Source organism: Acinetobacter soli (assembly GCF_000760595.1).
GTDB classification, from domain to species: Bacteria; Pseudomonadota; Gammaproteobacteria; order Pseudomonadales; family Moraxellaceae; genus Acinetobacter; species Acinetobacter soli.
Map to the genome: position 1 here is coordinate 1 of NZ_BBNM01000017.1, position 52295 is coordinate 52295.

General features: G+C 44.6%; 45 protein-coding genes. 21 read left to right on the top strand and 24 right to left on the bottom strand.

Annotation, left to right across the window (positions count from 1 at the left end):
• Positions 1-227 precede the first annotated feature (227 nt).
• The 4 genes from Aso01_RS15025 to Aso01_RS15040 form a co-directional block, all read right to left on the bottom strand.
• Positions 228-788, bottom strand: coding sequence for a peptidylprolyl isomerase A (locus Aso01_RS15025; protein ID WP_004933392.1), 561 nt, complete (start codon positions 786-788; stop codon positions 228-230).
• 115 nt (positions 789-903) lie between these two features.
• Positions 904-1974, bottom strand: coding sequence for an alpha/beta hydrolase (locus tag Aso01_RS15030; protein ID WP_004933395.1), 1071 nt, complete (start codon positions 1972-1974; stop codon positions 904-906).
• Between the two features lie 513 nt (positions 1975-2487).
• A complete protein-coding gene (locus Aso01_RS15035; RefSeq protein WP_004933398.1) occupies positions 2488-2724 on the bottom strand; it encodes a hypothetical protein in 237 nt (78 codons plus the stop codon).
• Positions 2725-3116: 392 nt separating this feature from the next.
• Complete coding sequence (locus Aso01_RS15040; RefSeq protein ID WP_004933400.1) at positions 3117-3980, bottom strand: MBL fold metallo-hydrolase; 864 nt, start codon at positions 3978-3980, stop codon at positions 3117-3119.
• Positions 3981-4087: 107 nt separating this feature from the next.
• On the opposite strand from Aso01_RS15040, the gene Aso01_RS15045 reads away from it, so the two are divergent.
• From Aso01_RS15045 to Aso01_RS15065, 5 genes are all read left to right on the top strand, one after another.
• Complete coding sequence (locus Aso01_RS15045; RefSeq protein WP_039909762.1) at positions 4088-4981, top strand: LysR family transcriptional regulator; 894 nt, start codon at positions 4088-4090, stop codon at positions 4979-4981.
• A 164-nt stretch (positions 4982-5145) separates the two neighbouring features.
• Entirely contained in the window at positions 5146-5700 is a 555-nt protein-coding gene (grpE, locus tag Aso01_RS15050) for a nucleotide exchange factor GrpE (RefSeq protein WP_004933414.1), read from the top strand.
• Between the two features lie 119 nt (positions 5701-5819).
• Positions 5820-7766, top strand: coding sequence for a molecular chaperone DnaK (dnaK, locus tag Aso01_RS15055; protein ID WP_004933419.1), 1947 nt, complete (start codon positions 5820-5822; stop codon positions 7764-7766).
• 95 nt (positions 7767-7861) lie between these two features.
• The gene (locus Aso01_RS15060) at positions 7862-9082 is read left to right on the top strand and encodes a lactonase family protein (protein ID WP_004933425.1); all 1221 of its coding nucleotides are present in this window, start codon (positions 7862-7864) and stop codon (positions 9080-9082) included.
• Positions 9083-9266: 184 nt separating this feature from the next.
• Positions 9267-9671, top strand: coding sequence for a hypothetical protein (locus Aso01_RS15065; protein WP_076033279.1), 405 nt, complete (start codon positions 9267-9269; stop codon positions 9669-9671).
• Positions 9672-9728: 57 nt separating this feature from the next.
• Here Aso01_RS15065 and Aso01_RS15070 read toward each other — a convergent pair whose 3' ends face one another.
• From Aso01_RS15070 to Aso01_RS15090, 5 genes are all read right to left on the bottom strand, one after another.
• Positions 9729-11027, bottom strand: a complete 1299-nt coding sequence (locus Aso01_RS15070; RefSeq protein ID WP_370736360.1) for a lytic murein transglycosylase — start codon at positions 11025-11027, stop codon at positions 9729-9731.
• Between the two features lie 531 nt (positions 11028-11558).
• Positions 11559-12683, bottom strand: a complete 1125-nt coding sequence (locus Aso01_RS15075; RefSeq protein ID WP_004933433.1) for a 5-(carboxyamino)imidazole ribonucleotide synthase — start codon at positions 12681-12683, stop codon at positions 11559-11561.
• A gap of 10 nt (positions 12684-12693) precedes the next feature.
• Positions 12694-13209 (bottom strand): 5-(carboxyamino)imidazole ribonucleotide mutase, encoded by a 516-nt coding sequence (gene purE / locus Aso01_RS15080; protein ID WP_004933436.1) that lies wholly within the window; start codon positions 13207-13209, stop codon positions 12694-12696.
• A gap of 350 nt (positions 13210-13559) precedes the next feature.
• Complete coding sequence (locus tag Aso01_RS15085) at positions 13560-13904, bottom strand: DMT family protein (protein WP_004933440.1); 345 nt, start codon at positions 13902-13904, stop codon at positions 13560-13562.
• A 59-nt stretch (positions 13905-13963) separates the two neighbouring features.
• Entirely contained in the window at positions 13964-14545 is a 582-nt protein-coding gene (locus tag Aso01_RS15090; RefSeq protein ID WP_228127963.1) for a hypothetical protein, read from the bottom strand.
• A 198-nt stretch (positions 14546-14743) separates the two neighbouring features.
• On the opposite strand from Aso01_RS15090, the gene mpl reads away from it, so the two are divergent.
• The 3 genes from mpl (at position 14744) to Aso01_RS15105 (ending at position 18115) form a co-directional block, all read left to right on the top strand.
• Complete coding sequence (mpl, locus tag Aso01_RS15095; protein ID WP_004933445.1) at positions 14744-16105, top strand: UDP-N-acetylmuramate:L-alanyl-gamma-D-glutamyl-meso-diaminopimelate ligase; 1362 nt, start codon at positions 14744-14746, stop codon at positions 16103-16105.
• Between the two features lie 171 nt (positions 16106-16276).
• Positions 16277-16873: an undecaprenyl-diphosphatase gene (locus Aso01_RS15100; RefSeq protein WP_004933447.1), complete on the top strand. Its 597-nt coding sequence runs from the start codon at positions 16277-16279 to the stop codon at positions 16871-16873.
• Positions 16874-17149: 276 nt separating this feature from the next.
• Positions 17150-18115 (top strand): TerC family protein, encoded by a 966-nt coding sequence (locus Aso01_RS15105; RefSeq protein WP_004933450.1) that lies wholly within the window; start codon positions 17150-17152, stop codon positions 18113-18115.
• Positions 18116-18180: 65 nt separating this feature from the next.
• Here Aso01_RS15105 and Aso01_RS15110 read toward each other — a convergent pair whose 3' ends face one another.
• Positions 18181-18564 (bottom strand): DoxX-like family protein, encoded by a 384-nt coding sequence (locus Aso01_RS15110; RefSeq protein ID WP_004933452.1) that lies wholly within the window; start codon positions 18562-18564, stop codon positions 18181-18183.
• A 295-nt stretch (positions 18565-18859) separates the two neighbouring features.
• Between Aso01_RS15110 and guaD the strand changes: the two genes are divergently transcribed.
• The 3 genes from guaD to Aso01_RS15125 all read left to right on the top strand — a co-directional run bounded on the left by guaD (position 18860) and on the right by Aso01_RS15125 (position 21337).
• Positions 18860-20185: a guanine deaminase gene (guaD, locus tag Aso01_RS15115; protein ID WP_004933455.1), complete on the top strand. Its 1326-nt coding sequence runs from the start codon at positions 18860-18862 to the stop codon at positions 20183-20185.
• 209 nt (positions 20186-20394) lie between these two features.
• Positions 20395-20922, top strand: a complete 528-nt coding sequence (gene hpt, locus Aso01_RS15120) for a hypoxanthine phosphoribosyltransferase (RefSeq protein WP_004933458.1) — start codon at positions 20395-20397, stop codon at positions 20920-20922.
• Positions 20923-21079: 157 nt separating this feature from the next.
• Positions 21080-21337, top strand: a complete 258-nt coding sequence (locus Aso01_RS15125) for a GlsB/YeaQ/YmgE family stress response membrane protein (protein ID WP_004933462.1) — start codon at positions 21080-21082, stop codon at positions 21335-21337.
• A gap of 33 nt (positions 21338-21370) precedes the next feature.
• Here the strand turns inward: Aso01_RS15125 and Aso01_RS15130 are convergent, their stop codons facing one another.
• From Aso01_RS15130 to rpmH, 12 genes are all read right to left on the bottom strand, one after another.
• A complete protein-coding gene (locus Aso01_RS15130; protein WP_004933464.1) occupies positions 21371-22066 on the bottom strand; it encodes a DsbC family protein in 696 nt (231 codons plus the stop codon).
• A gap of 173 nt (positions 22067-22239) precedes the next feature.
• Positions 22240-23403, bottom strand: coding sequence for a hypothetical protein (locus tag Aso01_RS15135; protein WP_004933467.1), 1164 nt, complete (start codon positions 23401-23403; stop codon positions 22240-22242).
• 13 nt (positions 23404-23416) lie between these two features.
• Positions 23417-24718 carry a TolC family protein gene (locus Aso01_RS15140; protein ID WP_004933470.1) on the bottom strand — a complete coding sequence of 434 codons (1302 nt, stop codon included), beginning with the start codon at positions 24716-24718 and terminating at the stop codon, positions 23417-23419.
• A 21-nt stretch (positions 24719-24739) separates the two neighbouring features.
• A complete protein-coding gene (locus Aso01_RS15145) occupies positions 24740-26344 on the bottom strand; it encodes a GH3 family acyl-acid amido synthetase (RefSeq protein ID WP_004933472.1) in 1605 nt (534 codons plus the stop codon).
• Entirely contained in the window at positions 26341-27099 is a 759-nt protein-coding gene (locus Aso01_RS15150) for a hypothetical protein (RefSeq protein ID WP_227265873.1), read from the bottom strand. The genes Aso01_RS15145 and Aso01_RS15150 overlap by 4 nt, the downstream gene beginning before the upstream one ends.
• 213 nt (positions 27100-27312) lie before the next feature.
• Positions 27313-28863, bottom strand: coding sequence for a DHA2 family efflux MFS transporter permease subunit (locus Aso01_RS15155; protein WP_004933481.1), 1551 nt, complete (start codon positions 28861-28863; stop codon positions 27313-27315).
• A 36-nt stretch (positions 28864-28899) separates the two neighbouring features.
• Positions 28900-29967 carry an HlyD family secretion protein gene (locus Aso01_RS15160; RefSeq protein ID WP_004933485.1) on the bottom strand — a complete coding sequence of 356 codons (1068 nt, stop codon included), beginning with the start codon at positions 29965-29967 and terminating at the stop codon, positions 28900-28902.
• Positions 29968-30445: 478 nt separating this feature from the next.
• Positions 30446-31801: a tRNA uridine-5-carboxymethylaminomethyl(34) synthesis GTPase MnmE gene (gene mnmE, locus Aso01_RS15165; protein ID WP_004933487.1), complete on the bottom strand. Its 1356-nt coding sequence runs from the start codon at positions 31799-31801 to the stop codon at positions 30446-30448.
• A 96-nt stretch (positions 31802-31897) separates the two neighbouring features.
• Entirely contained in the window at positions 31898-33646 is a 1749-nt protein-coding gene (gene yidC / locus Aso01_RS15170) for a membrane protein insertase YidC (RefSeq protein ID WP_004933491.1), read from the bottom strand.
• Between the two features lie 5 nt (positions 33647-33651).
• The gene (yidD, locus tag Aso01_RS15175; protein WP_004933497.1) at positions 33652-33972 is read right to left on the bottom strand and encodes a membrane protein insertion efficiency factor YidD; all 321 of its coding nucleotides are present in this window, start codon (positions 33970-33972) and stop codon (positions 33652-33654) included.
• A 10-nt stretch (positions 33973-33982) separates the two neighbouring features.
• Complete coding sequence (rnpA, locus tag Aso01_RS15180; protein WP_171063717.1) at positions 33983-34378, bottom strand: ribonuclease P protein component; 396 nt, start codon at positions 34376-34378, stop codon at positions 33983-33985.
• Between the two features lie 23 nt (positions 34379-34401).
• Complete coding sequence (gene rpmH / locus Aso01_RS15185; RefSeq protein WP_000831329.1) at positions 34402-34536, bottom strand: 50S ribosomal protein L34; 135 nt, start codon at positions 34534-34536, stop codon at positions 34402-34404.
• Between the two features lie 662 nt (positions 34537-35198).
• Here rpmH and dnaA point away from each other — a divergent pair.
• From dnaA to gyrB, 4 genes are all read left to right on the top strand, one after another.
• Positions 35199-36593 carry a chromosomal replication initiator protein DnaA gene (gene dnaA, locus Aso01_RS15190; protein WP_004933504.1) on the top strand — a complete coding sequence of 465 codons (1395 nt, stop codon included), beginning with the start codon at positions 35199-35201 and terminating at the stop codon, positions 36591-36593.
• A 162-nt stretch (positions 36594-36755) separates the two neighbouring features.
• Positions 36756-37904 (top strand): DNA polymerase III subunit beta, encoded by a 1149-nt coding sequence (dnaN, locus tag Aso01_RS15195; protein ID WP_004933506.1) that lies wholly within the window; start codon positions 36756-36758, stop codon positions 37902-37904.
• A gap of 15 nt (positions 37905-37919) precedes the next feature.
• A complete protein-coding gene (gene recF, locus Aso01_RS15200) occupies positions 37920-39002 on the top strand; it encodes a DNA replication/repair protein RecF (RefSeq protein WP_004933509.1) in 1083 nt (360 codons plus the stop codon).
• Between the two features lie 47 nt (positions 39003-39049).
• Positions 39050-41518, top strand: coding sequence for a DNA topoisomerase (ATP-hydrolyzing) subunit B (gyrB, locus tag Aso01_RS15205; RefSeq protein WP_004933512.1), 2469 nt, complete (start codon positions 39050-39052; stop codon positions 41516-41518).
• 55 nt (positions 41519-41573) lie between these two features.
• Here gyrB and Aso01_RS15210 read toward each other — a convergent pair whose 3' ends face one another.
• Positions 41574-43508: an ATP-binding cassette domain-containing protein gene (locus Aso01_RS15210; RefSeq protein ID WP_004933517.1), complete on the bottom strand. Its 1935-nt coding sequence runs from the start codon at positions 43506-43508 to the stop codon at positions 41574-41576.
• Between the two features lie 378 nt (positions 43509-43886).
• Between Aso01_RS15210 and Aso01_RS15215 the strand changes: the two genes are divergently transcribed.
• The 3 genes from Aso01_RS15215 (at position 43887) to erpA (ending at position 46616) form a co-directional block, all read left to right on the top strand.
• Positions 43887-44897: a putative solute-binding protein gene (locus Aso01_RS15215; RefSeq protein ID WP_004933520.1), complete on the top strand. Its 1011-nt coding sequence runs from the start codon at positions 43887-43889 to the stop codon at positions 44895-44897.
• 245 nt (positions 44898-45142) lie between these two features.
• On the top strand, positions 45143-46150 hold the full coding sequence (locus Aso01_RS15220) for a putative solute-binding protein (protein ID WP_004933523.1): 1008 nt from the start codon (positions 45143-45145) through the stop codon (positions 46148-46150).
• A 130-nt stretch (positions 46151-46280) separates the two neighbouring features.
• Entirely contained in the window at positions 46281-46616 is a 336-nt protein-coding gene (gene erpA, locus Aso01_RS15225; protein ID WP_004933526.1) for an iron-sulfur cluster insertion protein ErpA, read from the top strand.
• Positions 46617-46676: 60 nt separating this feature from the next.
• On the opposite strand, the gene Aso01_RS15230 is transcribed toward erpA, so the two are convergent.
• On the bottom strand, positions 46677-47807 hold the full coding sequence (locus Aso01_RS15230; protein WP_004933530.1) for an anhydro-N-acetylmuramic acid kinase: 1131 nt from the start codon (positions 47805-47807) through the stop codon (positions 46677-46679).
• A gap of 61 nt (positions 47808-47868) precedes the next feature.
• Here Aso01_RS15230 and tyrS point away from each other — a divergent pair, with 61 nt between their 5' ends.
• The 3 genes from tyrS to Aso01_RS15245 all read left to right on the top strand — a co-directional run bounded on the left by tyrS (position 47869) and on the right by Aso01_RS15245 (position 52034).
• Positions 47869-49101 (top strand): tyrosine--tRNA ligase, encoded by a 1233-nt coding sequence (gene tyrS, locus Aso01_RS15235; RefSeq protein ID WP_025095821.1) that lies wholly within the window; start codon positions 47869-47871, stop codon positions 49099-49101.
• A 513-nt stretch (positions 49102-49614) separates the two neighbouring features.
• Positions 49615-49869 carry a hypothetical protein gene (locus tag Aso01_RS15240; RefSeq protein ID WP_004933535.1) on the top strand — a complete coding sequence of 85 codons (255 nt, stop codon included), beginning with the start codon at positions 49615-49617 and terminating at the stop codon, positions 49867-49869.
• 230 nt (positions 49870-50099) lie between these two features.
• Positions 50100-52034, top strand: coding sequence for a bifunctional metallophosphatase/5'-nucleotidase (locus Aso01_RS15245; protein WP_004933538.1), 1935 nt, complete (start codon positions 50100-50102; stop codon positions 52032-52034).
• Positions 52035-52295 lie beyond the last annotated feature (261 nt).

Sequence of the window (52295 nt, forward strand, 5' to 3'; positions counted from 1 at the left end):
CTTTCTTTCAACTTAACCCTGTAAGCTAAGTTGCTTTCGTGTATCGCGTCGGGATGAGTGCATTATAGGAGATTTTTTTTGGCACGCAAGTGTTTTTAAGCCTTTGTTTTGTCGAGTGTTCTATTTTTACGCACCAACTTGATGCAAAAATTGCAAAATAACAACCTAAACCTCTAATTATAAAAGAGAAATATGAAAAAAATATTTCTCTTTTATTTTATTTGCTTTTATTTGTGTGTGGTTTTTATTTGAACGCTCAAGATTTTTACCGCTTGTTTAGGTACGTTTTGGTGCATTCCCACATTGGCAGTAGGTACATTTGCGATTTTATCGACCACATCCATACCCTTGGTCACTTTACCAAACACTGCATAACCAGCATCACGCGATGATGCATTTAAGAAGGTATTGTCTGCCACATTAATAAAAAACTGACTGGTGGCCGAATTTGGGTTACTGGTTCGCGCCATTGCCAGTGTACCGCGTGTATTACTCAAACCATTTGATGCTTCATTTTTAATGGGAGCAGCCGTTGGTTTTTCTTTCATGTTGGACTCTAGCCCACCGCCTTGAATCATGAAGCCTGGAATCACACGATGAAAAATCGTGCCGTTATAAAAGTTACTCTTAATATAGTTTTCAAAATTTTTTGCTGAAACAGGTGCCTTTTGATCATATAGCTCAATTTCAATATTGCCCAGTGTGGTTTTCATTTCCACCTGAGTATTAGCAAGCGCATGCGCACTCATGAGCAAAGCAGCAGATAAACATAACGATTGTTTGAGCATTTTAATTCCTGATACATCATTCAAAAAATAAGCCTTAGGCATCCATCTAATCAACTCATCTGATGATCAGTGAAGACCAGACTTGTTGACCTAAGGCATAAAGCGGATTCAGCATTTAAGCATATTTGTTCCAAAACTTACGAAAACCGCGACTCATCTGAATCAGGTTAGCTTTGGCTTGATGCGATACTGGCGTTAGATTAATAAAGCCATGTGTTTGATCGAGATACTCTTCAAAATGTACTTTAACGCCATTTTGACGTAGCTTGTGGCTGTAAATCTCACCTTCATCATGCAAGACATCATGCCCGGCCGTAACAATATAGGCAGGCGCCATTTTTTTAAAATTGCCATAAGTTGGCGATATGATTGGATCATCCAGACGAACGTCATGCTGGGTCGCATAATAGTCCGTCACGTAGTCGATATCTGTACCGGTTAGCACCAATCCGTCTTTATAGGCATAAAAGGATGGATGGCGACTTTTAAAATCTACAGCCGGATAGATGAGGAACTGCGCATCAGGCGCATAAACTTTACCCACTGCACGCTGCGCGATCACCGTACTGATGTTTCCGCCCGCGCTATCTCCAGCCACCGCAATTCGATTTTTTAAGATTTTGAAATGTCGTTTGTTTTGATATACCCATGCCAGTGCATCTTCACAGGACTGAATTAAACGTTGTGGCGATACTTCGGGAGCAAGCGGATATTCAATACTGAGTACCTGAGCTTGACTGTATTTTGCAATCAAGCGACACGCTTCATCATGGGTATCTACACTGCCAACGACAAATCCGCCTCCATGATAAAACACAATCATCGGCAATTTTTTGCTGGGTGCAGGATGATAATGCCGCGCAAATATCGTTCCGCTTTGCAAAGGTAGACGGATATCCTCGACAGATGCAACAGCGGTGGGTTTACGCCGAATGGTTTGCATTTGCAGCTCAAACGCTTGACGAGATTGCTCTACATCGGAACCAATAAAGCCGACCAAACCTTGTTTAAGCTGAACAGCCATAAGGCATTTGGTAAAACTGTCTAACTGCGGATATTGATAGGGATAGCCCAATACGCGGACAAGCGATTCCTGCACAAATGAAGGAAGCTTATCGAGAACACGAGCCGCAGGCCCCTGACCTTTTTCAAGTAGTTCCTGAATATTTTGAGTAATGGCAACCACCGCTGTCTCCCTTCGATGTTTATATTTTTGGCATATGTGGGTCATGTATGACTATATTCTTGTTTAAAAGTGGCAATCAAGCCTGTTCTGTGTTGCTTTTATTAAACGTAGACGGTTTTTGTTAAATGTCATTGACCGCAGAAACACGGATTTTTCATGATTTGCCCATAAACATCAAATCAAATTAAGGTGGTCGTTCAATCGACAAAAAATAAACCCCTAAATCATCGGGTGACTTAGGGGTTTATTGATGGGTTTGTTACTGCACAATCCGTTGTGACATATTGATAAACAAACCAGAGTGAACATCCTGTTCGCTTTCAAACATCTTAGTCGAATACCTCATGCTTACCCAGAGGAGATTCCTGCGCAAGCTGTAGGTTATTTCTTCGGCGACTGTCATCTTATGTAGACACTTGATCTCAGTAGCAGCTTTGATCAGGTTAAGTTTTTCACCTAGGTGGCATCCTGAAGGCAAACAAACGATCTAATTAAGTGACCCGTACTCTGATATTACTGAATTGTTGAAGCGTCAGTAGACGGCTGTGCCATTTCAGGCGCTGCTTGTACAGGCTGTTGAGTTTGAGTTGAAGCACCCGCTTCAGCTGCAACACCACCTTGTACTCCGGCTTGCGGACTAGATGTTGTTTGAGCAGAACCAGATGCATTCAAACCGGCTTCAGAGGCACAGCCTACAGCAGTTAACGCAACACCGGCACACACCAACGACATAAGCGCTAATTTTTTCATGGGATCTTTCCTTTCACTATGACAAATTAAAAATATGCAAAGTCCAACTTTGCGCTGCCTATCATTCCCAATTTTTTCTAGTGGTGCTCGCACAATTCGTTGGAGTTTTTAGGCTTGCCAGTAGCGATTGTGAAATTTTTTATTAATCGGCTTTTTTGCATAAAAATCTTCATATTTTGCTTTAAAAGCTCGTAATTTTTTAATCTTTTTGATGTTTTTTGAAATTTTATACTTTTTAGCACATAAACCGGTTGTCTCATATATTTATAAAAACCATACAAAGAAGATTACGCCGCGAAACAATGATTTTCGCGGCTCAGATACCCTTCGCTATGTGAGTTGTATTTCATGCAGGCTTTTTTTAAAAAAAGTTCTGCATCTGCAGATCTTGATTAGGGCCATTTCATCTCACCTTTAACCACTTTTGCACCCAGTTCCAGATTGCTGTTTTCAGTTAAAGTGGGATACTGCTGTTGCATGATTTGAACCACGTCGGCCGATGTTTTACTGGCCTGAACGGCTTTTTCATAATCTTTGATGTAATTAATCGAAAAATTAACCGCAGCCAAATCTTGTGGTGCATGCGCTGCCATATGTGCTGGAATCACGACTTTCGGATGTAACGCCTGAATACTGCTTAAGGTCTCTAGTACGGCTTGACGGTCTTGAGTGCGCGGTGTATCCGCCATCCACAAATGAATGCCTGACGATACAGCAATTCCCCCCACCACAGCTTGGGCATCTGGAATATATAAATACGTCAGTTCATTTTTGCCTTTGATTTCGATCTTTTGATCTCCAAGTTTCAAAGTTTTAGCTCGATAAATTTCGGGCACGATGATCTTTGAAGGGGCATTTGCGCCCATGAGAGGTGACCAGTAGTTCACTTTGAGGGCCTGAGTTTGCTGAATATGCTGCACTGTTTCTGGTGTAGCTAAAATTTTGGCTGCCGGAAAGTATTGCTTTAAGACATCCAAACCAAAGTAATAATCTGGATCGCCATAGCTGATAAAAATGGTATTGAGTGTTTTACCACTGTCGAGTATTTCGGCCGCAAGACGCAGTGCCTCAGATTTAGAAAACTGAGCATTGACTAGCATCACTTCTTTATCATTTTCAATGAGCGTCGAGGTCACACCAAAATGCTCTGGCTGTGCCACAAAGCTTTTAATCGTCACGGTTTGAGCAAAAGCCGTGCTGACTGCAAGGCTGGTCATTATGGCGGCAGCAAGTGTGGTATTTTTAATAAAATTCATGTGTGTCTCCTAAAGATGGAATACACTTTAAGCTGCAACTTGTGTTTAATAAATCGGCATTTTCAAGATAAACTGTTGCATATCTTGCAACAATAATGTGGTTAATGATGGATACTTTAAAAGCCATGCGGGTTTTTGTCGCAATTGCTCATCATGGCAGTTTAGCCAGAGCTGCCGATCAGCTGGATTATTCGCGCGCCATGGTGTCACGTTATCTCCATCATTTAGAGCACACCTTCTCGATTCGCTTGTTTCAACGTAATACCCGTAAAATCTCACTAACGCCATCGGGTGAAAAAGCACTGCGTTACTGTGAAAATATTTTACAGCAGCAGTTGTTACTGCATGATTTAGCCGCGCATGAACAACAAAGCGGCAGCATTCGTCTTACCTGCGGTTTGTTTTTGTACCAGTTGGGACTGAATCGTTGTTTACGTGCCTTTCAGGCAGCTTATCCTCAAATTCAGTTTGATTTAACGCTCACAGAAAATGCATTGGATTTAATCGACGGCAATATCGATTTGGCGCTGCGCATTACGCAGAAAATTGCCGATGGCTTGATTGCACGCCCCATTTACACCATTGCTTCGACCTTTTGTGCCCATCCAGACTATTTGGCTCAAGCACCTGAGTTGAACCATCCGAGCCAGTTATTGCAACACGCCTGTATCAGTCATCAACATTATAGTCAGTACTGGACGCTCATTGATGCCGAGCAGCATCCGCAAAATTATCCAATCCAGAGCAGCTTTAAAAGTAATGATGTGAATGCTTTATATGATATGTGTATAAATGGTCAAGGCATTGCCATGTTGCCCAGTTTATTGGTACAGCAAGATTTGGCAATCGGTCGACTGGTTCGCGTCTTACCAGAGTATACCGCAACCGATTTATCGCTCTCGCTGGTGTATGCCTCTCGACAGCATTTGCCGCACATGACCCAGATTTTGATTGCATTTTTAATGGAACATCTGGGCAATTACCTGAATTGTGAAGAATAATTTTTTTATCTGTTTTCTATGACTTGAATTTTTAAGCAATGCCCATACCTCTATGATTATTCACAAATGAACAAAATTCGTGGCAGTTCAGGAATTTGCAGTTACAAACACTGATGCCCAAAGGACTGTACATGTTTAAGAACCCTTTTAAACGGAGATCATCAATGGCTAATGAGCAAAACGAGCAGGCTCAAGACTTATCTTCAGAGCAAGCAGCACTTAACACTGAGCACACTCAAACTGAAGAAACCGAGCAGGTCGCTGAGATTAGCGTTGAAGATTTGCAAGCTCAGATCAGCAAGCTTGAAGAAAGCCTCAAGCTTGAAAAAGCACGCGCAGCCAATGCCATTTACGAAGCTGAAAAAGTAAAAGAACGCGCTGAACGTGAAGCAGAAAGTGCCAAAAAATTTGCGCTTGAAAAATTTGCAAAAGGCTTGCTCGATTCAGTCGACAACCTTGAGCGCGCCATTCAGGCTGCGGGCGACGAAAAAACACCTTTAGTTGAAGGTATTGAGCTGACCTTGAAATCATTGACCACTACGCTTGAAAAATTTGAAGTGGCTGCGGTAGATACCTCGAATGGGTTCAACGCCGACCTGCATCAGGCCGTCGGGATTGATCCAACAGCGAAGGCCGGTGAGATTGGCAATGTCTTACAAAAAGGCTACACCCTTTCAGGTCGTTTGTTGCGCCCAGCCATGGTGACTGTCGGTCAATAATTGAATAAATCGGAACGTGTTTTGATTTTTTTTGATGAAAATGCTTGAAAAAAATCAATTCACTCTCATATCGGATAACAAGCAAAAACATTGCAAAAAAATTTTGAGGAATTGAACTCATGGCAAAAATTATCGGTATTGACTTAGGTACAACCAACTCATGTGTCGCTGTACTTGAGGGCGATAAAGTTAAAGTAATTGAAAACGCAGAAGGCGCGCGTACTACACCATCGATCATTGCGTATAAAGATGGCGAAATCTTGGTAGGTCAGTCTGCAAAGCGTCAGGCGGTTACGAACCCTAAAAACACATTGTTCGCCATTAAGCGTTTAATCGGTCGTCGTTACGAAGATCAAGCCGTACAAAAAGACATCGGCTTAGTCCCTTACAAAATCATCAAAGCAGACAATGGTGATGCGTGGGTTGAAGTAAACGACAAAAAATTAGCGCCACAACAGGTTTCTGCTGAAATCTTGAAAAAGATGAAGAAAACGGCTGAAGACTATCTTGGCGAAACAGTAACAGAAGCGGTGATTACTGTTCCTGCATACTTTAACGATGCACAGCGTCAAGCCACTAAAGATGCTGGTCGTATTGCAGGTCTTGATGTGAAACGTATCATCAACGAACCAACTGCTGCGGCACTTGCGTTTGGTATGGACAAGAAAGAAGGCGACCGTAAAGTTGCTGTTTACGACTTGGGTGGTGGTACATTTGACGTATCGATCATCGAAATTGCTGACCTTGATGGCGACCAGCAAATCGAAGTGTTATCGACCAACGGTGATACTTTCCTAGGTGGTGAAGACTTTGACAACGCATTGATTGAATACTTGGTTGAAGAATTCAAGAAAGAACAAAGTGTGAATCTGAAAAATGATCCGCTTGCGTTACAACGTTTGAAAGAAGCTGCTGAAAAAGCAAAAATTGAGCTTTCTTCATCGAATGCGACTGAAATCAACTTGCCGTACATCACGGCTGACGCAACTGGTCCGAAACACTTGGTGATCAACGTTACTCGTGCAAAACTTGAAGGTTTGGTTGCAGACTTGGTTGCGCGCACCATTGAACCTTGCCGTATTGCGCTTAAAGATGCAGGTCTTTCGACTTCTGATATCTCTGACGTGATCTTGGTCGGTGGTCAGTCTCGTATGCCACTTGTACAACAAAAAGTACAAGAGTTCTTCGGTAAAGAGCCACGTAAAGACGTGAACCCGGACGAAGCTGTGGCAATCGGTGCTGCAATTCAAGGTGCAGTCTTGTCTGGCGACAAAAATGACGTATTGCTTCTTGACGTTACCCCATTGACTTTGGGTATCGAAACTATGGGCGGCGTACTCACAGCAATTATCGAGAAAAATACCACGATTCCTGCGAAGAAATCACAAGTGTTCTCGACTGCTGCTGACAACCAACCTGCTGTAGATATCTCGGTTTACCAAGGTGAACGTAAGATGGCTCAACAAAACAAATTGTTGGGTAACTTCCAATTAGGTGACATTCCACCTGCGCCACGTGGTGTGCCACAAATTGAAGTGTCTTTTGACATCAACGCCGACGGTATCTTGAAAGTATCTGCAAAAGACAAGAGCACAGGTAAAGAGCAATCGATCCAGATTAAAGCAAACTCAGGTTTGTCTGATGCTGAAATCGAAGCAATGATCAAAGATGCAGAAGCAAACGCCGAAGAAGACCGTAAGTTTGAAGAACTTGCAAAAGCGCGTAACGAAGCTGATGCATTAATTTCAAGCTCAAACAAAGCAGTGAAAGATCTTGGCGACAAAGTGACTGAAGATGAAAAAACTGCTGTTGCAACTGCGGTGACTGAACTTGAAGCAGCCACTAAAGAAAATGATGTAGACGCGATCAAAGCGAAAACTGAAGCGCTACAAAACATTTTGATGCCAATCACGCAACGTGCTTATGAGCAAGCTCAAGGCGCTGAAGGTGGTGCACAAGGTTTTGATCCAAATGCATTCCAAGGCGGCGAAGCTGGTCAGCAACAAAAAGCAGATGATGGCGTTGTCGATGCTGAATTCACTGAAGTGAAAGACGACAAAAAATAATTGATCGTTTTTTGAAAAAGCGTCCGATTTATCGGGCGCTTTTTTTATGTATATTGATATTATCCAAGAAACAACACTTTGCTGAAGGAACAGTAATGAAAAACAGCCTCTTTATTCAAACTCGCCATTCAAACACACAGCGCATTCAATGGATTAAACCGTCTGCGACAATCTTGTCACTCTTGGTTGTGCCCTTTGCATGGTGTGCGAGCGCCAATGTAGCAGCTCAGCAAATTGCGCTGGTGGGTACATGGACATCTATTCCGGATGCGCCGCTGGTGCAAAAGCCAGCTCAGGCCAGCGATGGGTTGTATCAACTTCAAATGAATGAGGATGGTACCTTAACGCCAACACATGTTTTTAAAATGAAAAGTCCTTCTTGGATTGTAAAATCTAAAGATGGACGTTTTGCTTACACCACCAACGAAGAAAATAAAGGTGAAGTGACTGCCATTTCAGTTCAGTCCAATCAAGTTAAAGTGCTCAATACAGTAGACAGCCATGGTGGACACCCGACGCATGCGTCCATCAGTCTCGATAATAAATTTCTGGTAGTTTCAAACTATTCAGCAATCGATAAAAATCGCGGTGGCGTGACTGTTTTTCCAATTTTGCCAAACGGCCATTTGGGTGAAAAAATTCAAAATATTGTTTTTTCGGAAGGATCAAACGTAGTAAAAGGTCGTCAGGACAGTGGCCATGCCCACTCCACGACGTTTAGTCCAGATGGTCAGTATTTGTATGCGGCCGATCTGGGCAATGACAAAGTATACGCCTTTCAATATCACCCCAATCAAACCCAGCCGCTCAAGGCAGATCCTCGCCGAGATGTGACCTTTGCTCCGGGTTCTGGCCCACGTCATATGGTCTTTTCCGCAAATGGTCAACATGCATACGTGACCGCAGAAATGTCGAGTGAAATTGTGACCTTCAAGGTGCAAGATGGTTATCTGAAAAAAGTCGCACAAAATAAACTGGTTGCAGCGCATGCAACACCTAAATTTAAGAGTGCCAGCGGCATTATTCTCAGTCCAGATGGCAAATACATCATCACTGCCAACCGCGGCTCACATAACGCTCTTTTGGTGTTTAAAGTTCAACCGAATGGTTTACTTGCTCAACCCGTGTCTTATAAAGCCAATGGCATTGAACCGCGTGCTTTTTCATTCGATACCACAGGTCGATATCTGTATGTAGCCAACGTATTTAGCAATAACATTAGCTTATTTCACTTTGACCCGAAGCACGGCACATTAAAGCCTGCTGGTGATGCCGCCAAGATATCTACACCGACAGATATTAAGTTCTTTGAATAATATAAACTAACAATCAGCACTGGGTTTACTCAAGTTAATGGATTAACTGATTGCCATTAAGCCTGTTGATCTGGTTTAAAAACTTTCAGTTTATTCCTTACTGGCCTGAGAAAATTCAAAATCCCACAAAAGGCGGTGATTGTATCTAAAATTTTGCCGTGCTACGGTATAAACAATATTGAAGATGAATGTTAGTCGGGAGATATCAGTGAGTTATTATCATATTTTGATTGAAGTGAACGATCACATCAGCACAATTGAGCAAACACGTGATATCGAGATTTTTGATATTATTGAGATCAAACCCTTTTTACATTCGATTTTACTGCCGTATTTCAACGAACAAATTATTGAATTAGAAGATGAAAATCTTGATTATCAGGATATTTTACATCTTGAAGTTAAACAAACGCTGCTACCAATTAAAGACTTGATTGAAGAAGAACAAAAACTGCTACCAAGCGACACCGATGTCACCATCACGGCTTACGAAATTTTTAATGATCGTGAACTCAGCCAAGATGTCACTACCGTCATTATGGATATTTTAGAAGCGGTAAAATTGGATCAGCCTCCAATCGAACTTTAACTATTAAACAGTCAGCATAAAAAAAGGGCGATACCGGTCTGATCGCCCTTTTTTATTTTATTGCATCATGCGTCTTGCTTGCTCTTGTCGGAAGGCACGTAAAATTTGTTGCCCCGCCCGACCCGTCGGATTTAGGCCCAATCGGGTTTGCTCTTGCTGAATCGCCTGACGACTTTTATCTCCAATCAAACCATCTACCGCTCCGATATCATAGCCACGCTGAAGTAAAAACTGCTGGATTTCACGGCGCTCGGCACGTGAGGTTCCCGGATCATCTGTGGGCCATGCGGTTAGAAAAGGTCCGGCACCTTGGAGACGATCTGACAAATGTGCAATTGCCAGACCATAACTTTCTGCGGCGTTATAGCTATAAATGGCATCGAAGTTTTTAAAGACTAAAAATGCTGGTCCGGTCGCACCTGCAGGTAGCATTAAGCCCGCTGGCGTATTCGACGAGAGATTTCCCTGAATTAAAGCCGTTCCATCTGCGCGTGTTAGGCCTTGTGCCAACCAGTAGCTCAGTGGACGTTTATTACGACGCCCTTCGCCCGAGACAGACATTCCGGGAGGTAATTGCACTTCAAAACCCCATGGCATCCCCGTTTGCCAGCCTGCCTGTTTTAAGAAATTGGCTGTCGATGCTAAGGCATCTGGCACACTTGAGACCAAATCGCGACGCCCGTCTCCATCAAAATCGACTGCCAATCGATCATAAGTCGATGGCATAAACTGCGTATGGCCAAACGCCCCTGCCCACGAGCCTTTTAACTGATCTAAACGCAGATCGCCGCGCTGTAAAATACGTAATGTGGTAAAAAATTCACCACGGAAATAACTTTGTCGACGCCCTTCACAGCTGAGTGTCCCCAGTGCTTGTAACAACGGATATTTACCGGAAATATCACCATAATTACTTTCGACACCCCACACCGCCACAATGGTTTCAACAGGTACACCATACACCTGCGAGGCGCGGTTCAACACATCTCGATACTGTGCCAGTTTTTGCTTTCCAGCATCTACACGTTCGTTATCGACCAAACCAGACAGATAATCCCAGATCGGCGTTGAAAATTCGGGCTGGTAATTAAGTTTATCTATGACTGAGTAATCTGGAGTCAAATTTTGTGTGTATTGGTCGTAGGTCGATTCAGAAACACCCGATGCAATCGCCTGTGAGCGTAGATTTGCAAGACAACGCTGAAAATTATCATTTTGTGGTGTAACGGCTGTGGTCATGACAGGTTTATTTGTGGTTGAGCCATTCACCACTTTTTCATTCAAAATTAATTCGGCATGCGCGGGCGCCATCAGCAATGAACACGTACCAAGAAAAAAAGACAAACGTCGCATTATTATCATCACCTGTTTTAAATTTAAAAAAGCAAATCCTGTGCTTACCTTAGCACTATGGCAACGAAATCAAAGCGTGAATTCGTAAATTTGAATTCATATTCTGCACTTTAAATTCAAAGTATAGAAAAAGTTATCCACACCACTCATTTTAAATTCAAAAACAGTTCAAAAAGTTTAAATTCAAATCCAGACATTTTAAATTCAAAAATTTTTCACGCTTTTATTGCATTCAAGCTGTGGATAAGTCACTTTAACTTGGTTTTGAATTCAAATCGCATCTAAAGAAAAACTTTGAATTCAAAGTTTTCATATTGTTTTAAATTTAAAGTTTTATTGTGCGCAGAATTTGAATTTAAAACAGATCATTTGCAGGAATTCATCACGGCTAATTGTGTTTTTGAACACGATTTTAAATTCATTGCAGTGGCTGAATATCTACTGTTCCAAAATCAGGGCGGCTATCTTACCCAAAAAAAAATTAAAAAAAAGCGACCAGCTTGCTGATCGCTTGATTTATACACCTGAAATGAACTAAATGGTTATGTCTTGAGTTAATGCCAACGGTTCTGGCAAAATTTCCGCCAATTGACGACATAAATGCGTCAATTCACTTTGATTCAACGGCATTAAAGTGATGTGTCCCAATTTACGGCCTTCACGTTCGCTCTTGTTATACAAGTGCAAATGCGCGCCGTTCAGCGCCAAAACATCTTCAGATTTTGGATGCTGACCAATAATATTCACCATCACTGTCGGGCGAACCACCTCGGTCGAACCCAAAGGCAAGCCAGCAACGGCACGAACATGATTTTCAAATTGTGAGCACACCGCACCTTCAATCGACCAGTGGCCCGAATTATGAACACGTGGTGCCATTTCGTTGGCAAATAAGCCCTGTTCGGTGACAAACAGCTCAAGCGTTAGAACACCCACATAATTCAGATGGTTCAGCAGACGCGTAATGTAATCCTGAGCAACAGGCTGTAAGGCTTCACTGCGAGGTGCAGGCACAATCGAATGCGACAAAATGCCGTGATGATGGTGATTTTCTGCCAACGGCCAAGTTTTCACTTCACCATCTTGACCACGCACTGCAATAATCGAAACTTCACGAGAAAACTGAACAAAACTTTCTGCAATCAATGATTTGGCAGGGCCAAGCTCTTGCCAAGCTTGATCAATTTGCTCCGCTTCACGCAGTACAAACTGACCTTTGCCATCGTAACCGCCAGTGGCTGTTTTCAGCACAATCGGTAAACCTAGCTGCGCTACAGCAGTTTGAAGCGATTCAAGGCTATCGACGGCTCGAAACGGCGCGACTGGAATCTCCAGACGCTGAAACAGCTCTTTTTCAAGCAAACGATTCTGCGCAGTTGCCAAGGCCTGACGTGGCGGATAAATGGCTTTGTCTTGACTCAGACGGTCTACATCGGCCAATGGCGTATTTTCAAACTCAAGACTAAATACATCTGCACTTTCAATAAATGCCTGCAATGCATTCGGATCTTGCTCGGTAGAGTAAACCTGACCCAAGATTGCTGCTGGACAATCTGCATTCGACTCGAAGAACGTACATTCAAGATTAAGGGGCAGGGCCGCTTGTGCCATCATACGGCCAAGCTGTCCACCACCAAAAATTCCGATGGTTTTATTCATGATCGCCTCGTTATGCCTGACCTGGAATGTTATTGCTGGCTACCTTATCGGTTTGTGCAGCACGAAAATCCGCCACGTTTTGCGCAATCTCTGGACGCGTCAGCCCTAAAATCTGTGCCGCCATAATCGCTGCATTGGTTGCGCCTGCCGGGCCAATCGCCAAAGTACCCACTGCAATACCCGCAGGCATTTGTACAATCGAAAGCAAAGAATCGACACCGTTTAAGATCGATGATTTGACTGGAACACCCAATACAGGCAAATCGGTTTTTGCTGCACACATACCTGGGAGGTGCGCCGCGCCGCCTGCACCAGCAATAATCACTTGAATCCCGCGATCACGCGCTGTCTCGGCATATTCAAACAAACGATCTGGTGTCCGATGTGCTGATACCACCTCAGCCTCAAATGGTACGCCAAGCTGTTTGAGCATATTGGCAGTATGTTCCAGTGTTGCCCAATCCGATTGAGACCCCATAATAATTCCGACTAAGGGTTGAGCATCTTTCGCTGCGACCGCGTTCATTGGCACTTCCAGAGAGTAATAAGAAAAACGGGATATCCTGACTTGCATCAAGACAAAAAAGATTATGCGCGCCATTATAGCGTCTTTTTTCGACGTCTCCAAAAATCTTCATCGATTCTGCGATGCTTTTGTACGCTTTTGCTGACAGCATTTCAGGAAATTTTCGACTGTTTTGATGCTGTCAGATCGCCTATTCTAAATTCATCAGGAACAGGACGTTCCAGAACATAAAACAACAATGATACGTTCATGCATCAGGATGTGAGGTACGACAGGCGTTATACCTAGGAACCAAGATACGAGAAAGCCCGACAGGATGTCGGGCTTTTTTGATGATCTCGATTTTTTCTTTACTGACTACGAAATACGAAATACACACAGCCCATCAAACACAGCATGGCCCACAAATAGTCAATCTTAAACGGCTGTTTAAACATAAATAGCATAAACGGCGTAAAGACCAGCAAAGTCACCACTTCTTGGGTAATTTTCATTTGTCCCAGACTCCAGCCATGCTGATCTAGATAACGCGTGGCCGGAATCATAAAACTGTATTCGAGTAGGGCAATGGCCCAGCCAAATAAAATCGCTTGCCAGAGTGGAGCGTGGTGCAAAAACTTTAAGTGTCCGTACCATGCCAAGGTCATGAAACAGTTGGAAATAATCAGCAGCAATAAAGGAAAGGAGAGGGCCATAATGTGCTCAAAAGTGATTGATGCCTGCTTAGCGTACACGGCAATGCTTAAAAGTAAAATCAGTCAATATCACGACTGGCATCACTATACCAATACACGCCATCGGCGTAATGCTTATAGCGCTGCCGTACAGGCAAAAAATTAAGTTCGCGCTGCGTAGTTTGCAGAAATTGCTTGAGGATTATCTGGGAGGATTCATCGACTGAACGCCGATAATCCGAATCGTTCAGCATAATCTTCTGTCCGTTTCGTAAATAAAAATGGATGCAAATTTTAGAACTTTTTAAGGCAGGTGCTTGAGTGGCATAGTCATAACTATAAAAACCTACAATATCGGCTTTGGCATAGCACTGTGGCAGCGCCTGACCCAACTGCACATACATGCAACTGGCATCAAACCAGATCTGAACCTGCTTTGAAAACATGCGCACCAACCCTGCAACCGTCCCGAAATACAGTAGAAATAAGAGACTGACAGGCCCTAAATAAAAGTCTGCACCCACTACATAGACATAGATCAGTACAAAAACCAGCAAAACAGGCACACACATCCATAGCACCTGAAATGCTGAATAAGGATACACCCGCTCAAAGCTAAAAATCCGGGTGGGTTGCGTCTGTATAATGGATGCTTTACTCACTGCTCAGCTTGCTACAAATTTACGCGCTAAGCATTACTATGCCGTATTTTTAGCCAGAATGCGACGACCTCAGCCGATAACAAGAAAAACTATCTTTTCAGAAACAGCCTTGATATCGTTGCACTCAAATTTTAACGATTTAGACAACAGCACCGAGCAAATGAAGTGATGTGTCAATGACAGTGGAGTAGGCAAGTAATGCATCTGCATATTTTGGGTATTTGTGGCACATTTATGGGTTCTTTGGCGCTTTTGGCCCGCGATCTGGGTCATAAAGTGACAGGTTCCGATGCCAACGTCTATCCACCCATGTCGACTCAACTCGAACGTGCAGGCATCGAATTGATGCAAGGTTACGACCGAAGCCACTTACAACCACACCCTGATCTGGTCATTGTGGGCAATGCCATGAAACGTGGTATCGATGCGATCGAGTACATGCTGAATCAGGGCCTACCTTATATCTCCGGCCCACAATTTCTGGCCGATCATGTATTGCAAGGCAAACATGTGTTGGGCGTTGCAGGGACACATGGCAAAACCACCACTACAACTATGCTGGCCTGGGTGCTCGACCAGGCGGGTTTAAATCCCGGCTTTTTGATTGGCGGTGTTCCGCTGGGTTTTAGCGAAAGTGCGCGTTTGGGCGGCGGAAAATATTTCTGTGTTGAAGCGGATGAGTACGATTCTGCTTTTTTTGATAAACGCTCCAAGTTTGTTCATTATCACCCTAAAACAGCGATTTTAAATAACCTCGAATTTGACCATGCCGACATCTTTGATGATCTGGCTGCCATTCAAAAACAGTTTCATCATCTGGTACGTACCATTCCAAGTGAAGGCTGTATTATTAGTCCAACCACCGAAACCAATATTGATGAAGTCTTGGCTATGGGCTGCTGGACGCCTGTGGTTCGTACCAGCTTAAATGCCAACGATGCACAAATCAGTGCTGAGCAACTCAGCGCCGACGGTAGTCATTTTAAAGTCCTTGAACACGGCGTGGTTCAAGGTGAAGTTCGCTGGAATATGACCGGTCAGCATAGCGTTGCCAATGCACTTGCAACTATTGCGGCGGCTCAGCATGTCGGAGTGAGTATTGCACAGGCCTGTGAGGCGTTATCTGCTTTTGGCGGTGTGAAGCGTCGTATGGAACTGTTGGGAACCATTCGGGGGATTGAAGTGTATGACGACTTTGCCCATCACCCCACTGCAATTGAAACTACGCTCGATGGTGCACGTCAACGTTTGGGTAACCGCCGTTTATGGGCAGTGATTGAACCGCGCTCGAATACCATGCGCATGGGCAGTCATAAAGAGGGATTGGCAGATGCTGCACGTCTGGCCGATGAAGTCATATGGTATCAACCAGAAGGTCTAGACTGGGATTTGCAGCCCGTGATTGAGGCTGCGGTTAATTCTGCACAAGTCAGTCACTCGCTGGATGAGATTATTCAGCGAATTCGTTCAGAAGCCGCTGAAGGTGATGCGGTCGTCATCATGTCGAATGGTGGTTTCGGTGGGCTGCATCAAAAATTAATTTCTGCTTTACAAGATTAATTCATCAGCAGCGCTGCTTGAGTGAAGGGGCTTCATTTGTGCCTTCACTCGAGTCATGTCTTCAATTGCTGCTTAAACAGTCAATTCTTACAAAACTGTGCGGATTTACAATTTCAGATTGTGCTGATTTCTTTATGATGCGTGCTTTCTTCATTTGAGAGTGGAGGGCACATGCCTATTGAAACGCTCAATCTCGAGCTGTTTAGCCTGATCAATGCATCGGCCGAAGCGAAGCCGTGGATCATTCATCTGGCTATTTTTATTGCCAATGATTTACTGTATCTGGTGTTAGGTCTGCTGGTTTTTTTGTGGTGCTTTGGCGATCTTGCCAACAAGGAACGTGCCTTAAGAGCAGTCTTATTGACCTCGATTGCACTCGGTTTTGGTTATTTGATTTCACTGTATTATCCACATTCGCGTCCCTTTGTACTGGGTGTTGGTCATACCCTGATTGAGCACAGCGCTACCGCTTCCTTTCCAAGTAATCACATGCTGATTTTTAGTACCATCGCATTGTCATACTTAAGTGTTGGGCGACGAGTGGCTGGCGGCATTTTATTGCTCATGGCGTTTGCAGTGGCTTGGTCACGTATTTATATTGGGGTACATTTCCCGCTGGATATGCTCGGTGCCTTTGGTGTGGCGTTGGTGATTAATGGCCTTGGCGTATATATATGGCCGCTGTGTCAAACGCACATTATGCACATGGCAGTTGCCGCATATTCATGGTTATTTCATCCGCTACTGCGTCGTGGCTGGTTGAAATAAAGCTGTGACTCGGTGCTTGATCTTTGATCGCGACTGTGGCATGCTTTTCATCCAAAGCAAAATTTAGTTTGACAAGGGGAGTAGCCTCCTCCAAGCGTTTCGAGCATGACTCAAACGCGTCAGATATCGTCAATACACTTTGAAAAAAGTCGGTATCTGAGCACAGCGTTCTTATTCTGTGTAGGCAAGACCTTGATCATGTTGTTTCAGATTATTATGTTATCTGGCAGCTGGTCGAGGTTTTTTTATGACTGCTTGCCGGATAGGGAGAAAAAAATGGACTCTATCGGCAATCCATGGCTGTATCTGGTCTTCTTTGGCATCGTGTTTGTGATGCTATTGATTGACTTTTTAGGCTTCAAACAAAAAAAAGCAGACGAAGTACCGCTCAAGCAAGCACTGACTTGGAGTATTGCATGGGTCACGGTTGCACTCTTGTTTGCAGGCGGACTCTGGCTCTATCTACAACAAACGGCAACACTGGCGATCGCTAATCAGAAGACCATGGAATATCTGGCAGGTTATCTGCTTGAAAAATCCTTAGCAATTGATAATGTCTTTGTCTGGCTAATGATTTTTGCGGCCTTTGCTGTGCCAGCAGGACTGCAGCGTAAAATTCTGCTTTACGGTGTACTAGGCGCCATTATTTTACGCAGTATCTTTATTTTTATTGGTGCTTGGTTCGTTCAAGAGTTTTCTTGGGTGCTGTACATCTTTGGTGCTTTCTTGGTGTATACCGGCTTTAAATTCCTTAAAGGTCAGGGCGAAGAAGAACAAAACATCGAAGATATGAAGGTGCTGAAATGGTTACGTAAGCATATGCGAATTACCCAGAACTTCCATGGCGATCGTTTCTTTATCCGTGAGCAAGGTGTGCTCTGGGCAACACCGTTATTTATTGTGCTGATTCTGGTTGAATTTTCGGATGTTATTTTTGCAGTCGATTCAATTCCTGCAATCTTTGCCGTAACCACCGATCCGTTTATTGTTTTAACCGCAAACTTGATGGCGATTTTAGGCTTGCGTGCCATGTTCTTCTTGCTGGCAGGTGCGGCATCTAAAATGCACTATTTACCGTATGGTCTGGGCATCATCTTGCTGTTCATCGGTTTCAAAATGCTCATGCTGGATGTGTTCCACATGCCAATCTGGATCTCGCTCAGTTTTATTGTGATTGTATTGGGAATCACGGCGTGGCTTTCGATGCGTCACAACAAGAAACAAGAGTTGTCTGACTCTTAAGCTAAAGCACCACATAAAAAATGCCTTTGACTTGTTCAAAGGCATTTTTTATAGCATTAACACTTTTATGAGCGGCTTAAAGATACCACATAGCGCACATACACCCATGAAAGCCCCATCATGGCCAGATTCATTATCACTGGATTAAAGGCCTGAACCAAAGTGGAGGGCAGTAACAACATTACGAGCAGCAACAGAAACAGCAAACCCAGTAAATTAAAGTAATGCAGGACCTTGCTGGCATAGAACAAAAACAACAAGCCAAAGATTACCTCAGCCACACCTGAAGCATAGACAGCACGTAGTGCCCATACCTCAGAAACACCTAAAACCTGCCAGATTTTGAGCTCGTCGGGGTGCTGCCATATCAATTTCGGTACCATCCCCTGATAGCACCAAAAAAAGGCAAGTAGGCGATTAATGGTTTTACAAATGGGATCATTGTGCACGTGGATTCATCTCTGAGCGTCCTTAAAGGAATAAATACGCTCACATATTCTACATCCACAGTCCGCAAACCTGTAAAGGATCAATCATTTATCTGTGCACATTACCAGGTGCCTTTCTTGGCAAGAAATTTGCAGCTATAAAAAATAAAAACCTTGCATTTTTTAGGGCTTGCTCAGGCCCTTTCTTTTTATCTGTATTTTTGAATAATCATGTTGCGCATCAACATATAGTGCCGCCAAGGTAGATGAAATACGTTACAATCAACCGAAAAAATTACACGTTGTAGGGTTCAGTATGTCATTTTCTGCTCCGCAAGCCATCATTCGTGGTCGCTTTTTGGATATCCAGTCTCTCGTTAATCAAGCCGATCAAATTGCAGAGCACGTACGCTATCTTGAAGATGGCGTGATGCTGATCGAGCAGGGTAAGATTGTGGCCTTTGATCACTGGGAAAATTTAAAAGACCACTTGCCTGCCCATGTAGAGATTACCCATTACCACGAGCAATTAATTATTCCGGGCATGATTGATACTCACATTCATTACCCGCAAACCGAAATGGTCGGTGCCTATGGCGAACAGCTCCTGAGCTGGCTCAATACCTACACCTTTCCAACCGAACTACAATTTAAAGATGCGGCCTATGCCAAGGAAATTGCCGAGTTTTTTCTCGATGAATTACTTAAAAACGGCACCACAACGGCCTTGGTGTTTTGTACCGTACATCCTGAATCGGTAGACGCGTTATTTGAAGCGGCACAAGCGCGCCAGATGCGGGTGGTGGCTGGTAAGGTATTGATGGATCGTCATGCCCCAGACGGGCTCTGCGATACCGCAGAGCGTGCCTATAATGAATCTAAGGCGCTGATTGAAAAATGGCACGGGAAGGGCCGTGCGCTCTATGCGATTACGCCGCGTTTTGCTCCGACGTCTACGCCAGAACAACTGGCACGGGCAGGACAGCTTAAACAAGAATTTCCTGATGTCTATGTGCATACGCACTTGAGCGAAAATAAAGACGAAATTGCGTGGGTGAAAGATTTATTTCCCGAGCAGACGGGCTATTTAGATGTCTATCAGCACTACGGCCTCACCGGAAAACGTTCAGTATTTGCACATTGTGTTCATCTTGAAGAGCACGAATGGGACTGCATGCACCAGACCGACTCAGCAATTGCGTTTTGTCCGACGTCGAATCTGTTTTTAGGTAGTGGGCTGTTTCCACTGAAAAAAACATGGGATAAACAGGTTAAAGTCGGTTTAGGTACAGACATCGGTGCAGGTACATCGTTTAGTCTGTTACAAACCGTCAACGAAGCCTACAAAGTCCAACAGCTTCAGGGCGATAAACTTTCTGCCTATGAATCGTTTTATCATGCCACACTTGGTGGTGCCAAAGCGCTTGATCTAGACGATAAACTGGGCAATTTTGCACTGGGCAAAGAAGCCGATTTTGTGGTACTCGATTTGAAAGCCACCGCTTTGCAGGCGCTGCGTCAGTCGAGAGCCAAATCGCTTGAAGATGCCTTGTTTGCGCTCTTTACCATGGGAGACGATCGTAATGTCGAATCGACCTACGTGTACGGACAAAAAGTCTATCAAAAAGCGGCGTCGAACTAATCTCGTCCGTTGGACTGTGCTGTTACTGGGCTGTGCATGTTTACTCAGATCGGACCAGTCAGTTCAGCCTGACGCATGATGTATACACAACAAATGATGCATCGCAGGCTTTTTTGCTTTAAACTTTAGTCATCGATTTATGATTTTGAGGTGTTGCTGGTCAACACCTTTTTTATTTGAAAACTTTCTGATGTTTTAGGTTTCTGCACATGACCGTCGAAATGAGCGTAATGATCTCTGCCGAAGAGATTCAAGCCAAAGTAAAGCAGCTCGGTGAACAAATTAATGCTCACTATGCCAACAGCAACAAAGATCTGGTCCTGATTGGCCTGTTGCGTGGTTCATTTATTTTTATGGCCGACTTATGTCGTGCGATTGCAAAACCACATGAACTCGATTTCATGACGGTTTCAAGCTATGGTGCCAGCACGGTATCGAGCCGAGATGTCAGAATCTTAAAAGATTTAGACGGCGAAATTCGTGGCAAAGATGTTCTGGTGGTTGAGGATATTATTGACTCTGGCAATACCTTGAGCAAGGTTTTGGAAATCTTGCAAACGCGTGAACCGAATTCTATTGAGCTGTGTACGCTGGTGAGCAAACCTTCACGCCGTGAAATCGAGCTTGAAGTCAAATTCTTAGGCTTTGAAGTTGAAGATCGTTTTATTGTGGGCTACGGACTCGATTACGATCAAAAATACCGTCATTTGCCGTTTATTGGCGAAATCGGTCTTTAAGAAAAATGGTGCAATCGCACCATTTTTTTTGTTTACACTCTGCACAAAACACCTACAGGATGTATCTGAGTTTCTCTGTCACTTTGATTGGTTTCGTTTCATCATAATCAAACAACATCATGTAAAACCAAAAAAATGAGAAACAAGGAGAACATCCATGTGGTCATTAATTGTGGCAATTGTCGTGGGTTTCATTGCAGGCCTGATTGCACGCGCGATTCATCCCGGTGACGATAAAGCCGGATTCATCGTGACAACATTACTCGGTATTGCTGGCTCTTTACTGGCAACTTATGGCGGCCGACTACTTGGGCTATACAGCAATAACTCCAGTGCAGGCTTTATTGCCTCTGTGATTGGGGCAATTGTGATCTTGTTTATTTACAACCTGATTACCAAACGAAGTAACGCCTAAACGGTTAGATTCAAGGTGAGGCAACATCTTGCCTCACTTGATCTCGCTGAGCACCTGTTCAATCTGCGCTGCACTTTGTGCGCCAGTCACTTTTAGTCCGTTGGCAAAAAACAAGGTCGGCGTGCCCTGAATCTTCAAGCGTTCGCCCAGCGCCAGATTACGTTCTACAGGCGTAGTACAGTTTGCGTTGGCCTGTGGTGCGACATTGTTCGAAATTAAATTCTTCCATGCATAGCTGCGATTTGCTGAGCACCAAACCTGTTTTGATGGTGTAACAGATTGCGTTTTGAGCGGATAAAGAAAAGTATAAATGGTCACATTGTTGAGCTGACTCAAGTTTTGCTCAAGCTGTTTGCAATAAGGGCAATTCGGATCTGAAAATACCGCGATCTGACGTTTACCATTACCTTTTACGGTTTTAATCGCATCCTGCAAGGGCAGATCACTCCAAAGAATGCGATTATTTTGCATCACCAGATCCTTGGTCAAATTGCGCTGGTCTTTCAGGCGAATCATTGAACCCACAAATATATGTTCTGCGTCTTCGCCGATATATACCACCTGATTGTCCAAGGTTCCGCTATAAAGGCCATTCATCGCCGTTTTTTCTAGATTTTCAATTTTGAGCTTGGGGTATTGAGTTTGCAGATGCTGTTGTACGTTTTGCAGATTGGCATGTGCCACACCCGTCATCGCCGCCAACAATGCCATCATTACACGAACTTTCATCGCCACGCCCTTCATTGCTTAAAAAAGTGCAGTGTAGTTGAATCGCTAAAAAAGTATGTTGTAATTTATAGTGAAGCAGATGTGGTTCCACGTGGAACACGTGACTCATCATCGAAATGAGATTTAAGCCTCGTTATATTGGAAAAAGCAGCCCCGAAAGACTGCTGTCGTCGTTAAATGCGTCCTGCCTCCAAAAAAGGAATCCGAACTGCATCAAACTGCGCCCGAGGATCTTGCTCGAAGGTTAAAAAGCCATGCATGCCCACCAACACATCGCCTTTATAATAGGCGTTGAGCCGCTGTCTTGGGTCTTTATGCGATAAAGTAAAGGTAATCGCGTCGATTCCCCGTTGTTTAGATAACTTGAAGGCATCACGCAACATGGCGTCGTGTAGCGCGAGTTGTTCAGGTTCACACAGCAGTGAATGCAAAATATGATACTTAAACGATTGTCCTTTTTTTGGCAGTTGAATACGGCCATTGAGTTTGGCCCACACATTGTAAAGCGGACGAAAGGTCTGAATTTTTTTACTATAATCGAGCACCTTACTTTGTTTAAATCCACTTTGGTTCCATAAACCAAACATTCCTACCAAACGATCCTGCTCAAAGTAAAGCTGAAAATCATCTAAAGTTAAGCCCTGAAAATACGGATCGTTGTGCAATAGCTGCGCAAAGTCATAGGCTGGAATAAAGTTATAGTGCGCTGCCATCTGCTGGATAAATGCATTCATTTGCTCGATATGGGCCGCTGTAGCGACGCAACGCTTGAGCTTTGACAAATCGATCGATTGCTTGGCATGCAGCAGCGTTTTAGGAAACTGTGTGTGTTTAAAGCCCGTCAGGGTTAGGGTTTCAATGAGTCCTTCATCAAAATACTGAAAGCCTAGCCGTCCACTTTGTATGGCACGGCGCGCGGCAATGTTGTCATCAAAAATAATCATCTGACAAAAATCGGGATTTTTTAAACTGGTTTTAAAATGCGGTGTCATCTGCTTCAACACGGCTTTACCACGCACTTGCGGTGAAAGACGCAAATCGCCCCCGTAGCGAAACGGCATTACGGTGCCGTTAACATAACAGGGCCGCAGACCAATGTTGTAACACCCGACCAAGCAACCAGTACTGTGATCCTGCGCTACGGTACTGTCAATTTGGGTGTAAATCACTTGGCTGGCTTTAAAATAACTTGGTTCGCGCTGAAAACTGAGTGTCAGCCCTCGCGTGGTCATCGGCAGACTGACCAGTTTTCGTAGTTCTTGATCATCACTTGTCGCCACATGGCGGACTTCAATTCCTTGCGGCTTTTTGATTACGATTTGCTCGGCACTGTTCATGAATTTTTAGTCCTTATGGCATCGGGGGAGCATCATTCGATGCGACTGTAAACACGCTGGAGAGGCGTCCCATCTGATCCAATAATTGATACGTTAAAACAAGCTCATCTTGCTGATTGAGGATTTTTTGCGTTTTGACATCGAGTAGGCTTTGTTCGGCATTGAGTACATCGCTACTGGTTTTGGTGCCAAATTCCAGCTCCCGTTTGGTGAACTGTAACGCAATCGTGGCCGACTGAATGGCCTGATCGAGTGCACGCTTGTTTTGTCGTACGGCCTGTAATTGTAAGTATGTGGTTTGTGCCTGCTGCTGAAGCGACTGTTGCAGCGCATTCATTTTTTGGCTGGCCAGCGCGACATCCACGGTAGCTTTTTGTCGATTGGCCTTGTTTAAGCCACTGTCATAAAGCGGAACATTAAACTGCAATCCCACCAGATAGCCCTTACTTTCACCATCTTTTTCTTCATATTGCATTCCCGCTCGCCCCGTCAGGCCAATCGACGGTTTGAGTTCCAATTTGCTTAAACGATATTGTTTTTGCGCAGATTGCGCTTCTAAGCTGGCTTGTTGCAATGCCGGGTGCTGTTTTATCGAATAGACAATATCGTCAATTGAGCCAGGAATTGGCGGTAATTCAATGGGTGTTTCTAAGTGATCTGCAGCTTGACCTGTCAGTTGATAAAACCGGGTTTGACTGATCTTGAGCTGCGCCTCGCTACGCATGGTATCGGCCTGTGCCTGTGCCAACTGCGCCTCGATCTTGGCCAGATCGGCACGCGTGATCACCCCCGCATTCAAGCGCTTTTGTGCATCACTGAACGAACGTTGCAGCGTACTTTGCACATTCAGCTTGAGGGTACGGATCGCCTCTTGCTTGAGTACCTCGCTGTAGGCCTGCACGGTTTGTAAAACCGTAGTCGATTGCTGTGCATTCAAGGCCTGTGACTGCGCAGCTATTTGCGTTTTGGCCAGCTCGATTCCGAGGCGTTCACGTCCCGCCGTGTAGAGGGGATAATCAAATTTCAGCATCAGGCTACGGGTGCGCCGAAAACTTTCATCAATTGAAAATAACGGGCTGTAATTGGGTGGATTATCGACTTGTCCTACGCCTAAACGTCCTTCTACACTGACATTAAGCCCATAACGACGCTCGGCCTGTTGTAATTCGGCTTCGGCACGTCCCACTCTTAAATCACTAATTTTCAATTGTGGCTCATAGCTCAGCGCACTTTGCACGGCATCTTGCAGGGTCATACACCAGACATTCGGCGCAATCAATACTCCCAGCAAACCCAACCAATGTAATTGTTTCATGACAGATTCCACAACATCCCGCTAGACAGGCTCGGCACATAACATGTGTTCAAGGCTCGATAAAGTGACTTTTTTTAACGGTTCGGGCTTGATGTTGCCCTCGATCATTCCTTCTCGCATGACCACGTGCTTATAACCTTCCCAGCCATTGTCGACATAACAGACGCGTGGCTGATCGAGCTGCCCCAAGTCACGTGCCAGCTCATAGTGAAAGTGCTGACGAAGCGCCTGATCGATCTGCTGGACACACACCTGCTGGCTCGTCTCACCCTCTACCAAAACACAATAAAATGGTTTGGCCTGTTGCTGGGTATCTACCGCAAACAGAGAAACGGCCTGTATCTGTTGCTGTTTAAGCTGCGTAATCAAGCTGTGAGCGACATCTGGAGAGAGCTTTTCCCCCACCAGATCGACACCAAAACGGCGTCCCTGAAACTCAAAACAAGGCACTTGACCAAAAAAACCGGTCACACGCAGGCTGTCGTCGAGACAGTAACGTAATAAACCATTACCCGACGTGAGGACTGGACTGACATGATCATTCAATTGCAGTTCCCATGAAGCAACGATTTCGCCCTGACGCGGCCCACTTAAGTATTCAAACTCATAAAAATGACTGTGATAGGCCAAAGGGTAACAATCGTCGTAGGGAATCGTCACCACGCCTTCAGTGGCCCACAATCCTTTCCCTTCAAACTGCGCAAACGGCAGTGCTGCATGTAAGCTGGCTGCCCATTGTTTTGAGCCTGCGGTATCCCAACTCGACACCAAACTCAGTTTTGGCCACAACTGCTGATAATCCAGTGGTGACTGTTGCATCAGGCGAGCCAGCAACAGCGCTCGCTGCGGCTGGTGCGGTGCTTTGACTTGGCTCAGTGAGGCTGCACGCTGCTGCCACGTTCCGCTTTGTAAGACCTGAACAATCTCTTCGGCTTGTTCGTTTAATTTTTCAAGCAATTGCAGCGCAAAGGTGGGACTCCACACCGACATCATGGCCAGATCTGCATCTGCCACCAAATAGCATAAAGTCGCAAACAGTGCATCATCGGCTTGGGCAGCAAAGGAGACATCACTCGGTACGGCTTGGGTAAATTTCGATAAAATGCGTTTTCCTAAACCAAGCAATGCACTGTCGTCATTGAGATTTTCATCTTTGAGTACTTCACGCTGGCTTTCGGGTAACCATGATACCGACCAGTAATGCGTGCCGCGATCGAGTTGATTGCATTTACGGTACATGCTCGACAGCCACGGTGCAATTGCGGCATCGAGTTCATCTAAAAATGCCTGTGTGTAAGGGATAAACTTAATCTGCTCACTCGATCCGCTGGTCGGCTGATAGCGCACCAACTTGCTACTCGACAACGCGGTTTTACTGCTTCGACAGGCCGTGATCTGGTCACGCCACTGCGCATAGCGCGTGACCGGAAAACGTGTTTTAAAGCTTTCATAGTCGGTCACACCCGCCTGCTGGGCGAGTGTAGACATCTGTAAAATCTTTTCAAGTTTTTCACGCTGCACCTGTTCAAGCGCATTTTTTTGCTTTTGAAAACGCTGATCGGTCTGACGACAGAACAGCTTGAGCACTTGATGCGAGAGCGGCGTGATTGCCATGGACTTCATCATGAAGATGCCCCTTCTGGGGTATTGTAGGATGGGCGTGATTTGCTGCTTTGTTTGCCCTTGCTGGCCGGTTTGGTCAGCATACGTAGTGGAAAGCGAAGTACATCCTGCCATGCCAGACGGCCAATACATGGTAATTCTGTGCCCTGAACCCAAGTCGGATTTTCACGCTCGAAAAACGAGATTTTAGGATTATCCTGACGCATCTGCTGCGTAATTGGCGCAACATCGGCTTTAAGGGGCTGATAGTCACTACCAAAGTTGAGTAAACCACTGTCGTGATCAAAATACTCATTAAAATAGGTTTTGCAGTAATGCTCGACAATCGGTTTCAAGTGCGCGTGCTTACCCTCATGGTGCGGGTAGTAAACAAAATAGTTATTGGCCAAAAGTAGATAGGTTTTGTAGCCCTTCGAAATCAGGAGCCAATACAGCTCATCAAACGGAAAGCGAAAGCGCAGTTTGATCAGCAGCTTCATCATGGTGGTTTGCAGGGTGCGGCAGCCCCAGAATTCTTTTTGAATCACGGTATCGCCGCTAAACAAGAAGGTATAGTTTTTATTGTTGAGGGTAAATTGATGGAGCGCTACTGTTGAAAAACCCACAACTTCATTGCGCTTCGGGTGCAAAATTAGAATAGCGCCGTGTTTCTTTTTAAAATCCTCCAAAAAGATCGACTTACGCGTATTGGCATAATACTCTGAATAAATTTCATACATCTGGTCTAGATATTCTGAAGAGATATCTTCACGCTTCATATAACGCCCGCGTGGTTTTGCTTTAGATTTTGTGCTCACCACCTCGGTGGCTTGTGTTAATTCGATAGATGACATCAAACTGACCCCTATTATTTTTGATAATGAATAAACATTTCTTGTTTAAACTGGCATCCAGCATTGAGAGCGAGTGGCCGGATTGCCTTATTTTTTACTGCAACAATATTTTTCCCCATAGGTCACTAACCTGAACATTTAGAGTGAGACTTTTTTCCCCCGATCCATAAAAAAGGTAAGAAAAGCCATCACCAGCATGATCATGGCCAGTAGTTTCAATAAATCGTTAAAGCTTGATGCAAGAGCCTGATAATGAACCTGCTTGTAAATGACTTGCGTGGCCAACTGCTCGGAAAGATCGCCCAATTCAGCATACTGCGCCTTCAATTGCGCCATCTTTTCGACAAAAATCCAGTTGTCTGGAGTGAGGCCACTATTGAGTTCATTGCTGTGCCATGCCGTCAGCCAGTCGATACGTGAATTGATCAGCGCGAGCCCTACGGCTCCGCCAATGTTTCGCATCAGGTTATAAATTCCACTGGCATCGGCAATCTTGTGTTCGGGCAGGGTACTCATGGCCAACTGTGAAATCACAATCAGGCAAATCATCAGGCCAATCCCCCGATACACTTGCGGCCAAAACATAAAATCGTAATCGCTTTGAATGGTTAAATGCGCATTCAGCCAGACACCAAATGCCGCCATCAACATGCCCACAAAAACTGTTTTACGCGCATCAAAGTTTGGAATTAACCATGCCAGCACTGGCGCGAAGAAGAACATCACAATGCCGGTGACCATCATGATGTGACCAATCTGGCTGCTATTCATCTCACGCACTTGCCCTAGAAAGACTGGAATCATGTAGCCCAAACCATACAAGGCCATGCCAATCACAAACGTTATCATGCAGCTTAAGGTGAAGTTTTTATTTTTAAATACACTGAGGTCCAGCAAAGGTTTGGGGGTCACAAAACTGCGATAAAAGAAAATCATCGCGCCCAACAGACTCACCAAAAACGCGACCCGTACACCGACATCGGCAAACCAGTCATAGCGACCACCTTCGTCGAGGAAATACTCCAGTCCTCCCAAAAACATGGCCATGCCGACCAAGCTAAACCAGTCCAGTTCTCGAACCAATTTATAATTGGCACGGTCAATCGCGGGATTGGCATACACCACCACCGAAATAATAATCCCCGGAATAATATTGATCAGGAACATCCAGTGCCACGAAAAATTGGTGGTGAGCCAGCCACCAATCGTGGGCCCAATCGCGGGCCCCAAGGTACTGATCATTCCAAACAGCACCAATGGCACTGCACGTTTGGCTTCGGGAAACAGTAAAAATAGCGCGGTCATAGATGTCGGGATCATCCCGCCGCCCATAAAGCCTTGTAAGGCGCGAAACACCAATAAGCTTTCCAGATTCCATGCCAGTGCACATAATAGTGAACTGAAGGTAAATCCGACCGCGCACAAGGTGTAGTAAACACGGGTTGAAAGGATTCGCGACAAAACACTCGACATCGGAATCGCGATAATTTCAGCAATCAGATAGACCGTTTGCACCCAAGTGACTTCATAGCGACTGGCGCTCATGCCTGCCTGAATTTCGTTGAGTGAACTGGCGACAATCTGAATGTCTAAAATGGCCATAAAATTGCCAAAAATCATGGCAACAAAAATCACCCACGCCACGCGAGGTGCAAAATTCCACTGGTTAGTCTGAGCTGAAACGGTCATGTGGTTCGATCCTCATGCATCATGGTTTGAGCCTCGTTAACTTCTCAAATCCACTTTGGCCACCACCGACATCCCCGGTTTGATCAGATCAATCTGCGGATGTGGAAGAATCGAAATACGCACTGGAATGCGTTGCACCACCTTGTTAAAGTTACCCGTGGCATTATCTGGCGGCATCATAGAAAAGGTTGCACCAGAAGCAGGAGAGAAACTTTGTACCTGACCGTTAAAGGTCAGACTCGGATAGGCATCGAGTACCAAGCTCACGCGTTGTCCTGCGCGCATTTTTTCAATCTGGGTTTCTTTAAAATTGGCCTCTACATACAGGCTATTTTTGGGAATAATCGCCATCAGGCGAGTTTGTGGATTAACTCTGGAACCAATCTGAACAGCGAGACTGCCGACTTTTCCAGATACTGGCGCGACAATTTCAGAAGCATTTAAATCGATATCGTAAAGTTTGACGGTGGCTTTGGCGTTGTCTAGATCGGCATACAATTGTGTGCGTCCCGCCTGAACACTGGAAAACTGAGCCTGTGCAGCTTGAATCGCTGCCTGTGCCTTATTTAACTGTGCCTGTGCAGTCAAATATTCAGCCTGAGTGGCTTCAAAACGCTGACGTGTAATCACGCCCTCTTTCAGTAATTGCTGATAACGACGAAAATCTGCGCTCAAGCGGCTTACATCTGCCGCTGCCGCATCACGTGCACTTTGGGCTTCTTGAATGCTGGCCTGTGCGGATTTCTCATTTTCAGTTTGTACTGAAAGACCAGCTTGTTTCAGATTCACCATCGCTTTGGCTTGATCTGCACGGGCTTGTAAATCGCGATTATCCAGTGCAACCAGTGGCTTACCCTTTTCAATCGTTTGATTTTCATGAACATAAAGTGCCAGCACTTCACCAGAAACCTTGGGCATAATCCAAGTTAAATCTGATTTAACATAGGCATTTTCGGTCGACTCATAGAAACGATACACAAACCAGTAATACAACACCCCCAGCAGAATGCCTAAAAACAAAAGGGTGAAAATCCCCCAAGCGATTTTTTTCCGACGAGCATAATCAGGTTCTGGCTGATCATGCGGAACAGGAAGCTCATCCATTGTGTCTGACCTTATAACACTTTAATTTAAATGCTTATTTTTTATACAGCAACATGCATCAATGCATCATGGGTGAGGAGCTTGAATAGAATGAAAAAACAGGTCGCACGATTCCCCTACAGGCGGCTGCCCTAATCGTATGCTTTCCCGCTAACTACACATTATTATTAAGTGATTTTTCATCTAAATTTTATTATCTATTTGACACATTAACCCAAATGAAGTGCGTAAATTGTCAAATTAATAATCATTAAACCCCTGGGTCACAAACAATAGTGTGTATTGTGAATCGTGTCAATTACATGAAAAATTAACTGATTTACCGAATTTTTCATTATTTTGGGTGCAATTTGCTCAAGTTAAGCGAAAATATTAAAAAGAAGAATTAAAAAAATGATTGAAAATCAATGATAAAAAAAATAAAAAAGCATTTCCCTAAACAAAGGGAAATGCTTTGAATTATACATGAGAATGACTATTATTTGCCAATACAAAATGAGCCAAAAATTTTGCCTAACAAGTCATCGGCACTAAATTCACCGGTAATTTCCGATAAAGCGTTTTGAGCCAGACGCAACGATTCGGCCACCAACTCACCTGCGTGATACACCACCAGTTGCTCACGTGCCTCATGCAAATGTAGCTGAGTGCGCTTCATTGCATCGATATGACGAGTACGGGCAATAAAGGTATCTTCTTCAGGTTGAAAGCCCGCATGCGCTGTAATCGCTTCTATGAGCGCCTGAACACCGGTTTCTTGTTTGGCCGAAACCCATACATGTCGAAAGCCTTCAAACTGCTCGGCATGCGAAGGGGTATCGATCAAATCACATTTGTTACCAATGAGCACCAGCCGACGCGGATCTAAATGCTCAGCAAAATATTCCCGCGCCAAATCCAGTGGATGCTCACCTTGACTCAAGTCATACACCAATAACAGCAGATCGGCTTGCTCGATTTCCTTGATGGCGCGGCGAATCCCTTCTTTTTCGACCACATCACCTGTCTCACGCAGTCCCGCCGTATCGGTGAGGGTGATGGGCAATCCATTCAGACTGATTTTTTCATGCAGCACATCACGTGTGGTACCCGCAATATCCGTCACAATAGCACGTTCATTTCCGGCCAGAGCATTGAGCAGACTCGATTTACCGGCATTGGGTTTACCTGCAATCACCACTTGTAAACCTTCACGTAGTAATTGTCCCTGACGTGCAGAACGCTGAACCTGAGACACCGAATCACAGACATCATCGAGTAATCCCAAAATCTTACCATCGGCCAGAAAATCAATTTCCTCTTCAGGAAAATCAATCGCAGCTTCTACATGCAGGCGTAAATGGATCAACTTTTCCAGTACTGCATTGATCTTAACTGAAAATGCGCCTTGTAATGAGCGTACTGCTGAACGTGCAGCGGCCTGTGAAGTGGCATCAATCAAATCGGCAATTGACTCGGCCTGCACCAGATCCAGTTTGCCATTTTCAAAGGCGCGCATGGAAAATTCACCCGCTTTGGCAGCTTGTGCTCCAAGTTCGAGTAGCCGGCCCAAGATGGCATTTAAAATCACCGGCCCGCCGTGTCCCTGAATCTCCACGACATCTTCGCCAGTAAAAGAGTGAGGATTTGGAAAGCACAGTAGCAATCCCTCATCCATCACCTGTGCCCGTGCATCGTAAAACTGTCGAAAGCCAGCCATTCGAGCTTTGGGCAAGGCCTTAGCGGTCAACTGCTCGGCAATTGCGTAGGCTTTAGGGCCTGACAAGCGGATCATACCCACACCGCCACGCCCGGGTGCAGTGGCAATTGCGGCGATTGTGCTTTGATAGTGCATACAAAAACCTAAAAACAAAAAGAAGGCGGTTCAATAAAAAATCCGCTTAAGCGTAACATCTTAAGCGGATTTATTCAGCTGTTGCGTCTCGCTCAATTACGAGGTCGTTTCAACTTTATTTTCACGTGATTTAGCAACGCTTTTGTTGATAAACCATTGCTGTGTGATGGTAATACTGTTGTTGACAATCCAGTACAACACCAAGCCAGCAGGGAAGAACAACATGAATACCGTGAAAATGATCGGCATAATGCGGAACACTTTAGCCTGCATTGGATCTGCCGGTTGCGGGTTCAGCATTTGCTGAATGAACATGGTCGCGCCCATCAAAAGCGGCAAGATAAACCATGGGTCCATTGCAGACAAATCTTGAATCCAGAGCATCCATGGTGCATGACGAAGCTCGACACTTTCCATGAGCACCCAGTACAAGGCCAAGAAGATTGGCATTTGTAACAACAGCGGTAAGCATCCAGACAACGGGTTGACTTGCTCACGCTTGTAAAGCGCCATCATTTCTTGGGAGAAACGCATGCGGTCTTCGCCAAACTCTTCTTTCATACGCTGCATTTCAGGTGCAATCACACGCATTTTGGCCATCGAGCGATAGCTCTTCGACGACAGCGGCCACAAGATGAGTTTCACTAAAACGGTCAATAAAATGATTGACCAGCCCCAGTTGCCGACGATGTTATGGAAGAATTGCAAACCAATAAACAGTAGTTTTGCGATTGGCCATAACCAACCATAATCGACAGTCTGATTGAGTCCGACAGCCAGATCTTTGAGTTCAGATTGGATTTTTGGACCCGAATAGAACGTCGCATCCACGGTCATGGTTTTGCCCGCAGGCACATTAATGGTTGGAGAAGTAAAACCAATAATGTTCATGTTATCGGCAGATTTGCGCGACTCAAGCTTGGCGGTATACGCCTGCTCACCAAAATGACCTGGAATCCATGCACTTACAAAATAGTGCTGAACCATCGCCACCCAACCACCTTTGGCTTCTACGTTTAACTTCTCGTCTGAGAAGTTGGCAAACTTCAGCTTGTTGTAGTGCTCGTCAGGAGAACCCCATGCACCGCCTAAGAAAGTGCCAAGTGTAAAGATACCTTGATCAGACTTGCCTGGATCTTCAGAGTTGTCTCGTTTGATTTGACCAAACATTTGACCCTGCCAGTTTTGCTGACTGCGGTTGACCACCTGATAGCTCACTACAACTGGATAATCGCCTTGCTTGAAAGTAAAACGCTTGATGATTTCCACACCATCTGCTGTTTTGTAGACCATTGGAACAGTAAGCGTTTTAACCAGCTTGCCGTCTTTGTCTTTCACTTCTTTAGCATCGGCTAAGGTGTATGCAGATTTTTCTACATCATACACCGGACGACCTGCACGGCTGCTGTCAGGACCATTTAAGCCAATCAAACCCGACTGTGCGACATAGGTACGTTTGGCATCACTTTCAAGCATTACAAACGGTTGATCACTGTTTTTGCTTTGATCATGATTAAGTAATTCAATACGCACAATATCACCACCTTTTGGATTGATCCAAAGGTGATAAAGGTCAGTCTGTATTGAAATAAGCTGTTGACTTACAGATGCTGGAGCAGCTGTCGGTGTTTGCTGGGCAGCAATATTTGCTTGCGGTACGTCAGAAGACGTAGCAGCTGCTTGGCTATTTGGCAAATCAGCAGACACATCATGCGACACTGCAGCAGCCGTTTGTGGCTGTACGGGTGTATTTGCATGACCATAATCTTTTTGCCAAGCCAAAATGAGCAAATATGCCGTGACAAACATGGCCCCGAGAATTGCAAACCTGGCCCATTGTTGCATATCTATTACCCCAAGTGGTTAGAGTGATTTAGGTTCATTAAACGATCACGAAAGGGTACAGCAACGTGATGCGTTTGAGAATCTATTTGCTGAAACGAAATAAAATGAATTGCTTTTGACGGCACGGGGTCATAACCCGATCCACCCCACGGATGACAGCGGCAGATCCGGCGAATAGCCAGTCCAGTGCCTTTGACTGCACCATGCGTATGAATTGCTTCGAGGGAATACTGAGAACAGGTCGGAATATACCGGCAACGAGGACCAAGCATCGGACTAATTGCGATTTGATAAAAACGAATCAACCAATGAAGGATACGAACCATTGGCGCATCTCTAATGCAAAGAAGGAGAAACAGCTACTTTTTGATATTTTTTAGCCTGACGAAGAAGTTTTTGCCAAGCAAACTCAAGCTGCTGATGCAAATCAGCATTAGATACCGCTTCAATACCTATCTTAGGCATGACCACAATATCAAGTAAACCGACGTGTTGCTGATGCAAGCGAAAGCTTTCACGAGCAAGTCGTTTTATTCTATTTCGTTCGTGCGCACGGCGCACTTTTTTCTTGGCGACAATCACCCCCAAGCGACTTTTTGCGTGCTCGGACGGTTTCGCAAGAAACAAGAAGTGGGGCTGATGCACTTTAAAAAGCGCACCATTAAACACACCTTGGTAATCTGCAGCACAGCGTAATCTTACCTCTGTGCTGAAGCTATAAAGTGTCATCACCCGATCGTATCAGCTAACTGTGATTAAACAGTTAAGCTGTGACGACCTTTTGCACGACGGCGAGCCAATACTTGACGACCAGCTTTTGTAGCCATGCGAGCACGGAAACCATGAACGCGTTTACGTTTTAATTCCGAAGGTTGGAAAGTACGTTTCATGTCGAAACTCCCATATTGATCTTTCTGTAAAGGTTCGCGATTGTATTGTGCAATCTTTACACTGTCAATGAAAAACAGGAATCTTTACATTTAAATGTCTGTCGAGAGCTCAGATCATATCTGGCAAAACTAGTACTTGAAAGATCACACAAAAGTTATACACAAACTAATACTTTAGATTTAGGGCATTTTTTTGTATATTTGGTACTTATTCTCAACCTTATCAACAGCTTTAACTTGATCGATAGCGTCATCCTCTTGATTTGAATTTAAATTCATATCTCGCTAAATTATCCACAAGACATGAACGCTTATTAAATAAATTCAAATTTTAAAATTTAAATTTATTCTTATTAGGGATAACTTTTTCTGTGGAATAGCCTATTTTAAATTTAAAAACCAATAAGATGGGTTGTGGATAAGCTTGTTTTAATCACATTCACAGATTGTGGATAACTTATCCCTAAAAACTATCCACAGGATGTGGAAAACCTTATCCACAAGTCAATTGAATTTAAATTTATAGCGTAAGCGTTTTCTTTTTAGACAAAATCAAGATAATCCTTCATGACAGATGTGGATAACTTGGTTAGAATGGCCACCCCTTTTCAAGAAGGGTGGGTGGATATTGTGGTTTTTGAATTTAAATTAAGGGGATTCACATGCTTTGGACGGACTGCTTAACTCGCTTGCGACAAGAGCTCTCTGATAATGTCTTTGCGATGTGGATTCGTCCTTTGGTAGCCGAAGAGATGGAGGATCGTCTACGTCTATACGCGCCAAATCCTTACTGGACGCGTTATATACAAGAACATCACCTTGAATTAATTTCTATTTTGGCCGAACAGTTGTCTGAAGGCCGAATCCGTCAGGTCGAGATTTTGGTCGACTCACGTCCGGGTGCAATTTTATCCCCAGCTGAACAACCCGCAACCACGACGGCAGCGTTATCCACAGCACCCGTAATCAATAAAGTCAAAAAAGACAGCACCGATACCGCACCTGCATCGAATGCGAAAGTTTTAAATTCAAAAAAGCGTTTACTCAATCCACTGTTTACCTTTTCGCTATTTGTTGAAGGCCGCTCTAACCAGATGGCTGCCGAAACTTGTCGTAAAGTGCTCACACAGTTAGGTGCCTCTCAGCATAATCCGTTATTTTTGTACGGCCCGACCGGATTGGGTAAGACTCACTTGATGCAAGCGGTGGGCAATGCACTCTTACAAGCCAAGCCAAATGCACGCGTGATGTATATGACGGCAGAGAGTTTCGTACAGGACTTTGTCAGTTCATTGCAAAAAGGCAAAGTAGAAGAATTTAAGAAAAATTGTCGTTCACTGGATTTGCTTTTAGTCGACGATATCCATTTGCTGGCCGGTAAAGAAGCCAGTTTGGTTGAGTTTTTCTATACCTTTAATGCGCTGCTTGATGAGTCAAAACAGATTATTCTGACCTCAGATCGTTATCCAAAAGAATTAACCGAACTCGATCCGCGTTTGGTTTCACGTTTTTCTTGGGGATTATCGGTGGGCGTCGAGCCACCCGATATTGAAACACGTATCGAAATTTTACTTAAAAAAGCAGAGAACAGCGGCGTGGATTTACCGCGTAACTGTGCATTGTTTATTGCACAGCAAGTGGTGGCCAATGTGCGTGAGCTTGAAGGTGCATTAAATAAAGTGGTCGCGATTGCACGCTTTAAAGGCTCGCAGATCGATCTGGATGTGGTCCGAGAATCACTCAAAGACGTGCTGGCGATTCGTGCGCGAACCATCAGTGTGGAAAATATTCAGCGTGTGGTCAGTGAATATTTCCGCATACCTTTAAAAGAATTAATTGGACCTAAACGTACCCGTATTTATGCCCGTCCACGTCAGTTGGCAATGGGCTTGGCACGTGAACTCACCGGCGACAGTTTCCCTGAAATTGGCATGGCTTTTGGTGGGCGTGATCATAGTACGGTCATGCATGCCTGCGAAAAAGTGCAGAGCTTAAGGCAGGACGATCCTATTTTTAATGAAGATTACAAGAATTTGCTGCGTTTGTTGCAAAGCTAGATGTTCTTCATACACTTTTTATCGCTGCATGGCCTGATCAAGTGATTCAGGCCATTTCGTAATCGTGTTAACCGTCAACATCGGATCGCAATTTTCATCCTATCTTTTCAGACAATTTAGGTTAGAATACTTTTTAGTTTTTTTGAGTTTAAGGGTTAAAACGTGCGACTAAAAATAGCCAAAGAAAGTTTACTCAATGTTCTCTCTCATGTGGTCGGTGCCGTGGAGCGTCGCCATACATTGAATATTCTTTCCAATGTGAAAATTCAGGCTAATGCGCAGGCTTTGACCATCACTGGATCTGATCTGGAAGTGGAATTGGTGGCCAGCACCACACTGGCAGAGGGAGCTTGCCTTGAAGTCGGTGAAACCACAGTTCCAGCACGTAAACTGGTCGATATTTGTAAATCTCTTCCTTCTGCGGCACTGATTGATCTGCAAATTACTGAAGATCAGCGTTGTATTTTAAAGTCGGGCAATAGCCGCTTTGTGCTGGGAACTTTACCTGCTGAAGATTATCCACTGCTGACCACAGAAAGCAGTCAGGGCACACAGGTCCAGGTGACTCAGCGTGAATTAAAGCGATTATTTGAAAAAACATCTTTTGCCATGGCGGTGCAAGATGTACGTTTTTATTTAACAGGCACTTTGCTTGAAATTGATCAAAATCAATTACGTGCAGTGACCACCGACGGTCACCGTTTGGCTTTATGTGAAGTTCAGGCGTCCTCAACAGCGACTCAAGCGGTACAGGCGATTGTGCCACGTAAGGCAGTGGGCGAGTTACAGCGTCTATTAAGTATTGAAGATGATCAACTGAGCCTGTTGATTGGGCGTGAACTGTTAAATGTGACCATTCATATTGCCAATCGTGACAAAGAGCAGCATCCGATTACGGTACGCTTTACCACCAAGCTGATTGATGGCAAATTTCCAGACTATCGCCGCGTCATTCCACGTGGTGGCGACAAGCATGTGCAAATCGCTCACGATGTCTTTAAGCAGTCGTTGCAGCGTGTGGCAATCTTGAGTAATGAAAAGTTGCGTGGCGTGTTTTTGAATTTTAATCCAGACGTTTTACAACTGCGTGCGAATAATCCAGAGCAAGATGAAGCGATTGAAGATTTAGCAATTCAGTATCAAAATACGCCACTCGAAATGTCATTTAATGCGCAGTATTTACTCGAAGTACTGAATGTTTTAGATGGCGACGATGTGAGTATGAGTATGACTGAAGCCAATCAGTCGGTTTTGGTACAAGACGCTGCGCATCCAGATCAGACCTATGTGGTCATGCCAATGCGCGTATAACCTGCCGATCCGCTGATGCAAATTACGCGTTTAAACATCGAACGTGTGCGCAATTTAAAAACGGTTGCTCTCTGTGGATTGCAACCGTTTAATATTTTTTACGGCGCAAACGGCTCTGGAAAAACCTCGATTTTAGAGGCGATACATCTCTTGGCGACCGGGCGTTCTTTTCGAACGCATATGCCGAAGCATTATATTCAGCACGATGCGCAGGATGCCATTGTTTTTGCCCAATCGATATCTGAAAAAATTGGTATGCAAAAGCTGGCATCGGGTGAGCAATTGATCAAGGTCAATGGCGACACCGTAGCCACTCAAGGTCAATTGGCCAAACTATTGCCTTTACAACATCTAGACCCACAAAGTACTGACATTATCGATTACGGCGCCAAGCCGCGTCGACAACTACTCGATTGGTTGATGTTCCACGTGGAACCCGAGTTTTATTTTGCTTGGCAATATTATTCACGCGCACTCAAGCAGCGTAATATGCTGCTCAAAACCAAGCGGCAGCTCACGCTGGCTGAACTTGAACCGTGGAACAAAATGCTCAGTGATTACGGCGAAATGCTGCATTCGCAGCGTCTGGTCACAGTCGAGCGCTGGAAAGGGTTTTTTCAGCAAGATCTTGCGCATTTGCTTCCTGAGCTTGAGATCGAGCTGGAATACAGTCCTGGATTTCATACTGAGGTCGGGCTGTGGCAGGATCTGCTCAATTATCATGGAAAAGACCTTGAACGACGCTACACCGAATACGGTCCGCACCGTGCCGATTTACGCTTAAAAACGCCACTCGGTGCAGCGGATGATGTCTTGTCACGTGGGCAAAAGAAATTGCTCATGATGGCACTAAAACTGTCACAGATTGCAATGTTACATGCGAGTAATAAGGAAACTGTGGTATTATTAGATGATCTGACAGCAGAATTAGATAGTAACGCGCAACGACGTTTAATTGAACGATTGAGCCAATTGGGTAGTCAAGTTTTTATTACCACTTTAGATCATCAGGCTGTGACTCAACATTTAGATGATCTGTCTATTTCTTATCAATTATACAATGTTGACCATGGTCAAGTTCATGCTGTTTCACGTTGATTTTTTACCCATCTTTGGATAGACCTAATTTTTGCTAGGGAGAAACCATGAGTTCAGAATCGCAATCTGCCTCTCCAACAGAACAAACAATTGAAAAGGCGTATGATTCCTCTAGTATCAAGGTATTACGTGGGCTGGATGCTGTTCGTAAACGTCCGGGCATGTATATTGGTGATACTGACGATGGGACTGGCTTGCACCACATGGTGTTTGAAGTCGTCGATAATGCGATTGATGAAGCGTTGGCTGGACATTGTGACGAAATTATTGTCACCATTCATGAAGATGAATCGGTTAGTGTCTCGGATAACGGCCGTGGAATTCCAACCGATATTCACCCAGAAGAAGGGGTTTCTGCCGCAGAAGTCATCCTGACCATTTTGCATGCCGGCGGTAAGTTTGACGACAACAGCTATAAAGTGTCTGGTGGCTTACACGGTGTAGGCGTGTCGGTGGTGAATGCGTTATCTAGCAAATTGCAGCTAACGATTCATCGCGCCGGTCAGATTCATGAGCAGGAATATCAGCACGGCGATCCAAAATATCCGCTTAAAGTGGTCGGTGAAACCACCACCACAGGAACAACAGTGCGTTTTTGGCCAAGTGCGGAAACGTTTAGCCAAACTATTTTTAGTGTCGACATTTTAGCGCGTCGTTTAAGAGAGTTGTCATTCTTAAATGCTGGTGTAAAAATTGTATTGCGTGATGAGCGTGTGAACTTTGAGCATATTTATGCTTATGAAGGCGGTTTGTCAGAGTTTGTAAAATACATCAACGAAGGCAAAACCCACCTCAACGATATCTTTCATTTTACTGCCGATGCCGATAACGGTATTGGGGTTGAAGTTGCGCTTCAGTGGAACGACAGCTATCAGGAAAATGTTCGCTGCTTTACCAACAATATTCCGCAAAAAGATGGCGGAACACATTTGGCAGGTTTCCGTGCCGCACTGACACGTGGATTAAACAGCTATCTTGAGAGTGAAAATATTCTCAAGAAAGAAAAAGTCAGTGTGACTGGTGACGATGCACGTGAAGGTTTGACTGCCATCATTTCGGTTAAAGTGCCAGATCCTAAGTTTTCATCACAAACCAAAGAAAAATTGGTTTCAAGTGAAGTGAAGCCTGCGGTTGAGCAAGCCATGAACAAGGAATTCTCGGCCTATTTGCTGGAAAATCCGCAAGCGGCGAAATCAATTGCAGGAAAAATTATCGATGCGGCGCGTGCGCGTGATGCGGCGCGTAAAGCGCGTGAGATGACGCGTCGTAAAAGTGCGTTGGATATTGCAGGTTTGCCGGGTAAATTAGCCGACTGCCAAGAAAAAGATCCTGCATTATCTGAGCTGTATCTGGTCGAGGGTGACTCGGCAGGTGGTAGCGCCAAACAGGGTCGTAACCGCAAGATGCAGGCCATTTTGCCGCTCAAAGGTAAAATTTTGAACGTGGAACGTGCGCGCTTCGACAAGATGATTTCAAGTCAGGAAGTGGGTACTTTAATTACGGCCTTGGGCTGTGGTATTGGCCGCGAAGAATATAACCCAGATAAGTTGCGTTATCACAAAGTCATCATCATGACCGATGCCGACGTCGATGGCTCGCATATTCGTACCTTGCTGCTTACATTCTTCTTCCGTCAAATGCCGGAGTTGGTCGAGCGTGGTCATATCTATATTGCGCAGCCACCTCTATATAAACTCAAAAAAGGCAAGCAAGAGCAGTATCTCAAAGACAACGATGCACTCGAAACCTTCTTAATCTCGAATGCCATCGATGACTTGGCCTTACACATCAGCGCCGATGCACCAGCCATTACGGGTCAAGCTTTGGCAAGCGTGATTGACGATTACAAGGTATCGCAAAAGAGCTTGCAACGTTTAACCCAGCGTTATCCTGCGACCTTACTCGATGGCTTGCTTGAAGTAGAGCCATTTAAAGCCGATCAAAGCCATGATCGTCCGTATGTCGAGCAATGGGCTGAGCAGCTGGGTCAAGTGATTGCAAAATTACAGCCAAGCTTGCGTCCTGAAGTGAGTCTGGAAAGCTTTGAACGTGAATCTCCAACAGGCGAAAAATCGATTCATTGCTGGCCACGTATCACGGTCTATGTCCACAATTTACCGCATCATTACCTGCTCGATGCCGGTCTACTCAATTCAGCCGAATATGCACGTTTGCTAAAAAATTCGAAAAGCTGGTTCAAGTTGATCGAAGAGGGTGCTTATTTGCAAAAAGGTGAGCGACGCATTCCTGTGAGTAATTTCCATCAGGTGTGGCAGCAAATTTTGCAAGACTCGCGTCGTGGCATGATGATTCAGCGCTACAAAGGATTAGGCGAGATGAATGCTGAGCAGTTATGGGAAACCACTATGGACCCAGAAAACCGTCATATGCTGCAAGTGACCATCGATGATGCCATTGAAGCAGATCGTATGTTTAGCTGTTTGATGGGTGATGACGTAGAACCGCGTCGTGCGTTTATCGAAGAAAATGCATTAAATGCCGATATCGATGCTTAATGCTCAATAAAAAAAGGCGCCTCAAGGCGCCTTTTTTTATTTCAGTGTGCTTGGCTTAATCAAAGGAACTTTCCAGTTCTTCCAGCTCCATCATGAGCCCGAGCATTTGTTCTTCCGCCTGTTCAAGCTGTTGTTTAAGCTCGGTTTGTTCGTTCATGAGTTTGAGTAACTCATCTTTACGTGCCGCATCGTAAATTGAGCTATCGCCCAGTGCGATTTCAATTTCAGCCAAACGCGGCTGCAAGCGACCGATCTGGCTTTCAAGCTTCTCAATATTTTTTCGAATCGGACGCGTCTGTTCACGACGTTTTGCAGCTTCTTTACGCTGTGCTTCTTTGTCCAGTTTTGAAATAACCGGTTGTGCCTCAACTTTGGATTGAACTGGCGCTGCCGGCTGTTGACCTTGTTTCATCAGATCATTACGGGCCTGACGAAGCCAGTCGGCATAATCATGTAAATCCCCATCAAAATCACGACTATTGCCTGCATGAACCAAAATCAATTCATCACATACACTGGCAATCAATTGACGCTCGTGCGACACCAGCACCACGGCACCTTCAAAGTCCTGTAATGCCATGGTCAGGGCATGACGCATATCCAGATCCAAATGGTTGGTAGGTTCGTCCAAAATCAACACATTAGGGCGCTGCCATACAATCAATGCCAATGCCAGACGCGCACGCTCGCCGCCTGAAAAACTCTCACTCGGCGTATCCATACGTTCACCACTAAACCCAAAACTGCCTAGAAATGCGCGCAGTGTGGCTTCACTGATTTTTTTATCCGCAATACGAGACAATTGCAACATTGGGCTGGCTGCACCGTCTAGGGCATCCATTTGATGCTGGGCAAAATAACCGATATTGAGCAGCTCTGAGGCATAACGTGTGCCCCGCAGTAGCGCCAAATCACCCACTAGCGATTTGATCAGCGTCGATTTTCCGGCACCATTCATACCCAGTAGACCAATCCGGCTGGTCGGGGTAATTTGTAAATTGACATTGGTCACAATCAATTTATCGCCATAACCAATATCGGCGTGTTCAAGTGCCAGCAGTGGTGAGCTCATTTTCGATGGCTCTCGAAAGCTAAAGGTAAACGGCGTATCTACATGGGCAGGTGCGAGTTCTTGCATCCGCTCTAACTGCTTAATACGGCTTTGTGCCTGACGAGCTTTGGTGGCCTGTGCTTTAAAACGATCGATATATTTTTGTAGATGTGCGCGAGTTTCTTGCTGCTTTTCAAAAGCCTGTTGTTGTTGGGCGAGACGTTCTGCACGTGTGGTTTCAAAGGTGGAGTAATTACCGGTATATAGCGTGAGCTGTTGATTTTCGATATGCAGGATATGATCGGTAATTGCATCGAGGAAATCACGGTCATGCGAAATCAACACCAAAGTACCTTCGTACGCCTTGAGCCAGTCTTCCAGCCACAAAATCGCGTCTAAGTCTAAGTGGTTGGTTGGTTCGTCGAGCAGGAGTAAATCTGAGCGACTCATCAGTGTACGTGCCAGATTCAAGCGCATTCGCCAACCGCCTGAAAAGCTTGCGACATCGTATTGTGACTGATAGTCGAAAAATCCTAAACCAGCCATAAGCTGGGATGCCTTGGCCGCGGCTGCATAACCGTTAATTTCATCAAAACGACTGTATAGGTGTGCCAGCTCGTCGTTACTCAGTTGATCTGGATGCTCAAGTTGGTGCTGAATGGTCCAGTATTCTTCATCACCCGACAACACGAAATCGATCGCTTTCATGTTCAGTGCTTGAATTTCCTGTGCCATGTGCGCCACAGTCCAGACATTCGGGCGGGTTAAACTGCCGCTGTCCGATTCTATGCCGCCTAACAACGCAGCAAACAGGGTGGATTTTCCAGCCCCGTTGACCCCCGTGAGACCAATTTTCCAGCCCGGATGCAATTGCATTGAAGCTTTTTGAAATAAGACGCGTCCGCCACGGCGAACTGAAAATTGATCAAGTTGAATCATGGAGAAAGTGACGCTATGCAGAAAACAGTAGCGCTATTCTAAAGACATCCGCAGATGAAGACAAAAATTTCATCTCGACAACAATACGCGAGATCGTTTAAAGTCAAAAGGTGACTCGGCAGTCCATAGGAAAAAAGAATCGAAATGATCAAATAATTTATTTATCCATTAAAAAACAAATAATTAAAGAAAATGAATAATATGGCAATGAAACAATATGAATAAAAAATGTGCGATAAAACACGATTAATTCGTAAAACTATTCATTTTGCCACAAAAAAATGGAGTAAAAGCTCTATTTTTTTTCAGACAACAACATTAATATTTGGGGTGAAAGGATACCCTGAACTAAAAAAAGTCAATTAAAGGAATCATAAGATGAAGAAAATTGCACTCGCGCTCACCGCTGCGTCAATTTGTGGCCTATCTGCAACAGCACAAGCTGCGAAGGTCGATGTCTGTGTCTTCGATTTACTGGGTAAATCGGGTGAATCATACAAAATGATGGAAGAATGGGCTTTGGCTGCCAAAGGCTGGGGCGCCGATATCAATTTGGTGCCACGTCAGGATGAAGCCGTTGCAGACAACGATTTCAAAGCCGGCAAATGTGATGCCGTGGCCATGACCGCCATGCGTGCGCGTCCGTACAATAAGTTTGCTGGTTCAATCGATTCACTAGGCGGTGTTCCGAATAACCAGATCGCCCAGCGTGCGATCAGCTATGTACTCGATGGTCGTAATGCCGCCAAAATGACCACCAATCTGGGTGGTAAAAAATATGAAGTGGCTGGTATTTCACCATTAGGTTCGGCTTTCATTTTTGTCCGCGATAAAAATATTAACTCGATTGAAAAAGCAGCGGGTAAAAAATTCGCGGTACTCGGTTATGACGATGCACAAAAAATTATGGTGCAGCGTGTGGGTGCACAGGCGGTAATTTCCGATATTTCAAACTTCGCGGCTAAATTTAACAATGGTCAGGTGGATATTATTGGTGCCCCAGCCTATGCGTATAAGCCATTAGAGCTACAAAAAGGTTTGGGTGCAAACGGGGTGATGTGGAATTTCCCGGTTCTTCAGGTGACTGCCGATTTGGTGATTCGTCCAGATCAATTCCCGCAAGGCTTTGGACAAAAATCACGTGACTGGTTTGTTAAACGCTTGCCGAAGAGCTTTGCCATGATCAATCGTTTAGAGGCTGAAATTCCAGCCAAGTACAAAATGAATCTAAACGCCGATGACAAGCTGAAATATCAGAAACTTTTACGTGATGGCCGTATGGACCTCACTAAACGTGGTATTTACGATGCCGAAATGATGTCGGTATTGAAAAAAGCGCGTTGTTCGGTTGATAAAGCCAATTTCGAATGTGCAATGCCTGGCGAATAAGCTTGATTTAAAAAAGAAAGTCCGGAAATTTCCGGGCTTTTTTTTATGTATTTTTTGCTGTCATTTCAGCCATTGTTTCACACAACAGAAACGCTAAGCTTAATCATGACCCAGTGCCGTGCGCATATTTGAATTTGTGCCATACCTGCCTGCACCGTGTCGAGCAGATAACAACAACCACTTAAGACATGACTATAAAACCGAATCGTCTTGAGCAATCAATAACACCATCAAAGGACATGATGATGAACTGGATCTCCAAAACCTTCTGTGCAGCCCTCGTTATGACTGGTGCCAGTGCAGCAAATGCCAAACAAACCGTCTGTGTGTTCGACTTGGTCGGAAAAAATGGCGATGTATACAACCTAATGAAAGATTACCAACTGGCAGCTAAAAGCTGGGGTGCCGATATTGAACTTCGAGTCGCGCAGAATGAAGCCGTGATTGCAGATGATTTTAAGGCGGGCAAATGTGATGCGGTCAGTATTACCGGCATGCGTGGGCGCCAATTTAACGGGTTTACCGGCTCGCTCGATGCCATTGGGGCAATTACAGATCTGAAGTTGGCAGTTAAAATCATGCAGGGACTCGCCAGCCCGACCTTTGCCAAATACATGGTGAATGGTCAATATGAAGTCGCAGGGGTGATTCCTGTTGGTGATGCGTACTTGCTGGTCAATGACCGTAGTATCAATACCGTTGCCAAAGCTGCAGGCAAAAAAATTGCAGTGCTCGATTATGACGAAGCTCAAAAAATTATGGTGCAGCAAATTGGTGCGCAGGCCGTGAGTGCAGATGTCACCAACTTTGGTGCCAAATTCAACAACCATCAAGTGGATATTATTGGCGCCCCGGCGGCGGCCTTTAAACCACTTGAGCTACACAAGGGGCTTGGCAGCACGGGCGCAATTGTGAATTACCCGATCTTGCAAGTAACCGGAAACATTATTATTCGTAAAGATAAGTTTCCTGATGGCTTTGGCCAAAAATCTCGAGAATGGATAAAAGGGCAGTTACCGCGTGCATTTGGTATTTTGGGCAAGATGAAAGCCGATATTCCACAAAAATACTGGATGGACGTGCCTGCTGCCGACAAACCGGGTTATCAAAAAATGATGCGAGAGGCGCGTATAAATCTTACCAAACGCGGCATTTACGATAAACGCATGATGAAGCTGTTATGGCAATTTCGCTGTAAAGAAGATCGCGCCAACTTTGAATGTGGTTTGCAAGACGAAAACTATAGCTCTTAAGCCCGCATGATCAGGATAGCATCACAGCAAGAATATAGTTTAAACTTCAAAGACAGTCCCCATATTGAATATGTTATACTGTCACATGCTTAAAAGATGATGTCTGAATCTAGTCTGAGGAACACCTGTCATGAATGCTCAAGCTCTTGTTATCACTGATAATGCTGCAAATAAAGTGCGCCAACTCCGCGACAGCGAAGGCAATCAGGATCTCATGTTGCGCGTTTACGTTACCGGTGGAGGATGTTCGGGCTTCTCGTATGGCTTTAATTTTGCCGACAGCCCAAATGAAGACGATGCCGAATTTGTAAATGGCGATGTCAAAATGCTGGTCGACTCGCTAAGTTATCAGTACTTGGTTGGCTCGGTGGTCGACTATATTGAAGGACTAGAAGGGTCACGCTTTATTGTACAAAATCCGAATGCGACTACTACATGTGGTTGCGGATCATCGTTTTCAATTTAAACCCATCCAGATTCAGCATAAAAAAATCCCCAATACGGGGATTTTTTTATGCGATCGGGTTTAACGCTGGGTGATGCTTCCCAGTACACGAAAGCCCTCTGCACCCGTCACTGAGGGTAAGTTCCCCGCTTGCTGATGCATAAAGCGCATGGCCAGCCATGCAAATGCAGTGGCCTCGACCCACGTTGGCGAGAGTCCAAGTACACTGGTGCTTTGTACCGACCAGTGGTGCTTGCGCAAACGCCAGCGCAACTGTTCTAAAAGATGCGAGTTGTATGCTCCACCACCACATACATAGACTTCACCCGTATCTAAATCTGAACGATAAATGGCTTTTTTGATGGCTCGGGTGGTGAGCTTGAGTAAGGTGGCCTGAACATTTTCTGGCGTGTCTTCAAGCTCCTGATATTCAAGTTCGTCATTACGCCAATCGGCCAGTTGATCGTCAAGCCAGTCCAGATTGAAGTCTTCCCGGCCCGTACTTTTGGGTGGCTCTTTTGAGAAAAAGGCATGGGCTTGTAAACGTTCGAGCAGACCGCGAATAGGTTGACCATAAGCAGCCCAATTGCCATTTTCGTCAAATGGATGTCCGGTATAGCGCTCGCACCAGGCATCCATCAAAATATTGGCTGGGCCAGTATCAAAACCATATACCCCATTCGGATTTCCTGCCGGCAATAAGCTGACGTTGGCAATGCCACCTAAATTTAAAATCACCCGATGAATGGTAGGATGCTGAAACACTGCCTGATGAAAAGCTGGAACTAAAGGCGCCCCTTGGCCTCCGGCTGCCATATCACGCCGGCGAAAATCTGAAATCACGGGAATCTGGGTGATCTCAGTAATGATATTCGGATCACCAATCTGTAGGGTAAAGCCATGTTCAGGCCGATGTCGAATGGTTTGCCCGTGTGAGCCAATCGCCTTGATTTGACTCCGATCTAAATGATTTTTTTCAATCAGCGTATTGATACCATGTCCAATCATGGTCGCCAGTGCTACATCGGCTTTACCCATACGATCTATTTCGTTGTCGTCGGGCAGTGTGAGTGCCATCAGTTCATCACGTAACTCTGGATCAAAAGGCAGTGTCAGGGTCGCATGTAGATAAAGGGGATCAAATGAAGCAGCAACAAAATCGACACCGTCCATGCTGGTGCCGGTCATTACCCCAATATAGATCGCTGTCATGAGCAACTTCGCCTGCAATATGCTGAAAAAGTGTTAGTATATCGCACAAATTGAATAACTGATGTGTTTAGGTTTTGTGATGTCAAATTTCTTGCCTGCTGAAGAACAGCTTGCCCTCATTCAACGAGGCACTCATGAAATTATTTCTGAAGAGGATCTGCTCAAGAAACTCAAAGAAAATCGCCCACTGCGAATCAAAGCAGGGTTCGATCCAACTGCACCAGATTTGCATTTGGGTCACACGGTTCTAATCAACAAATTAAAAGCATTTCAAGATCTGGGCCATGAGGTCACGTTCCTGATTGGCGATTATACTGCCATGATTGGCGATCCAACCGGAAAAAGTGCGACGCGTCCGCCACTTACTCGTGAGCAGGTCGAGGCCAATGCCAAAACTTATCAAGAACAGGTCTTTAAAATTCTTGATCCAAACAAAACCAAGGTTCGCTTTAACTCGGAGTGGTTTAACCAGCGTACTGCGGCAGATCTGATTCAACTGGCCAGCCAGCAAACTGTTTCACGCATGCTTGAACGTGACGATTTCACCAAGCGTTACAACAATCATCAACCGATTGCCATTCATGAATTTTTGTATCCTTTGGTACAAGGTTATGACTCTATTGCGCTTGAAGCCGATGTCGAGTTGGGGGGTACCGATCAAACCTTTAACTTACTGATGGGGCGTACTCTGCAAGGACGCTACGGTCAAGAATCGCAAGTGTGTATTACGGTGCCGATTCTAGAAGGTTTGGACGGTGTCAACAAAATGTCTAAATCTCTGGGTAACTATATTGGGGTATTTGATGCACCGGGTGCGATGTATCAAAAAGTCCTTTCTATGCCAGATACCTTAATCGAGCGCTATTTTGAACTACTCAGCTTTAAATCACTTGAAGAGATTCAGGGTTTACTCGATGAAATGGCCAATGGCCGTAACCCGCAAGATTTGAAAAAAATCTTGGCACTCGAGCTGGTGGAGCGCTTCCATGATGCAGATGCTGCTGCCAATGCCCACAAAGGTGCAGGCAATATCATCACAGAAGGTGAAATTCCTGAAGGTACGCCGGAAGTCACGATTTCACGTGGCGAATTCGGTGGAGAAATCTTTATCGCTTCGATTGTGCGTTTAGCTGGGCTCACCAAAAATGCTGCACAGGCAAAAGACGCTGTTTCACGTGGAGCCGTTAAAGTCGATTGGCAAGTGGTTGATGCAAATTTCTCGGTCAAAGAAAATAAAACCTATCTGATTCAGGCAGGTAAAAAGGCCATCGCTCAAGTCACCTTTATCGACTAATTTAATTTAAGCATATACAAAAGCAGATCTTAGGATCTGCTTTTTTTTGTTGATTTTACGGTGCCACGCTATGGATTTAAAAGCTAAAAATAACCCTTCAAGGCACTTCTAAACAGATCAATTTATGCTATAAAAGTGGAAACAGTGACACAAACGCATATTAAAATTAAGCCTGTAAAACTGATCGTGTTTGAGCGATTGTAATTATTTTAAAACGGTTGTAGTTGAATGGTGATTAAAGCTACACAGATCGGCAAAATTAAGTTAATAAAGAAGTCAACAACACCCACAAGATGAAACTGCGTACCAATATATTCTAGCAATTCACCCAACGACGTTTATTCGATATTTTTTAAAATTACACGCTTTTGATTTAGATTGATTAGCTCACAGGAGGCCAAATACCACAAATAAATATATCGCATCGATTGAGCCATCGACATTTTAATCTATACATCTTCATTTTAACTTTGACATGACTTTGATAATTAAAAACCAAGAGGAGCGACCAGCATGGGCTTTGATCAACAACATCTCAACTGGCTTATCACATTCCTATTCAATACCTCTCCAGACTCAATCGAACAGCAAGACTATCATCTCGCGCATTATTATTTAGATAAGCTCGATATAGCAGAAAATTATCAATTATTTAGTATGGTACTTGCACGCTTACCACAGCGCGCGAAACTGTTTTTCTTAGAAGAAAGTTACAAAGGTAAACAGCAGATGATTCGAGAAGTAGTCGACGTACGCTGTCCATTCTAACCCTATATCCAGATCACCAATTACACAGGGGTTCAGATCAGAATGATCTGGGCCTTTTCAACAATATAGCCTTAAGTAAATTATTAAATTCAAATAATCATTATTATTGTGAAGTTAGATTAAAAACATTGTTAAAAAATGGTGTCAGAATTGCATAATAAAAACAGAATCCTGATTCATTACAGGATCATGTCTTCATAACACATTGATTATCGATAAAAGTTAAAACTATGCCCAACTTATCTTCATATGTGCAGTCGATTTCCTATACTGCAAAATCTTTGCTTTCTATTTCGCTTGCCTTCACCATGTGTTTAGGAGTGGTCGGCTGCCGTGATCAGCATTCATCTGATGCGACAACATCAACCACACCCACAGCGCCTAGCACACTTAAAATTTTGCATATCAATGACCATCATTCACATTTAGATGAAGAACAGATGGAACTCAGCATCGACAACGATCAAGGACAAAGTACAACCTATACCGTGAGTCGTGGCGGGTTTGCACGTGTCGCGGCATTGATCAAACAGCTCGAAACAAAAACTGAACCACAACTGAAACTACATGCAGGTGATGCCACCACAGGGGATCTTTATTACACCCTGAGTAAGGGCCAAGCCGATGCGGACTTGATGAATACCGTTTGTTTTGATGCCTTTACCATTGGCAATCATGAGTTTGATGGCAAAGATGAAGGACTGAAAACGTTTATCGATGCGTTGGATCGGGGTCAATGTGCTAAGCCAACAGCCGTTTTGTCTGCAAATGTTCAGTTTGGTCCATCTTCGGTGTTGTACCAAAGCAGTCGTGTACAGAAATCGACTGTAATTGAAACACAGGGGCAAAAAATTGGCCTTGTTGGACTCACCATTGCACAAAAAACCAAGAATGCATCGCAGCCCAATGCCGACACGTTATTTCTAGATGAGCTCAGCAGCGCACAACAGGAAATAGACCGTTTAAGGCAAACGGGTATTAATAAGATTGTTTTACAAAGCCATGTTGGCTTTGAAATGGATAAAGTGCTGGCGACACAGTTACGCGGCGTCGATGTGATCGTAGGAGGAGATTCGCATACCCTATTGGGGCCAAGTGAACTGAGTCGCTATGGCATTACGCCAGAGGCCTCCTATCCAACGCAGCTTCGCAATGGTGATGGTGATCCGGTTTGTATCGTACAGGCGTGGCAATATAGCTATGTGGTTGGGGAGCTGAACGTCAACTTTGATGCGCAGGGGCGGGTTAAATCCTGCCAAGGTACGCCGCATATACTGATTGGCAATGATTTTCAGCCCAAACAGCGTGGTCTTGCTCCACTGACGACACAGCAACAAACGCAACTCGGTGAGACGTTAATGCAGCGTGCTCCAGCCTTTCGTGTGATACAGCCCGATGCGATGGCGCTGTCTATTTTAAAGCCCTATCGCGAAAGGAAAACTCAATTTAGCCAAAGCTTGGTGGCTTATGCCGATGAGATCTTTTGCCTGCGCCGTGTGCCGGGAACACAGCGTGATATCAACCGCTCAGGACTTGGCGATATCTGTAACCAAGATGCGCACGTGAACCAGTATGGGGGTGATATTCAACAACTGGTTGCAGAAGCATTTTTACAGCAAGGTATAAGCTATTTTGCTGCAGACCTGTCTTTATTAAATGGTGGCGGAGTACGAACCGATCTTGATCGAGGCGAAATAAGCGTGGCAAGGGTCTATCAGGTTCTGCCCTATAACAGCACTTTAGTGCAGCTCAATATGCGCGGAAGTGAAATCAAGGCAGCACTAGAAGATGCACTAGATGCAGTTATTCACCTTAACAACACGGGAAGCTATCCATATAGTGCTGGCCTACGCTGGACAGTCGATATGAATCAGAACAAAGGCGAACGTATTGGTAATCTAGAGTTACAAATGCCGTCAGGGCACTATACGCCATTACACATGGAGCAGCGCTATCGTGTAGTTACTTTAGACTTTCTCGCCAATGGTTCAGATTATTACCACACACTGGCTACGATTAAAGGCGAACATCGAATTGATGTGGGGCTTGAATATGCCGATGCATTTTTACAGTATTTAAAACGCAACCATGATGTACGCCCAACCCTAAATAAATTGGCGACAGCGCAATACAGTACACAGCAATTTATAGATCGTCCGCTTTAAATCCAATATTTATCGCTTCGATCCACATATTCAGTATGTGTTCATGCACACATAAACAGCAGCAGATGATTAAAATCGCCTGCTGTTTGTTCAAAAAAGCCGATTTTGTTTTAAAAACAAACGATCATGGCAAATAATTTAAAAAAGGGGTTGTAAAGGAATGGGGATGGTGTAGAATGCACATCCATCGGCGGTGATGCAAATAGAAACTTGTTGAAAAACAGTAACTTGGCTTGATTGGTTAGGTTGTGGGTTTGGAGA

What these genes read in the sequence shown, in the direction of transcription:
- Aso01_RS15025 (WP_004933392.1), bottom strand. Translation starts at nt 788, where the DNA reads ATGCTCAAACAATCGTTATGTTTATCTGCTGCTTTGCTCATGAGTGCG.
- Aso01_RS15035 (WP_004933398.1), bottom strand. Translation starts at nt 2,724, where the DNA reads ATGAAAAAATTAGCGCTTATGTCGTTGGTGTGTGCCGGTGTTGCGTTA.
- Aso01_RS15040 (WP_004933400.1), bottom strand. Translation starts at nt 3,980, where the DNA reads ATGAATTTTATTAAAAATACCACACTTGCTGCCGCCATAATGACCAGC.
- Aso01_RS15045 (WP_039909762.1), top strand. Translation starts at nt 4,088, where the DNA reads ATGGATACTTTAAAAGCCATGCGGGTTTTTGTCGCAATTGCTCATCAT.
- grpE (WP_004933414.1), top strand. Translation starts at nt 5,146, where the DNA reads ATGGCTAATGAGCAAAACGAGCAGGCTCAAGACTTATCTTCAGAGCAA.
- dnaK (WP_004933419.1), top strand. Translation starts at nt 5,820, where the DNA reads ATGGCAAAAATTATCGGTATTGACTTAGGTACAACCAACTCATGTGTC.
- Aso01_RS15060 (WP_004933425.1), top strand. Translation starts at nt 7,862, where the DNA reads ATGAAAAACAGCCTCTTTATTCAAACTCGCCATTCAAACACACAGCGC.
- Aso01_RS15065 (WP_076033279.1), top strand. Translation starts at nt 9,267, where the DNA reads ATGAATGTTAGTCGGGAGATATCAGTGAGTTATTATCATATTTTGATT.
- Aso01_RS15075 (WP_004933433.1), bottom strand. Translation starts at nt 12,683, where the DNA reads ATGAATAAAACCATCGGAATTTTTGGTGGTGGACAGCTTGGCCGTATG.
- purE (WP_004933436.1), bottom strand. Translation starts at nt 13,209, where the DNA reads ATGAACGCGGTCGCAGCGAAAGATGCTCAACCCTTAGTCGGAATTATT.
- Aso01_RS15085 (WP_004933440.1), bottom strand. Translation starts at nt 13,904, where the DNA reads ATGGCCCTCTCCTTTCCTTTATTGCTGCTGATTATTTCCAACTGTTTC.
- mpl (WP_004933445.1), top strand. Translation starts at nt 14,744, where the DNA reads ATGCATCTGCATATTTTGGGTATTTGTGGCACATTTATGGGTTCTTTG.
- Aso01_RS15100 (WP_004933447.1), top strand. Translation starts at nt 16,277, where the DNA reads ATGCCTATTGAAACGCTCAATCTCGAGCTGTTTAGCCTGATCAATGCA.
- Aso01_RS15105 (WP_004933450.1), top strand. Translation starts at nt 17,150, where the DNA reads ATGGACTCTATCGGCAATCCATGGCTGTATCTGGTCTTCTTTGGCATC.
- guaD (WP_004933455.1), top strand. Translation starts at nt 18,860, where the DNA reads ATGTCATTTTCTGCTCCGCAAGCCATCATTCGTGGTCGCTTTTTGGAT.
- hpt (WP_004933458.1), top strand. Translation starts at nt 20,395, where the DNA reads ATGACCGTCGAAATGAGCGTAATGATCTCTGCCGAAGAGATTCAAGCC.
- Aso01_RS15125 (WP_004933462.1), top strand. Translation starts at nt 21,080, where the DNA reads ATGTGGTCATTAATTGTGGCAATTGTCGTGGGTTTCATTGCAGGCCTG.
- Aso01_RS15130 (WP_004933464.1), bottom strand. Translation starts at nt 22,066, where the DNA reads ATGAAAGTTCGTGTAATGATGGCATTGTTGGCGGCGATGACGGGTGTG.
- Aso01_RS15135 (WP_004933467.1), bottom strand. Translation starts at nt 23,403, where the DNA reads ATGAACAGTGCCGAGCAAATCGTAATCAAAAAGCCGCAAGGAATTGAA.
- Aso01_RS15140 (WP_004933470.1), bottom strand. Translation starts at nt 24,718, where the DNA reads ATGAAACAATTACATTGGTTGGGTTTGCTGGGAGTATTGATTGCGCCG.
- Aso01_RS15145 (WP_004933472.1), bottom strand. Translation starts at nt 26,344, where the DNA reads ATGATGAAGTCCATGGCAATCACGCCGCTCTCGCATCAAGTGCTCAAG.
- Aso01_RS15150 (WP_227265873.1), bottom strand. Translation starts at nt 27,099, where the DNA reads ATGAAGCGTGAAGATATCTCTTCAGAATATCTAGACCAGATGTATGAA.
- Aso01_RS15155 (WP_004933481.1), bottom strand. Translation starts at nt 28,863, where the DNA reads ATGACCGTTTCAGCTCAGACTAACCAGTGGAATTTTGCACCTCGCGTG.
- Aso01_RS15160 (WP_004933485.1), bottom strand. Translation starts at nt 29,967, where the DNA reads ATGGATGAGCTTCCTGTTCCGCATGATCAGCCAGAACCTGATTATGCT.
- mnmE (WP_004933487.1), bottom strand. Translation starts at nt 31,801, where the DNA reads ATGCACTATCAAAGCACAATCGCCGCAATTGCCACTGCACCCGGGCGT.
- yidC (WP_004933491.1), bottom strand. Translation starts at nt 33,646, where the DNA reads ATGCAACAATGGGCCAGGTTTGCAATTCTCGGGGCCATGTTTGTCACG.
- yidD (WP_004933497.1), bottom strand. Translation starts at nt 33,972, where the DNA reads ATGGTTCGTATCCTTCATTGGTTGATTCGTTTTTATCAAATCGCAATT.
- rpmH (WP_000831329.1), bottom strand. Translation starts at nt 34,536, where the DNA reads ATGAAACGTACTTTCCAACCTTCGGAATTAAAACGTAAACGCGTTCAT.
- dnaA (WP_004933504.1), top strand. Translation starts at nt 35,199, where the DNA reads ATGCTTTGGACGGACTGCTTAACTCGCTTGCGACAAGAGCTCTCTGAT.
- recF (WP_004933509.1), top strand. Translation starts at nt 37,920, where the DNA reads ATGCAAATTACGCGTTTAAACATCGAACGTGTGCGCAATTTAAAAACG.
- gyrB (WP_004933512.1), top strand. Translation starts at nt 39,050, where the DNA reads ATGAGTTCAGAATCGCAATCTGCCTCTCCAACAGAACAAACAATTGAA.
- Aso01_RS15210 (WP_004933517.1), bottom strand. Translation starts at nt 43,508, where the DNA reads ATGATTCAACTTGATCAATTTTCAGTTCGCCGTGGCGGACGCGTCTTA.
- Aso01_RS15215 (WP_004933520.1), top strand. Translation starts at nt 43,887, where the DNA reads ATGAAGAAAATTGCACTCGCGCTCACCGCTGCGTCAATTTGTGGCCTA.
- Aso01_RS15220 (WP_004933523.1), top strand. Translation starts at nt 45,143, where the DNA reads ATGAACTGGATCTCCAAAACCTTCTGTGCAGCCCTCGTTATGACTGGT.
- erpA (WP_004933526.1), top strand. Translation starts at nt 46,281, where the DNA reads ATGAATGCTCAAGCTCTTGTTATCACTGATAATGCTGCAAATAAAGTG.
- Aso01_RS15230 (WP_004933530.1), bottom strand. Translation starts at nt 47,807, where the DNA reads ATGACAGCGATCTATATTGGGGTAATGACCGGCACCAGCATGGACGGT.
- tyrS (WP_025095821.1), top strand. Translation starts at nt 47,869, where the DNA reads ATGTGTTTAGGTTTTGTGATGTCAAATTTCTTGCCTGCTGAAGAACAG.
- Aso01_RS15240 (WP_004933535.1), top strand. Translation starts at nt 49,615, where the DNA reads ATGGGCTTTGATCAACAACATCTCAACTGGCTTATCACATTCCTATTC.
- Aso01_RS15245 (WP_004933538.1), top strand. Translation starts at nt 50,100, where the DNA reads ATGCCCAACTTATCTTCATATGTGCAGTCGATTTCCTATACTGCAAAA.